The sequence below is a fragment of the Marinobacterium aestuariivivens genome (assembly GCF_042661465.1).
In the GTDB taxonomy this organism is placed as follows: Bacteria; Pseudomonadota; Gammaproteobacteria; order Pseudomonadales; family Balneatricaceae; genus Marinobacterium_A; species Marinobacterium_A aestuariivivens.
The window spans coordinates 283,711-341,381 of the sequence record NZ_JBHSWE010000001.1; the positions used below are offsets into that span (position 1 = coordinate 283,711).

General features: G+C 60.2%; 47 protein-coding genes, 1 tRNA gene and 7 pseudogenes (2 of these 55 only partly in view). 20 read left to right on the top strand and 35 right to left on the bottom strand.

Annotated elements, in window-relative coordinates; genetic code table 11:
- From ACFQDL_RS01495 to ACFQDL_RS01530, 8 genes and pseudogenes are all read right to left on the bottom strand, one after another.
- Window positions 1–191: the 5' portion of an iron-containing alcohol dehydrogenase gene (locus ACFQDL_RS01495; RefSeq protein ID WP_379907481.1), read on the bottom strand. 910 nt of this gene lie to the left of the window's left edge; 191 of the gene's 1,101 nt are visible here — the first part of the coding sequence; its start codon is at window positions 189–191; its stop codon lies off the left edge, out of view.
- A 133-nt stretch (window positions 192–324) separates the two neighbouring features.
- A complete protein-coding gene (locus ACFQDL_RS01500) occupies window positions 325–2,307 on the bottom strand; it encodes a methyl-accepting chemotaxis protein (protein WP_379907482.1) in 1,983 nt (660 codons plus the stop codon).
- 116 nt (window positions 2,308–2,423) lie between these two features.
- Window positions 2,424–4,184, bottom strand: a complete 1,761-nt coding sequence (locus ACFQDL_RS01505) for an ABC transporter substrate-binding protein (protein ID WP_379907483.1) — start codon at window positions 4,182–4,184, stop codon at window positions 2,424–2,426.
- 207 nt (window positions 4,185–4,391) lie between these two features.
- Window positions 4,392–4,664 (bottom strand): DUF2160 domain-containing protein, encoded by a 273-nt coding sequence (locus tag ACFQDL_RS01510; protein ID WP_379912805.1) that lies wholly within the window; start codon window positions 4,662–4,664, stop codon window positions 4,392–4,394.
- 23 nt (window positions 4,665–4,687) lie between these two features.
- Window positions 4,688–5,494, bottom strand: a complete 807-nt coding sequence (locus tag ACFQDL_RS01515; protein ID WP_465263942.1) for a carbohydrate ABC transporter permease — start codon at window positions 5,492–5,494, stop codon at window positions 4,688–4,690.
- An 88-nt stretch (window positions 5,495–5,582) separates the two neighbouring features.
- Window positions 5,583–6,449 (bottom strand): carbohydrate ABC transporter permease, encoded by an 867-nt coding sequence (locus tag ACFQDL_RS01520; protein WP_379907484.1) that lies wholly within the window; start codon window positions 6,447–6,449, stop codon window positions 5,583–5,585.
- Window positions 6,449–7,544 (bottom strand): annotated as a pseudogene (locus tag ACFQDL_RS01525) (ABC transporter ATP-binding protein). Before ACFQDL_RS01525 ends, ACFQDL_RS01520 begins: the two are co-directional and overlap by 1 nt.
- A gap of 6 nt (window positions 7,545–7,550) precedes the next feature.
- Window positions 7,551–8,638, bottom strand: a pseudogene (locus ACFQDL_RS01530) (ABC transporter ATP-binding protein).
- A 561-nt stretch (window positions 8,639–9,199) separates the two neighbouring features.
- Here ACFQDL_RS01530 and ACFQDL_RS01535 point away from each other — a divergent pair.
- Both ACFQDL_RS01535 and ACFQDL_RS01540 read left to right on the top strand, forming a co-directional pair.
- Window positions 9,200–10,612: pseudogene (locus ACFQDL_RS01535) on the top strand (sigma-54-dependent Fis family transcriptional regulator); the annotation flags it as partial.
- Between the two features lie 182 nt (window positions 10,613–10,794).
- A complete protein-coding gene (locus ACFQDL_RS01540) occupies window positions 10,795–10,872 on the top strand; it encodes a helix-turn-helix domain-containing protein (protein ID WP_379912809.1) in 78 nt (25 codons plus the stop codon).
- Window positions 10,873–11,064: 192 nt separating this feature from the next.
- Here the strand turns inward: ACFQDL_RS01540 and glpK are convergent.
- Window positions 11,065–12,545, bottom strand: a pseudogene (gene glpK, locus ACFQDL_RS01545) (glycerol kinase GlpK).
- Window positions 12,546–12,787: 242 nt separating this feature from the next.
- Between glpK and ACFQDL_RS01550 the strand changes: the two are divergent.
- The 8 genes and pseudogenes from ACFQDL_RS01550 to ACFQDL_RS01585 all read left to right on the top strand — a co-directional run bounded on the left by ACFQDL_RS01550 (window position 12,788) and on the right by ACFQDL_RS01585 (window position 22,128).
- Window positions 12,788–13,546, top strand: coding sequence for a DeoR/GlpR family transcriptional regulator (locus ACFQDL_RS01550; protein ID WP_379907485.1), 759 nt, complete (start codon window positions 12,788–12,790; stop codon window positions 13,544–13,546).
- 336 nt (window positions 13,547–13,882) lie between these two features.
- Window positions 13,883–15,163 carry a glycerol-3-phosphate dehydrogenase gene (gene glpD / locus ACFQDL_RS01555; RefSeq protein ID WP_379907486.1) on the top strand — a complete coding sequence of 427 codons (1,281 nt, stop codon included), beginning with the start codon at window positions 13,883–13,885 and terminating at the stop codon, window positions 15,161–15,163.
- The gene (locus ACFQDL_RS01560) at window positions 15,115–15,408 is read left to right on the top strand and encodes a glycerol-3-phosphate dehydrogenase C-terminal domain-containing protein (protein WP_379912811.1); all 294 of its coding nucleotides are present in this window, start codon (window positions 15,115–15,117) and stop codon (window positions 15,406–15,408) included. The genes glpD and ACFQDL_RS01560 overlap by 49 nt, the downstream gene beginning before the upstream one ends.
- 87 nt (window positions 15,409–15,495) lie before the next feature.
- Window positions 15,496–16,503, top strand: a complete 1,008-nt coding sequence (gene gap / locus ACFQDL_RS01565) for a type I glyceraldehyde-3-phosphate dehydrogenase (protein WP_379907487.1) — start codon at window positions 15,496–15,498, stop codon at window positions 16,501–16,503.
- A gap of 12 nt (window positions 16,504–16,515) precedes the next feature.
- Window positions 16,516–17,976 (top strand): pyruvate kinase, encoded by a 1,461-nt coding sequence (pyk, locus tag ACFQDL_RS01570; RefSeq protein WP_379907488.1) that lies wholly within the window; start codon window positions 16,516–16,518, stop codon window positions 17,974–17,976.
- A gap of 309 nt (window positions 17,977–18,285) precedes the next feature.
- Window positions 18,286–19,586 (top strand): annotated as a pseudogene (gene eno, locus ACFQDL_RS01575) (phosphopyruvate hydratase).
- A 14-nt stretch (window positions 19,587–19,600) separates the two neighbouring features.
- Window positions 19,601–20,359 carry a triose-phosphate isomerase gene (gene tpiA, locus ACFQDL_RS01580; RefSeq protein ID WP_379907489.1) on the top strand — a complete coding sequence of 253 codons (759 nt, stop codon included), beginning with the start codon at window positions 19,601–19,603 and terminating at the stop codon, window positions 20,357–20,359.
- 146 nt (window positions 20,360–20,505) lie between these two features.
- Window positions 20,506–22,128, top strand: coding sequence for an NADP-dependent glyceraldehyde-3-phosphate dehydrogenase (locus tag ACFQDL_RS01585; protein WP_379907490.1), 1,623 nt, complete (start codon window positions 20,506–20,508; stop codon window positions 22,126–22,128).
- 729 nt (window positions 22,129–22,857) lie between these two features.
- Here ACFQDL_RS01585 and ACFQDL_RS01590 read toward each other — a convergent pair.
- A tRNA-Val gene (locus ACFQDL_RS01590) sits at window positions 22,858–22,934 on the bottom strand.
- A gap of 285 nt (window positions 22,935–23,219) precedes the next feature.
- On the opposite strand from ACFQDL_RS01590, the pseudogene ACFQDL_RS01595 reads away from it, so the two are divergent.
- Together ACFQDL_RS01595 and ACFQDL_RS01600 are read left to right on the top strand one after the other, a co-directional pair.
- A pseudogene (locus ACFQDL_RS01595) lies at window positions 23,220–23,696 on the top strand (DUF4922 domain-containing protein); the annotation flags it as partial.
- Between the two features lie 74 nt (window positions 23,697–23,770).
- Window positions 23,771–24,082: an ATP adenylyltransferase family protein gene (locus tag ACFQDL_RS01600; protein WP_379907491.1), complete on the top strand. Its 312-nt coding sequence runs from the start codon at window positions 23,771–23,773 to the stop codon at window positions 24,080–24,082.
- A 24-nt stretch (window positions 24,083–24,106) separates the two neighbouring features.
- On the opposite strand, the gene ACFQDL_RS01605 is transcribed toward ACFQDL_RS01600, so the two are convergent.
- The gene (locus ACFQDL_RS01605; protein ID WP_379907492.1) at window positions 24,107–25,945 is read right to left on the bottom strand and encodes a methyl-accepting chemotaxis protein; all 1,839 of its coding nucleotides are present in this window, start codon (window positions 25,943–25,945) and stop codon (window positions 24,107–24,109) included.
- Between the two features lie 172 nt (window positions 25,946–26,117).
- Here ACFQDL_RS01605 and ACFQDL_RS01610 point away from each other — a divergent pair, with 172 nt between their 5' ends.
- Entirely contained in the window at window positions 26,118–26,564 is a 447-nt protein-coding gene (locus ACFQDL_RS01610) for a PilZ domain-containing protein (RefSeq protein WP_379907493.1), read from the top strand.
- Between the two features lie 223 nt (window positions 26,565–26,787).
- Here ACFQDL_RS01610 and uvrB read toward each other — a convergent pair whose 3' ends face one another.
- Complete coding sequence (gene uvrB / locus ACFQDL_RS01615; RefSeq protein WP_379907494.1) at window positions 26,788–28,809, bottom strand: excinuclease ABC subunit UvrB; 2,022 nt, start codon at window positions 28,807–28,809, stop codon at window positions 26,788–26,790.
- A 215-nt stretch (window positions 28,810–29,024) separates the two neighbouring features.
- Here uvrB and ACFQDL_RS01620 point away from each other — a divergent pair, with 215 nt between their 5' ends.
- From ACFQDL_RS01620 to ACFQDL_RS01645, 6 genes are all read left to right on the top strand, one after another.
- Window positions 29,025–30,212: a pyridoxal phosphate-dependent aminotransferase gene (locus ACFQDL_RS01620; protein WP_379907495.1), complete on the top strand. Its 1,188-nt coding sequence runs from the start codon at window positions 29,025–29,027 to the stop codon at window positions 30,210–30,212.
- A gap of 351 nt (window positions 30,213–30,563) precedes the next feature.
- Window positions 30,564–31,208, top strand: a complete 645-nt coding sequence (locus tag ACFQDL_RS01625; RefSeq protein WP_379907496.1) for an XrtA/PEP-CTERM system exopolysaccharide export protein — start codon at window positions 30,564–30,566, stop codon at window positions 31,206–31,208.
- Window positions 31,209–31,233: 25 nt separating this feature from the next.
- Window positions 31,234–32,886: an XrtA system polysaccharide chain length determinant gene (locus tag ACFQDL_RS01630; protein WP_379907497.1), complete on the top strand. Its 1,653-nt coding sequence runs from the start codon at window positions 31,234–31,236 to the stop codon at window positions 32,884–32,886.
- Window positions 32,887–32,895: 9 nt separating this feature from the next.
- The gene (locus ACFQDL_RS01635) at window positions 32,896–33,846 is read left to right on the top strand and encodes an XrtA-associated tyrosine autokinase (RefSeq protein ID WP_379907498.1); all 951 of its coding nucleotides are present in this window, start codon (window positions 32,896–32,898) and stop codon (window positions 33,844–33,846) included.
- 278 nt (window positions 33,847–34,124) lie between these two features.
- Window positions 34,125–35,318 carry a TIGR03016 family PEP-CTERM system-associated outer membrane protein gene (locus tag ACFQDL_RS01640; protein WP_379907499.1) on the top strand — a complete coding sequence of 398 codons (1,194 nt, stop codon included), beginning with the start codon at window positions 34,125–34,127 and terminating at the stop codon, window positions 35,316–35,318.
- A 13-nt stretch (window positions 35,319–35,331) separates the two neighbouring features.
- A complete protein-coding gene (locus tag ACFQDL_RS01645) occupies window positions 35,332–36,240 on the top strand; it encodes an XrtA/PEP-CTERM system-associated ATPase (RefSeq protein ID WP_379907500.1) in 909 nt (302 codons plus the stop codon).
- A 385-nt stretch (window positions 36,241–36,625) separates the two neighbouring features.
- Here ACFQDL_RS01645 and ACFQDL_RS01650 read toward each other — a convergent pair whose 3' ends face one another.
- From ACFQDL_RS01650 to ACFQDL_RS01685, 8 genes are all read right to left on the bottom strand, one after another.
- Window positions 36,626–37,630 carry a nucleotidyltransferase family protein gene (locus tag ACFQDL_RS01650; RefSeq protein WP_379907501.1) on the bottom strand — a complete coding sequence of 335 codons (1,005 nt, stop codon included), beginning with the start codon at window positions 37,628–37,630 and terminating at the stop codon, window positions 36,626–36,628.
- A 48-nt stretch (window positions 37,631–37,678) separates the two neighbouring features.
- The gene (locus ACFQDL_RS01655; protein WP_379907502.1) at window positions 37,679–38,572 is read right to left on the bottom strand and encodes an HprK-related kinase A; all 894 of its coding nucleotides are present in this window, start codon (window positions 38,570–38,572) and stop codon (window positions 37,679–37,681) included.
- 11 nt (window positions 38,573–38,583) lie between these two features.
- The gene (locus tag ACFQDL_RS01660) at window positions 38,584–38,862 is read right to left on the bottom strand and encodes an HPr-rel-A system PqqD family peptide chaperone (protein WP_379907503.1); all 279 of its coding nucleotides are present in this window, start codon (window positions 38,860–38,862) and stop codon (window positions 38,584–38,586) included.
- Window positions 38,863–38,873: 11 nt separating this feature from the next.
- Window positions 38,874–39,554, bottom strand: coding sequence for a hypothetical protein (locus ACFQDL_RS01665; RefSeq protein ID WP_379907504.1), 681 nt, complete (start codon window positions 39,552–39,554; stop codon window positions 38,874–38,876).
- 198 nt (window positions 39,555–39,752) lie between these two features.
- Window positions 39,753–41,138, bottom strand: a complete 1,386-nt coding sequence (prsR, locus tag ACFQDL_RS01670) for a PEP-CTERM-box response regulator transcription factor (protein ID WP_379907505.1) — start codon at window positions 41,136–41,138, stop codon at window positions 39,753–39,755.
- On the bottom strand, window positions 41,135–43,030 hold the full coding sequence (gene prsK / locus ACFQDL_RS01675; protein WP_379907506.1) for an XrtA/PEP-CTERM system histidine kinase PrsK: 1,896 nt from the start codon (window positions 43,028–43,030) through the stop codon (window positions 41,135–41,137). The genes prsR and prsK overlap by 4 nt, the downstream gene beginning before the upstream one ends.
- Window positions 42,916–43,257, bottom strand: a complete 342-nt coding sequence (locus ACFQDL_RS01680; protein WP_379907507.1) for a hypothetical protein — start codon at window positions 43,255–43,257, stop codon at window positions 42,916–42,918. The genes prsK and ACFQDL_RS01680 overlap by 115 nt, the downstream gene beginning before the upstream one ends.
- 71 nt (window positions 43,258–43,328) lie before the next feature.
- Window positions 43,329–44,114, bottom strand: coding sequence for a S1 family peptidase (locus ACFQDL_RS01685; protein ID WP_379907508.1), 786 nt, complete (start codon window positions 44,112–44,114; stop codon window positions 43,329–43,331).
- A gap of 224 nt (window positions 44,115–44,338) precedes the next feature.
- Between ACFQDL_RS01685 and ACFQDL_RS01690 the strand changes: the two genes are divergently transcribed.
- A complete protein-coding gene (locus ACFQDL_RS01690; protein ID WP_379907509.1) occupies window positions 44,339–45,211 on the top strand; it encodes an XrtA system polysaccharide deacetylase in 873 nt (290 codons plus the stop codon).
- A gap of 145 nt (window positions 45,212–45,356) precedes the next feature.
- On the opposite strand, the gene ACFQDL_RS01695 is transcribed toward ACFQDL_RS01690, so the two are convergent.
- The 15 genes and pseudogenes from ACFQDL_RS01695 to ACFQDL_RS01765 form a co-directional block, all read right to left on the bottom strand.
- Window positions 45,357–46,442, bottom strand: coding sequence for a PEP-CTERM sorting domain-containing protein (locus ACFQDL_RS01695; protein ID WP_379907510.1), 1,086 nt, complete (start codon window positions 46,440–46,442; stop codon window positions 45,357–45,359).
- Between the two features lie 400 nt (window positions 46,443–46,842).
- A complete protein-coding gene (locus ACFQDL_RS01700) occupies window positions 46,843–47,220 on the bottom strand; it encodes a hypothetical protein (protein WP_379907511.1) in 378 nt (125 codons plus the stop codon).
- A 20-nt stretch (window positions 47,221–47,240) separates the two neighbouring features.
- Window positions 47,241–47,672 carry a hypothetical protein gene (locus ACFQDL_RS01705; protein WP_379907512.1) on the bottom strand — a complete coding sequence of 144 codons (432 nt, stop codon included), beginning with the start codon at window positions 47,670–47,672 and terminating at the stop codon, window positions 47,241–47,243.
- Complete coding sequence (locus tag ACFQDL_RS01710) at window positions 47,669–48,262, bottom strand: hypothetical protein (protein ID WP_379907513.1); 594 nt, start codon at window positions 48,260–48,262, stop codon at window positions 47,669–47,671. Before ACFQDL_RS01710 ends, ACFQDL_RS01705 begins: the two co-directional genes overlap by 4 nt.
- 98 nt (window positions 48,263–48,360) lie before the next feature.
- A complete protein-coding gene (locus ACFQDL_RS01715) occupies window positions 48,361–48,531 on the bottom strand; it encodes a hypothetical protein (RefSeq protein ID WP_379907514.1) in 171 nt (56 codons plus the stop codon).
- Between the two features lie 116 nt (window positions 48,532–48,647).
- On the bottom strand, window positions 48,648–49,700 hold the full coding sequence (locus ACFQDL_RS01720; protein WP_379907515.1) for a PEP-CTERM sorting domain-containing protein: 1,053 nt from the start codon (window positions 49,698–49,700) through the stop codon (window positions 48,648–48,650).
- Window positions 49,701–49,914: 214 nt separating this feature from the next.
- Window positions 49,915–50,592 (bottom strand): acyltransferase, encoded by a 678-nt coding sequence (locus ACFQDL_RS01725; protein WP_379907516.1) that lies wholly within the window; start codon window positions 50,590–50,592, stop codon window positions 49,915–49,917.
- 51 nt (window positions 50,593–50,643) lie between these two features.
- Window positions 50,644–53,453 (bottom strand): annotated as a pseudogene (gene prsT / locus ACFQDL_RS01730) (XrtA/PEP-CTERM system TPR-repeat protein PrsT).
- Between the two features lie 290 nt (window positions 53,454–53,743).
- The gene (locus ACFQDL_RS01735; protein WP_379907517.1) at window positions 53,744–54,520 is read right to left on the bottom strand and encodes a glycosyltransferase; all 777 of its coding nucleotides are present in this window, start codon (window positions 54,518–54,520) and stop codon (window positions 53,744–53,746) included.
- Window positions 54,511–55,074 (bottom strand): hypothetical protein, encoded by a 564-nt coding sequence (locus tag ACFQDL_RS01740; RefSeq protein ID WP_379907518.1) that lies wholly within the window; start codon window positions 55,072–55,074, stop codon window positions 54,511–54,513. Before ACFQDL_RS01740 ends, ACFQDL_RS01735 begins: the two co-directional genes overlap by 10 nt.
- Window positions 55,071–55,382, bottom strand: coding sequence for a hypothetical protein (locus ACFQDL_RS01745; protein ID WP_379907519.1), 312 nt, complete (start codon window positions 55,380–55,382; stop codon window positions 55,071–55,073). The genes ACFQDL_RS01740 and ACFQDL_RS01745 overlap by 4 nt, the downstream gene beginning before the upstream one ends.
- Window positions 55,364–55,552: a hypothetical protein gene (locus ACFQDL_RS01750; protein WP_379907520.1), complete on the bottom strand. Its 189-nt coding sequence runs from the start codon at window positions 55,550–55,552 to the stop codon at window positions 55,364–55,366. The genes ACFQDL_RS01745 and ACFQDL_RS01750 overlap by 19 nt, the downstream gene beginning before the upstream one ends.
- Window positions 55,553–55,572: 20 nt before the next feature.
- Window positions 55,573–55,701, bottom strand: a complete 129-nt coding sequence (locus ACFQDL_RS01755) for a hypothetical protein (protein WP_379907521.1) — start codon at window positions 55,699–55,701, stop codon at window positions 55,573–55,575.
- Between the two features lie 139 nt (window positions 55,702–55,840).
- Window positions 55,841–56,929 (bottom strand): ThiF family adenylyltransferase, encoded by a 1,089-nt coding sequence (locus ACFQDL_RS01760; RefSeq protein ID WP_379907522.1) that lies wholly within the window; start codon window positions 56,927–56,929, stop codon window positions 55,841–55,843.
- Window positions 56,930–57,163: 234 nt separating this feature from the next.
- Window positions 57,164–57,671: the 3' portion of a hypothetical protein gene (locus ACFQDL_RS01765; RefSeq protein ID WP_379907523.1), read on the bottom strand. 209 nt of this gene lie beyond the right edge of the window; the window shows 508 of its 717 coding nt (coding positions 210–717); its start codon lies off the right edge, out of view; it ends in the stop codon at window positions 57,164–57,166.

Consider the following 57,671-nt stretch of genomic DNA (forward strand, 5'->3'; position numbering starts at 1 on the left):
TCGGCAAAACGTGCAACCGCCCTATCGACCTGTTCAGGACCGGGTTCGCCTGCAATGCCGAGTTGCTCCCACTCGATACCCTGCCGGTCAAGCCCCTGCTGCAGCCTTTGCCAATGCGGGCTGACCAGGAAAGATCGCCCGCCGGTCACCAGCAATGCACGGCGACCAAAGGCCGCCAACGCCAGGGGCAAACTGTCGATCCCCCTTCACCAAACAGAATGCGCGGCAAGGCCGACACGGAGAAAGGTGGGATCGTCATGGGTCCCGATGAGAACGGCGACAACCGGCCACTCTGCTGTTCCATCTGTCTTTTTGCGTTCATTTCTATACCCTGAATGTCCTGATCAACTGCTCGATACCTTGCAACTGCCGCTGCAGCCGCTCGCCCTGTTGCGCCAGCATATCCATCTGCTGAAAGTTCTCCCGCGCTACGGTACTGATGACATTGACGTTGCCGGCAGCCGAGGTTGCGACCGCCCGCTGCTCATTCATGGCGCTACCGACCTCTTCCGTCACCCCCCGGATGCAGGTGGTGCTGTCCCGGATCTCGTCCACGGCGGACGATGCCTGCTCGATGAGCTGTCGCGACGCCAGCAGCTGCGCCCGGCTGTCAGCCATTGCGTCGACCGCCTCGGATGCATTGAGCTGCAGGCTTTCGACCAGGTCGCGGATGGTACCCGTACTTTCGCTGGTACGTCGGGCCAGGTTACGTACCTCATCGGCAACCACGGCGAAGCCTCTGCCCCGCTCGCCGGCACGCGCCGCTTCGATGGCAGCGTTCAGGGCCAGCAGATTGGTTTGTCCGGCAATGGCATCGATGGTCTGCACAATGCCGCCAATCGCCTCGGATGAAGCGGCCAGTTGAGCGACACGTCCGGTTGCCTCGGTCATCTGCACTTCCAGCACCGAGACCTGGCGCAGGTTATCCAGCATCAGCTGCTGACTGCGGTCGACGTCGCGGTCGATGGTCGTGGCCAGCGCCTGACTGCGCTCGGTCTTGCCGTTAACCTCCTCTACCGCCGACTCCACCTGTGCCATCGCCGACGCCACGCTTTCCAGCTCCATGGCCTGGCGCTCGAGCCGCTCACGTACAGCGACGGATACGGAGCGATTGCTGCCCGACAGCTGGGACAGCGTATCGGCCGTCGATCGCAGGTCACCCAGTATCGCCTGCATGCTCACCAGCAGCTGTCCGACGGAGCCCGTCAGCCTGACAAACTCGCCGGTCGCGTTAATGGAGACACCACCTCGATAATCGCCCGCGGCCATCTCCCCCAGCTTGCTTACGATGGCATGCAGTGGCCGCCTGATAAGACGTCCCAGCAGTAACGAGACGGCAAGCGCCAGAAGTAAAACGACCGGCAGCAGCAACCAGACGAGTCGGCGAGAGTTTCGGGCTTCGTCGTCCAGTTGCCGACCGGCGCCCAGGATGGCGGCTTCGCCTGAGTCGGTCATCCTGTTCAGCTCGAGGTCGACCTCGTCGATCAGCATACGGACTTCCTCGAGTGCCTCCTCGATCCGGGCTTCGTTATGGCGGTAGGCCAGATAGCGGCTGACAATGCCATCTTCGCTGTTGATATTGTCGACCAGCGCCTGTTTTCCGGTGTTGATTGCCACCAACGCCGGCACTTCGGTCACCAGGTCAGCAATATCTTCGCTGAAATTGGCGCTATTGAACCGAATACGCTCGACTTTTTCCGCCAGCTGGTCGGGACGGCGGGTGTTAACGAGGTTCATCACCAGCAGTTCGACACTGGAAAAACGCTGCATCAGCGTTCTGACCAGGTCGGCCGTATAGATGTCCCTGGCCGCCCGCTGCAGCGATCGCTCGCTGATCTGGCGCTTCATCTCCGACGCCTGCAACAGGAAGTCCGACAGGTCGTTCTGGATTTGCGCCGACGTATCGAGCCGAAAGCGCTGCGACCGATGGAGTTCGCCGGCCAGCGCCTCCAGGCGCTGCAATTGCCGCCGAAGCTCGCCGACTTCGTCGCTCAGGCTGCCCCCGTCGAGCTGGCCCACGATCAGCCTGAGCTGCCGGTTCTGCTGTTCGATATGGTGATAGCGCCGTTCGAGTTCGTCGGGTTCACGGGCCTGTACCAGCTCCATTACCTCGACGGTGGTTCCGAGAACGCCCGAGGAGATTGCCGTTGCCCGTTGATGCAGTGGATAGGCCTGTTCCGTGATGGTCGCGATACGCTCGCCGATGCGCTGCATCATCCAGCCATTGACCAGTCCCCAGCCAAGAATGACCAGACAAAGGAATCCAAACCCCATATAGAGACGGTGAACGATGGACAATCTGTTCATGTGCGATTTCCGGACGATAACCGTACAGCCTATAAAAAACCGGCCTTGCGGCCGGTTCGATGATGGCAGTCTATCCGCAGGCGGGGTCGTGCGATCCCGCCTGCGGAACTCGGGACTCAGTCGCTGCCGGCGACTTTGCTGTCAGCCTGCCAGCTCTTGAGCAGCTCTTCGTAGGCGATGGTCTCGCCCTGCGGCTTCTCGTTGGCCAGCTTGGCTTTCGGCGCACCCGGCTGGTTCAGCCAGTATTCCGGATCACGCGGCTCGTTCAGCTTCGGACCGCACTCCCCCTGCACACCGGCACGCTCCAGGCGCTGCATCATCTTGTCCTGCGCCGCGGCCAGGCCGTCCAGCGCCTCCTGCGGGGTCTTCTCGCCACTGGCCGCCTCGGCGATATACTGCCACCACAGCTGTGCCAGCTTCGGATAATCCGGCACGTTGGTTCCGGTCGGCGACCACTGGACACGCGCCGGGCTGCGGTAGAACTCGACCAGGCCGCCGAGTTTCGGCGCGGCCTCGGTCATCGCGTCGGAGTTGATATCGGATTCGCGAATCGGCGTCAGGCCCACCAGGGTTTTCTTCAGCGACACGGTCTTGGCGACGGTGAACTGGGCATACAGCCAGGCCGCCAGACGCTGTTTTTCGGGCGTCGAGTTCAGGAAGGTCCAGGAACCCACGTCCTGATAACCCAGCTTCATGCCATCCTGCCAGTAGGGCCCGCGAGGCGACGGCGCCATGCGCCACTTCGGCGTGCCGTCTTCGTTGACCACCGGCAGTCCCTCTGCAGTCATGCTGGAAGTGAAGGCGGTGTACCAGAAGATCTGTTGGGCGACACCGCCCTGGGCCGGCACCGGGCCCGCTTCGGAGAAGGTCATGCCCTGGGCTTCGGGCGGCGCGTACTGACGCAGCCAGTCGACGTATTTGGTGGTGGCATAGACGGCGGCCGGACCGTTGGTGGCACCGCCACGCTCGACGCTGGAGCCGACCGGGCTGCAACCGTCGACACGGATACCCCATTCGTCCACCGGGAAGCCGTTCGGCAGCCCCTTGTCACCGGCACCGGCCATCGAGAACCAGGCATCGGTGAAGCGCCAGCCCAGTGACGGGTCCTTCTTGCCATAATCCATATGGCCGTAGACCGGCTGGCCATCAAGCTCCTTCACATGCACGCTGAAGAACTCGGCGATGTCCTCGTAGGCGGACCAGTTCTTCGGTACACCCAGCTCATAGCCGTAGATGTCCCGGAACTGCTTCTTCAGGTCCTCGCGGGCGAACCAGTCGGCACGGAACCAGTACAGGTTGGCGAACTGCTGATCCGGCAACTGGTACAGCTTGCCGTCGGGACCGGTGGTGAAATCCAGACCGATAAAGTCCTCGAGATCCAGCGTCGGCAGGGTGAAGTCCTTCGCTTCGCCGTCGATCATGTCGGAAACCGGCACCACCTTGCCATAGCGGAAATGGGTGCCGATCAGGTCGGAGTCGTTGATGTAGGCATCGTAGATGTTGCGATCGGACTGCATCTGGGTCTGCAGTTTCTCGACCACGTCGCCTTCCTGGATCAGGTCGTGGTTGACCTTGATGCCGGTGATCTCCTCGAAGGCCCTGGCCAGTACCCTGGACTCGTATTCGTGGGTGGCAATGGTTTCGGACGCCACATTGATGGTCATGCCACGGAACGGTTCGGCCGCCCGGGTGAACCACTGCAGCTCCTTGAGCTGCTCGTCCTGGCTCAGGGTGGACTTGTCGAACTCTTCGGCGATCCACTTGTTCGCCGCATCGAGGTACTGGTCCGCGTATGCCTGAATGCTCATGCCCATGCTCGCAGCCGAGACAGCAACGCTCAGCAGTAACGCCTTGGGCACTTTATTGTTCTTTTTCATCGTCAACCTCATTTCTTGGTGAGCGGATTGTTATTGTGAGACCGATGCCCCGGCGGGACACCGGCCTTTTCGTTTCAGTCCAGCCGCAGCGAAGACCTTTTCGTTAAGATTCCTTTTCGAACATAATGACTAAAAAATAGTTCTTTAACGAAAATTATTCAATGTTTATTTTCGAAAACAGACAAAAGTAACAATCAACGAAAACACTCAGCCCCAGCGCAGCACGATAGCCAGCCAGACCACCGAGATGCCCAGTGCGATCCAGAGGCTCAGGTTGGTGAGCCCCAGAAACGCGAGGTGAATGTAGGCACTGACCAGCAGCCCGATGAACAGACGGTCGCCCCGGGTTGTGGTAATGGGCAGAAAGCCCTTGCGCTCGACACAGGGAGAACGCAGCTCGTACACCGTCATGCACAGCAGAATGAAAGCGATCGTGCAGAAGAACACGGCCACCGGCAGTGTCCAGGCCATCCAGCTAATCATGGCGAGTCTCCTTCCTGTTGTTATACACGGCCCAGGGCAAAGCCCTTGGCTACATGGTTACGGACAAACCAGATCACCAGCAGGCCCGGGATGATCGTCAACACACCGGCGGCCGATAGCACGCCCCAGTCGATGCCCGTCGCGCCCACGGTGCGCGTCATGATCGCCGCGATCGGCTTGGCCTCGACCGATGTCAGGGTGCGCGCCAGCAGCAGCTCGACCCAGGAGAACATAAAGGCGAAGAAGGCCGTCACGCCGATCCCCGAGCGAATCATGGGCAGGAAGATGCGCACGAAGAAACGCGGGAAGCTGTAGCCGTCGATGTAGGCCGTCTCGTCGATCTCGCGCGGCACACCGGACATGAAGCCTTCGAGAATCCAGACCGCCAGCGGTACGTTGAACAGGCAGTGCGCCAGGGCCACGGCGATATGGGTATCGAACAGACCGACCGAGGAGTAGAGCTGAAAGAACGGCAACAGAAACACTGCAGGCGGCGCCATGCGGTTGGTCAGCAGCCAGAAGAACAGATGCTTGTCGCCGAGAAAGCGGTAGCGGCTGAACGCATAGGCCGCCGGCAAGGCGACTGCCAGGGTAATCAGCACGTTCATGACCACGTAGGCGATCGAGTTCAGGTAACCCGAATACCAGGTTGGATCGGTGAAAATCACCTCGTAGTTGGCCAGCGTGAAGGTCTGCGGCCATAACGTCAGCGAGCCCAGGATCTCCTCGTTGGTCTTGAACGACATGTTCAGCAGCCAGTAAATAGGCACCAGCACGAACAGGATGTAAAGGGTGATACCCAGTGTCTTGCGATTGCTCATACTCATGATTTGAACCCTGCCTCGCTTTGCCAAGGCGGTTGACGGCTGAGTGACACCGCGCGCTTTGATAATACTTACGGTCATGACTCGAACCTCACTTAGCCTTGTCCATATGAGTGATGGTGGTGAAGAACAGCCAGGACACCAGCAGCACGATCAGGAAATAGATTAAAGAGAATGCCGCTGCCGGTCCCAGGTCGAACTGACCGATCGCCATCTTGGTGAGGGTCTGACTGAGGAAGGTGGTCGAGTTGCCCGGACCGCCACCGGTCAGGACAAAGGGCTCGGTATAGATCATGAAGCTGTCCATGAAGCGCAGCAGAATGCCGATCACCAGCACGCTCTTGAGGCGCGGCAGCTGGATATAGCGGAACACGGCCCACTTCGACGCCCGGTCGATCTCCGCCGCCTGATAGAAGGCTTCCGGAATCGCGCGCAGGCCCGAATAGCACAGCAGCGCGACCAGCGGCGTCCAGTGCCAGACATCCATCAGCAGCACGGTGGCCCAGGCATCGCCGCTGTTGGAGGCATAGTTGTAATCGATCCCGAGGCCATTGAGTGCGGCGCCGAACAGGCCGATGTCGCCACGGCCGAACACCTGCCAGATGGTCCCGACCACGTTCCAGGGGATCAGCAGCGGAATGGCCAGCAGGATCAGGCACAGCGACGCCCTGCGCCCCTTGGTCGGCATCATCAGGGCGACGCCGATACCGAGCGGAATCTCGATCGCCAGCACCGCGAAGGAGAACAGGAACTGACGCAAAAGGGAGTCGTGCAGACGCGGATCGCGCAGTACTTCACGAAACCAGTCGGCGCCGACGAAATAGGCGTTGTTCTGGTCGAAAATATCCTGCACCGAGTAGTTCACGACAGTCATCAGCGGAATGATCGCTGAAAAGGCGACCAGCAGGAAAACCGGCAGCACCAGAAACCAGGCTTTGTTATTTTCCGTCTTGTTCATCAGGCTTGCTCCTCAACCAGGAATTCATCCACGTACAGCTTCAGCCACTGCTGCGGGAAGCTGACCCATGCCCTGCCCTGCGGCACTTCGCGATCCTCGTCCAGGCGCGCCTTGATCACCTGATTGCCGAGCTTCAGCGTCAGGATCTTGTAGGTACCCAGATCCTCGGAGGACAGCATTTCGGTCTCATAGGCGTCGTCGACCGGCTTGTCCCAGACATGCACGAACTCGGGACGAATGCCGACCTTGAGGTTGAAGCTGGGGATTTCTGCCAGGTAGCTGTTCAGGTCCCCGGACAGCGGTACCCGGATATTGTCGAAGGAGACACCGCCTTCGCAGCGGCGCACCTCGATGATATTCATGCCGGGACTGCCGATGAAGTAGCCTACGAAGGTATGGTTGGGCACCTCGAACAGCTCCCGGGGGTGCCGAACTGGACGATCTGGCCGCCGTACATCACGGCTATCTTGTCGGCGAAGGTCGAGGCTTCGAGCTGATCGTGGGTGACGTAGACCATGGTGATGTTGAACTGCTCGTGGATCTGCTTGAGCTTGCGCCGCAGTTTCCATTTAAGGTGCGGATCGATGACGGTCAGCGGTTCGTCGAACAGGATCGCCGAAACATCGTCGCGCACCAGGCCGCGTCCCATCGAGACCTTCTGTTTTTCGTCGGCGGTCAGGTTCTTGGCCTTGTTGTGCAGCATCGGGTGCAGCTCGAGGATCTCCGCGACCTCGTTCACCTTGGCACGGACCTTGGCCTCCGGCACCTTGGCGTTGCGCAGCGGAAACGCCAGGTTGTCGTAGACGGTCATCGAGTCGTAGATCACCGGGAACTGGAACACCTGGGCGATATTGCGGTCCTTCGGCGACATTTCGTTGACCCGGACATTGTCGAACAGCACCTCGCCTTCGGACGGCTGCAGCAGTCCGGAAATGATGTTGAGCAGCGTACTCTTGCCGCAGCCGGAAGGCCCCAGCAGCGCGTAAGCGCCCCCTGATGCCAGATATGGTCCATTTCCCGGATTGCGTAATCCGCGGCACCGGCCGGATTCGGGCTGTAACTGTGCGCAAGAGACTTCAGATGTATTTCAGCCATGATTGATCACCCCTGTATCCGCTTGACCGGTGCCTGAATCAGCTTGCTGTCCATGTCGAACACGAACAGCTTGTGTGTCGGCAGGTAGACCTTGATCGGCGTATCGGTGTGGTACTCGTGAACACCGGACAGCTGCATCACCAGGCTGAAATGTTCGTTCTTGACGTGCATGAAGGTCTCGGAGCCACTGATCTCGGCCAGCTCGACCAGCATCGACAACTCCAGATCGTCGTCATTGTGCGGCACCAGTCCGACATGACTCGGGCGCACGCCAAACCAGTACTCGCCAGGCTTGAGGTCCCGCAGATCCTGATTGAGCGGGAAGTGTGCGTACTCGTCGAAGGTCACTTCGGTCTCGGATACCCGCCCCCGGACCAGATTAATCGGCGGCTCGCTGAACAGCTCGGCGGCTTCGATATCGACGGGCTCACGGTAGACGCTGTTGACCGGGCCGGACTGTATGATGCGGCCCTCGTGCAGCAGGGTGGTGGTACCGCCAAGCGCCAGCGCTTCGTTGGCTTCGGTCGAGGCATAGACCGCGATCGAACGACGCTCCTTGAACAGCTCGCGCAGCTCGGTCCGCAGCTCCTCGCGCAGCTTGTAGTCGAGGTTGACCAGGGGTTCGTCGAACAGAATCAGGCTGGCGTCCTTGACCAGCGCCCGGGCCATGGCGGTGCGCTGCTGCTGCCCCCCGAGAGCTCCAGCGGGTGCCGCTTCAGGAAGGGTTCGATGCGCAGCATCGCCGCCGTTTCCTTGACCCGCTTCTCGACCTGGGATTCGGGCATCTTCGCCAGACGCAGCGGCGAGGCGATGTTTTCCCATACTGTCAGGTTCGGATAATTGATGAACTGCTGGTAGACCATGGAGATGTTGCGCTGCTGTACCGGCATACCGGTGACATCGCCCCCATCCATCAGCACGCGACCACTGGTCGGCTTGTCGAGCCCGGCCATCAGTCGCATCAGCGACGTTTTGCCGGCGAGGGTACGTCCGAGAAGGACATTGAAGGACCCCGGCTCGAAGGTGATGCTCGCGTCGGAAATGAAGGGCACTCCATCCACGACACGCGTGACGTTATCTAGTGTTAGCGACATATCGTCGTCCCTTGTTGTTATTGTGCACACTGTTCAGCCGCTGGCTGGCCAATGCACGGCTTTAGATGACGATATTGATAAAGCCAAGTTCGTGCCAAGTTTTAAAATTTTCGCAGAAAAATCATAGTTATTTGATTTAAAAAGGATTTTTATTCAACACTGCATCGATTATTTTCCTTTTAGTTCGTTTGCATATCATATATGTTCATTTTTATGTTGACTTGACACCGATATGAACAGAAGATTGAACACTGAACAGCTTGAACACAGACTGTTCACGGCCGTCTCCGGCCGAGCCGCATCCAACTAAAATAAAGTCAGAACACAACCGGGAGCGCGCCCATGAATCAGCCACCCATAGAAGGCAACCACGGCGAACTGATACAGAGCTCCTGGGAACGCTGCCGCTCCTTCGGCCTGGACCACCACAGCACGCCGACCCTGATACAGCTGGGAAGTGGCGAGCGGCGCGACCTGAAAGATGAATACCAGTACCTGGTACACACCACCGACAGTGAAGTATTGCCTTTCTACGAGAACATTCTGTCGAACAGCAAATGCATGATCCTGCTCACGGACAGCCGCGGCCAGGTCTTGAACGGCTGGGGCGACCGGCGTTTCATCGCCCCCCGCCAGAACTCCTTCTTTCAGGATGGCGTCAGCTGGCAGGAACGTTTCAACGGCACCAACGCCATCGGGACGGCCATCGCCTCCGGCCATGCCGTGCAGGTGCAGCGTGACGAGCACTTCCTGCGGGATCACCGTTTCATGATCGGCTCGGCCGCGCCCATATTCGATACCAACCGGGACCTGCTCGGGGTGCTCGATGTCTCCAGCGACGCCTACCTGCCCCAGGCCCATACCCTGGGCATGGTCAAGCTGATGTCGCAGTCGATCGAGAACCGCCTGATCATCAAAGCGTTCAGCGATGAACACTTCATGCTCACCTTCAATACCAACCTCGACAATATCGACAGCCAGTGGTCGGGGCTGATCGTGTTCACCGGGGAAGGCACCATCATTTCCGCCAACCGCCGGGCCGAACTGCTGCTCGGATACGATCTGGCACTGGCCAATATCGCCCAGATTTTCGACTGCCCGTTGCGCGAGTTGAAGAATCAGCCGGAGATGCTGCCGATACAGCTGCGCACACCGGGCCGTCACCAGATGCATGCGGTGATCAAGCGCCCGAGCGAGCAGAGCATTCAGGCGGTCGATTACAGGCAGCAGAAGGCCCCGCTCCCCGCCGGCAGTCCGGCACCTGAAGGCCTGATCACACTGGACCGGATCGCCTATGGGGACGAACGCGTCGCTCGCTGCATCAAGCAGGCCGAACGTCTGATCGAAAAGGAGATCCCGATTCTGATCCATGGCGAGACGGGTGTCGGCAAGGAAGTGTTCGTCAAGGCGCTGCATCACCACAGCTCCCGGCGCCAGCACTCCCTGGTTGCGGTCAACTGCGCGGCGATTCCGAGCGAACTGGTGGAGTCGGAGCTGTTCGGTTACGAAAAAGGCGCCTTTACCGGCGCCAGCAACAAGGGCGCGATCGGCCTGATCCGCAAGGCCCACAAGGGAACGCTGTTTCTCGACGAAATCGGGGAAATGCCGCTCAAGGCCCAGGCGCGACTGCTGCGCGTCCTGCAGGAGCGCAAGGTCACCCCGCTGGGCTCGACCGAGTCCTATCCTGTCGATATCAAGCTGATATCCGCGACGAACCGCAGCCTGCGTACCCAGGTACAGGAGGGCAGGTTCCGCCAGGACCTCTACTACCGCATCACGGGTCTGAATATCGAACTGCCACCGCTGCGCGAGCGCAGCGACCGACGCGAGCTGTTCCGGCAGGCCCATCAACTCCATCGCGAACCACAGCAGCCCGACGAACTCTCGGACGAGATTCTCAACCTCTTCGAGCAGCACCCCTGGCCCGGCAACATCCGCCAGCTGATCAGCGTACTGCAGATTGCCCTGGCTATGGCCGACGACGACCCCATCGAAAGCTGGCACCTGCCGGACGATTTCTTTCACGATATTCGGGAGCAGGCGAGCGGCGATATACCGGAACCCGGCGCAGCCGGGGCCGGCGAGCCCGGCGCCCCCCGGGCAGTGACGCCCTGCTGGCCGATACCCTCGCCGCTTACAACCGTTGCGAGGGCAATATTTCACGCACGGCAAAGGCACTCGGCATCAGCCGCAACACCCTGTACAAGCGGCTGCGGGAACTGGGCATAAGGTAAAGGCGTGAGGCGTGAGGCTGGCAATGGGGAGATCGTAGGGTGCGTTAGCGGCGCAAAGCTCGCGACATCAACACCCATGGCATTGTTCGGGCGCCGCGTAACGCACCATGTCGGGCACCGCACCATTCGTATCCGCACATATCGGAACGCTTCGGTGCGCTTCGCTGCGCTCAGCAGCACCCTACGGCTTTTTTACTGGCTCTGTACCCTGGAAACGGCGGTCTTCCAGCCTTCGTAAAGGCTGTCACGCTGCGCCTTGGTCATCTGCGGCAGGAAACGGCGATCGCACTGCCACAGCTGTTCGAGCGATTCGAGTGATTCGAAGATACCCGCCCGCAGACCCGCGAGATAGGCGACGCCGAGCGCCGTCGTCTCGATGATTTTCGGTCGGTCCACGGTGGCCCCGAGGATGTCGGACAGGTACTGCAATACCCAGCTGTTGGCGACCATGCCGCCATCGACCCGCAGCGCAACCGGACGTACACCATCGCTTTCCATCGCTTTTTGCAGGTCCTTGGTCTGGTAACAGACCGACTGCAAACCGGCGGTTACGATCTCCTTGATGCCGGTATCGCGGGTCAGGCCGAAGATGGCGCCGCGGGCATTGGGATCCCAGTGCGGTGCGCCGAGCCCCGTGAAAGCCGGCACCAGGTAGACGCCATGGTCCACCGGCGTCTGCCGGGCGAGCGGCTCGGTTTCGCCGGCCCCCGAATCAACTGCAGGCCGTCTCGCAACCACTGGATGGTCGCGCCGGCGATAAAGATGCTGCCCTCGAGCGCATAGGTCGGTTCGCCATTGAGCCGGTAGGCGACGGTCGTCAACAGCCGGTGCTCCGATTTCAGCGCGCGGTTGCCGGTATTCAGCATCAGGAAACAGCCGGTGCCATAAGTGCTCTTGGCCATCCCCTCGCGGAAGCATGTCTGACCGAACAGCGCCGCCTGCTGGTCGCCGGCGATGCCATAGACCGGGATCTCCTCGCCCAGCAGGCTGGCGTCGATATGGCCGAAGTCGTCCGACGAATCCATCACCTCCGGCAGCAGGCTTGCCGGGATGGCGAACAGCTCGAGCAGCTCCGGATCCCACTGCTGGGTATGGATGTTGAACAGCAGGGTACGCGACGCATTGGTGGCATCGGTGCGATGTTCCCGGCCTTTGGTCAAGTGCCAGAGCAGGAAACTGTCCACGGTGCCGAAGGCCAGCTCGCCCCGCTCGGCACGCGTCCGCGCGCCCGGCACTTCGTCAAGGATCCAGCGCAGCTTGGTCGCCGAAAAGTAGGGATCGACCAGCAGTCCGGTCTTGTCGCTGATCATCGACTCCAGCCCCTCGGCTTTCAGGGACTCGCAATAGCGGGATGTGCGGCGATCCTGCCAGACGATGGCGTTGTACAGGGGTTCGCCGGTGCGGCGATCCCAGACGATGGTCGTTTCGCGCTGGTTGGTGATACCCGCTGCCCGTATCTGCCGGGGCTCGATACCGGTACGTTCGATGACGTCGCGGCAGCTGTCGATCACCGACTGCCAGATCTTCTTCGGCTCATGCTCGACCCAGCCATCCTGCGGGAAGTGCTGGGGGAACTCCTGCTGACTGGTCTCGAGAATCTGTCCTGCAGTGGTGAAGAGAATCGCCCGGGAACTGGTGGTGCCCTGGTCGATTGCCAGTAAGTATTCGGTCATATTAGGCCCGCCCTTTCATGTATGTTCTTTTTTGTTCGTATTTTTACCATTCCATCGGTAAAAACCAAGTGAAATTTTCCAATCAGGACCAAATCCGTCGCCATTTCGCTGTATGCAGCGAGCTCTTTTGGCTTCAACTGACTGATTTTGTGCGATAATCGATCGGACGTCCGGTGAATGCACGAGCCCGGCACCGCGAGCACTGTCCTTCAAGATAGCAGTCAAGGAGTAATCTTCAGGCCATGACACAGAGACGCAGGCAGGACCTGATACTCGAAAAGGTCCAGCAAGCCGGTTTCGTCACCATCGACGAGCTGGTGGAACACTTCAAGGTGACGCCCCAGACGATCAGGCGCGACCTCAACCAGCTCGCGAACGAAAAGAAGCTGCAACGCCATCATGGCGGTGCCGGCGTCGAGTCCAGCACCCAGAACCTGGCCTACCAGACCCGCAAGATCATGGAACTCGAGGCCAAGGAGAAAATTGCCCGGGAACTGGTGAAGATGATCCCGGACGGCGCTTCGCTGTTCATCAACATCGGCACGACCACCGAGACCATAGCCAGGGCCCTGCTGAATCACCGCGACCTGCGCGTCGTCACCAACAACCTCCATGTCGCGTCGATACTGAGCGTCAAGGAGGACTTCACCGTGATCGTGGCCGGCGGCGAAGTACGCAGCCGGGACGGGGGCATCGTCGGGGAAGCAACCCGGGACTTCATCAATCAGTTCCAGATGGACTTCGGCATCATCGGCATCAGCGGTATCCACTCGGACGGCACCCTGCTCGATTACGACTACCGGGAAGTGCGGGTGGCCCAAACCATCATCGCCAATTCCCGCCAGGTGCTGCTGGCCGCCGACCATACCAAGTTCGGCCGCAACGCCATGGTTCGCCTCGGCAGCATCACCCAGGCCGACCACTTCTTCACCGACAGGCGCCCGACTGCCGAAATCTGCCAACTGCTCACCGACAATCAGGTGGCGTTGCATATCGTCTGAAAAAGGTCTTCCCTTCCCGGGGAAGACAGACTGCAAGCCATAAGAAGCGCCAAGCCTCAGGCATCCGATGCGGTTCGATTCGCATCATCATTGCCCCCGACTTCTTGTGTTGGGTCCGCCGCTTCGCGCCTTGACCCAACCTACGCCTTTTTCAACCTTCCGGAACGCCTCACGCCTCACGCGAAAATTTTTTCACCACATTATGTTCGTTTATGATTGATTATTTTCGATTTCGAATACTATAGTAATAGCAACTGGCCTTCAGCAGGCAACGGAATTCGATAACACCCCAAGGTTCAGGCCCCAGCGGGCGGCCCGGGCAGGAGACATTCAGGCATGACTTCAGACAAAGACATACAGGATCTCATTGTTGTCGGTGGCGGCGTTAACGGCGCCGGTATCGCGATGGACGCCGCCGGACGTGGACTCAAAGTACTGCTGTGCGAAATGGACGACCTGGCCTCGGCCACCTCGTCGAACAGCAGCAAGCTGATCCATGGCGGCCTGCGTTATCTCGAGCACTATGAATTCCGCCTGGTACGTGAAGCCCTGGCCGAACGCGAAGCCCTGCTGCGAAACGCCCCTCATATCATGTGGCCGCTGCGCTTCCGACTCCCCCATCGGCCGCATCTGCGACCTGCCTGGATGATCCGCGCCGGCCTGTTTCTGTACGACCATCTCGCCAAGCGCGAACTGCTGCCGGGCTCCAACGGCATCCGCTTCCGCCCGGAAGGCCCGATGGCAAGCCCCATCAGTCGCGGCTTCGAGTACTCGGACGGCTGGGTCGATGACGCCCGCCTCGTCGTGCTGGTGGCCATGGCGGCACACGAAAAGGGCGCCGAGATCCGTACCCGCACCCGCTGCGTTCGCGCCGCGCGCGAAAACGAACTCTGGGCGGTCACCCTGCGCAACGAACTGACGGGCCAGGAAGAGGTGCGCTATGGCCGTGCACTGGTCAATGCGGCGGGCCCCTGGGTCAGCCGGCTTTTCGAGGAGACGATGTCGACCCGGCCGCCGAAGCAGATTCGCCTGGTCAAGGGCAGCCATATCGTCGTACCGCGCATTCACGACGAGCCCGAAGCCTACATTCTGCAAAACGAGGACAACCGCATCGTCTTCGTTATCCCCTACGAGGACAACTTCTCGTTGATCGGGACCACCGATGTGGATTATCAGGGCAACCCGCGGGACGCCAGGATCTCCAGCGAAGAGATCGACTACCTGATATCGGTCGTCAACAACCACTTCAAGCACCAGATTTCCCGCGACGAGGTCGTCTGGACCTATTCGGGCGTGCGCCCGTTGATGGACGACGAGGGCGGTTCCGCGCAGAAGGCATCGCGCGACTATACCTTCGAAGTCGATGCCGCGCCCGGCAAGGCACCGCTGCTGTCGGTGTTCGGTGGCAAGATCACCACCTACCGCAAGCTCGCCCAGGCGGCCACCGACAGCATCTGCAAGTTCTTCCCGGAGGCGGGACCGGCCTGGACCCGGACCGCAACGCTGCCGGGGGCGACTTCGCGACCCAGCAGGGCCTGCAGGCCGCACTGGCCCGCCAGTTCCCCTGGCTGCCGGTCGCGATTGTGCGTCGTTATGTCAGGACCTACGGCACCCTGAGTCACCTGATTCTCGACGGTTGCGGTTCACTGGACGATCTCGGCCGCTCTTTTGGCGCGACCCTGCACGAACGTGAAGTGAAGTACCTGGTCGAGCACGAATGGGCGCAGTCAGTGGACGATATTCTCTGGCGCCGCACCAAGCTGGGTCTCTATCTGCAGGAGAAAGAGCGGGCAGAGCTGGAAAGCTACCTGAACGGGTTGCTGGGAAGACGGAATCTCGCACTGGTCTCATCCAGGGCCTGATGTCCCACTTGCCCCGGCGGCCGCCGCCGGGGCCCTTTTCCCACCCCTGCAATAACTGCAATGCAAAACCATTACCAAGGTGACGATATGACCCTTAGAGTCGCAATCAACGGCTATGGCCGCATCGGCCGCAATACCCTGCGTGCCCTGTACGAATCCGGTTACCGCGACCGCATCCAGGTGGTGGCGATCAACGATCTCGGCGATGCCGCCATCAACGCCCACCTGACCCGCTTCGACAGCGTCCATGGTCCCTTCAATGGCAGCGTCGAGGTCGACGGCGACCGCATGATCGTCAACGGCGACGACATTCGCGCCTTCAGCGAGCGCAACCCGGCCGACCTGCCCTGGGGTACACTCGAGGTCGACATCGTCTACGAGTGCACCGGCCTCTTCACCAGCCGCGCCAAGGCCGCCGCTCACCTGGAAGCCGGCGCGAAGAAAGTGATTATCTCGGCCCCGGCCAAAGACGCCGACGCCACCGTGGTCTACGGTATCAACCACCACCTGCTCGACGGCAGCCAGCAGATCATCTCCAACGCCTCCTGCACCACCAACTGCCTGGCCCCGATCGCCCAGCCGCTGCACGACGCCCTCGGCATCGAGAACGGCCTGATGACCACCATCCACTCCTATACCAACGACCAGAACCTGAGCGACGTCTACCATAGCGACCTCTATCGCGCCCGCTCGGCCACCCAGTCGATGATCCCGACCAAGACCGGCGCCGCCGCCGCTGTCGGCCTGGTGTTGCCGGAACTCGACGGCAGGCTCGACGGCATGGCGGTGCGGGTCCCGACCATCAACGTCTCGCTGGTCGATCTGAGTTTCGTCGCCGGCCGCGACACTTCCGTCGACGAAGTCAACGCCATCGTCGCCCGGACCGCCGAGGGGCCACTGAAGGGCATCCTCGACTGCAACAGCCTGCCGCTGGTCTCGGTGGACTTCAACCACAACCCGGCCTCGTCGATCTTCGACTGCAGCCAGACCCGGGTGAACGGCCGACTGGTCAAGGTGATGGCCTGGTACGACAACGAGTGGGGCTTCTCAAACCGCATGCTGGACAACAGCCTGGCGCTGATGGCCGCGCAATAAGGGGAGACCAGCATGAGCGAACCGAGACAGCGCAGAACCAAGATCGTCGCGACCCTGGGACCTTCGAGCGAAAGCGAGGAGACATTGCGCCAGTTGATCGCCGCAGGCGTCGACGTCGTACGCCTGAACTTCTCCCATGGCTCGCCCGGGGACCATCGCCAGCGTGCGGACCTCGTGCGTCGGCTGGCACGTGAGCAGGGTCGCTTCGTCGCCGTGCTCGGCGATCTGCAGGGCCCCAAGATCCGTATTGCCCGCTTCGCCGACAGCCGCGTCGAGCTGGAGGAAGGCCAGACCTTCGTGCTCGATGCCGCGATGGACAAGGAAGATGGCACCGCAGACCGCGTCGGTATCGATTACGAGGCGCTGGTCGACGACAGCCGCCCCGGCGACATCCTGCTGCTCGATGATGGTCGTCTCGAACTCGAGGTCATCGAGGTGGTCGGCCGCGAGGTCCGCTGCCGGGTGCTGGTCGGCGGGCCGTTGTCGAACAACAAAGGCATCAACCGCAAGGGCGGCGGCCTTTCGGCCGCGGCGCTCACGCCGAAAGACGAGGCCGACATCCTCACCGCAGCCGAAATCGGCGTCGATTATCTCGCGGTCTCGTTTCCCCGTGACGCGGCGGACATGCACCATGCCCGCGAACTGATGCAGGCCGCCGGCGGCAACGCCCGGCTGATCGCCAAGATCGAACGCGCCGAAGCCGTCGGTGATAACCGCGTGCTCGATGGCATCATCGAGGCGTCCGACGGTGTCATGGTGGCCCGCGGCGACCTCGGCGTCGAGATCGGCGATGCCGAGTTGATCGGGGTACAGAAACATATCATCGACCGGGCCCGCGCCTTCAACCGGGTCGTCATCACGGCGACCCAGATGATGGAGACGATGATCCAGAGCCCGCTGCCGACCCGCGCCGAGGTGTTCGACGTCGCCAATGCCGTGCTCGATGGGACCGATGCGGTGATGCTGTCGGCCGAGACCGCTGCCGGGCGCTACCCGGTGCAGACCGTCGAGGCGATGGCCCGGGTGATTCTCGGGGCCGAAAAGCACCCCAAGGCCCATACGTCCGACCACCGCATCAACGAGGTGATCACCAAGGTCGACGAGTCGATCGCCCTGGCCGCGATGTATTCGGCCAATCACCTGGTCGGCGTGCGTGCCATCATCTGCATGACCGAATCGGGCGATACCCCGCTGATGATGTCCCGCATCCGTTCGCCACTGCCGATCTTCGCTTTCTCCGGCAATCCGCGTACCCAGAACCGCGTGGCGCTGTTCCGCGGCGTCAGCACCGTGCCGTTCGACAGCGAGGCCCTCCCGAACGACGAGGTCAATGCCCGGGCCGTGGACGCCCTCAGGCGCCTCGACGTCGTTGTCGACGGTGACCTGGTCATGATTACCAAGGGCAACTACGTCAACGCCCACGGCGGCACCAACACCCTGAAGATCGTCCGCGTGGGCGACGAGATTCAGTAACCGGCCTGTAGGTTGGAATGAGCCCCTAAGGGGTGAATTCCGACGGCTGGTATCGGGCACTCGATACCCGAAACGGATGCCCCGGAATTCGCTTCGCTCATTCCAGGCTACGGCTTGAAAACAATAAAGAGGACGCCAACATGCAACAAGCCAACACCCTCCAACCTGGGCCGCCGATGACTGGCCCAACGATTTCGATATCCGCGCGGAAGTAGCCGAACAGCAGGAGCTGCTCGAACTGAGCGGCACGCGCGAGGAGCCAGGCTTCCCGACCCACAGCTTCGAATACGACTTCTGAGGGATCCTGCCATGCAAGGACAAATCAAGAATATACGCGCCCGCGAGGTACTGGACTCGCGCGGCAACCCAACCGTCGAAGCCGACGTCATCCTGGCGTCCGGTGTGATCGGCAGCGCCTGCGCGCCGTCCGGCGCCTCGACCGGATCCCGCGAAGCCCTCGAGCTGCGTGACGGCGACAAGTCCCGCTACCTGGGCAAGGGCGTGCTGAAGGCCGTTGCCGCCGTCAACGGTCCGATCCGCGAAGCCCTGATCGGCTTGGATGCAGCTGACCAGCGCGCGCTGGACAACAGGATGCTGGCACTCGACGGTACCGAGAACAAGTCCCGGTTCGGCGCCAACGCCATCCTGGCCGTGTCGCTGGCCGCCGCCAAGGCCGCCGCGGCCCAAAAGGGCATTCCGCTGTACGCCCATATCGCCGAGCTGAACGGTACCGCCGGTCAGTACTCGATGCCGGTGCCGATGATGAACATCCTCAACGGCGGCGAACATGCCGACAACAACGTCGACATCCAGGAGTTCATGGTGCAGCCGGTCGGCAGCCCGAGCTTCAAGGAAGCCCTGCGCTGCGGTGCGCAAGTTTTCCATGCGCTGAAAGCCGTGCTCAAGGCCCGCGGCCTCAACACCGCGGTCGGTGACGAAGGCGGTTTCGCGCCTAACCTGGGCTCCAACGAGGAAGCGCTGGTGGTGATCCGCGAAGCGGTCGAGAAAGCCGGTTACGCGCTCGGCAAGGACGTCACCCTGGCGCTGGACTGCGCCGCGTCCGAGTTCTACAAGGATGGCCAATACATTCTTTCCGGCGAAGGCAAGGTGTTCGATTCCGAAGGCTTCAGCGACTTCCTCAGCTCACTGACCGAAAACTACCCGATCGTTTCGATCGAAGATGGTCTGGACGAGTCCGACTGGGATGGCTGGGCCTACCTGACCCACAAGATCGGCCGCAAGGTGCAGCTGGTCGGGGATGACCTCTTCGTCACCAACACCAAGATCCTCAGGGAAGGTATCGAGAAGGGGGTCGGCAACTCCATCCTGATCAAGTTCAACCAGATCGGCTCGCTGTCCGAGACCCTGGATGCGATCAGGATGGCCAGGACGCCGGTTACACCGCCGTGATCTCCCACCGTTCCGGCGAGACCGAAGATACCACCATCGCGGATCTCGCGGTCGGTACCGCCGCCGGTCAGATCAAGACCGGTTCGCTGTGCCGCTCCGACCGTGTCGCCAAGTACAACCGCCTGCTGCGCATCGAGGAAGAACTGGGCACTCAGGCTCCCTACCCCGGCCTTGCGGCAATAAATGCCGGTCGTCACTGAAGGAGAAAGAGCCCATGAGAAAAACCCTGGTTATCGGCAACTGGAAAATGAACGGCAGCCTCGCGGCCAACGAGACGCTGCTCGACGCCCTGCTGCCGGCGGTGAAAGGGCTGGGCGGTGTAGAGATTGCGCTCTGCCCGCCCTTCCCCTACCTGTCTCAGGCCGGCTGGCACCTGAAGGACAGCGGCATCGCCCTCGGTGCCCAGACCGTCAACGAACACGACTCCGGGGCCTATACCGGCGAAGTCAGCGCCGCCATGCTGAAGGAGCTGGGCTGCCGATATGTGCTGGTCGGCCATTCCGAACGGCGCAGCCTCTATCGCGAGACCGATGCCGATAGCGCAGCGAAATTTGCCGCCGCCAAAGACGCCGGGCTGGTGCCGGTACTCTGCGTCGGCGAAACCCTCGCCGAGCGCCAGGCCGGTGAGACCGAAGGCGTCGTGGCGCGCCAGGTACAGGCAGTCATCGACGCGCTGGGCATAGCGGCACTGACCGACAGCATTATCGCCTACGAACCGGTCTGGGCCATCGGTACCGGCGAAACCGCCAGCCCCGAGCAGGCACAGGCGGTTCATGCCTTTATCCGCCGGCTGTTGGCCGAGCAGTCGGAGGCTGTCGCCGCCAGCACGCCGCTGCTTTATGGCGGCAGCGTCAAGGCCGACAATGCAGCCACCCTCTTCGCCCAGCCTGACGTCGACGGCGGCCTCGTGGGCGGCGCCGCGCTGGACGCCGATGCCTTCGCCCTCATCTACCAGGCAGCCGCTGGCCGCTAACGCCATTTCCACCGGGGCCGGATTCCGGCCCCAAGCCCTTCTGTTGATATTTACGACAAATAATATTGGTAAATTTACCTATATTTCATTAAATTCAATGACGCACCCGCACAATAACAGCAACACAGCTCCAGGAGGCAGACAGCATGACCGCAGACCTCGAACGACTTTTTCCGGCCGCCGATGATATACCGGCGCCCTACCGTCTCGACGGCACCCTCGAGCAACGCGAATTCCTGATCAACGGCGAACTGGTCGAGTGGGAAGGCGATCTGGCACCGGTCCGCAGCGCGGTCTGTCTGCGTCGAGAAGACGGCGAACTGGAACAGTGCGTGATCGGCAGCACCCCGCTGCTGGACGCGGACGCAGCTCTGGGCGCCCTTGATGCGGCGGTGCACGCCTACGATCTCGGCCAGGGTGTCTGGCCGACGATGAGCGTATCCGAGCGCATTCGTAACGTTGAAAATTTTCTACATAGAATGAAGGAGCAGCGTGACGCCGTGGTGCGCCTGCTGATGTGGGAAATCGGCAAGAACCTGCCGGATTCGGAGAAGGAGTTCGACCGCACCTGCGACTATATCGTCGATACCGTCAACGCCCTCAAGGAGCTGGACCGGCGCTCCAGCCGCTTCGAAATCGAGCAGGGCACCCTGGGACAGATCCGCCGCGTGCCGCTGGGCGTCGCGCTCTGCATGGGCCCCTACAACTACCCGCTGAACGAAACCTTCACGACGCTGATCCCGGCGCTGATCATGGGCAACACCGTGGTGTTCAAGCCCGCCAAGTTCGGCGTACTGCTGATCCGCCCGCTGCTGGAGGCCTTCCGCGACAGCTTCCCGCCCGGGGTGATCAATATCATCTATGGCCGCGGCCGCGAGACCGTCGGCGCCCTGATGGAATCGGGCAAGGTAGATGTGTTCGCCTTCATCGGCACCAACAAGGGCGCCAGCGACCTGAAGAAGCTGCACCCCAGGCCGCACCGCCTGCGCGCAGCTCTGGGACTCGATGCCAAGAATCCGGGCATCGTGCTGCCCGACGTCGACCTCGACACCGCCGTGGGCGAGTGCGTCACCGGAGCCCTGTCGTTCAACGGCCAGCGCTGTACCGCGCTGAAGATTCTGTTCGTGCATCGCAGCCAGGTCGACGACTTCCTCGACCGTTTCAAATCGAGACTCGCGACGCTGAAGTCCGGCATGCCCTGGGAACCCGGCGTCGCCCTGACCCCACTGCCGGAGCCTGGCAAGACCGCGTTCCTGACGCAGATGCTCGAAGACGCCCGCAGCAAGGGCGCCAGCGTCGTCAACGAGGGCGGCGGCAACAGCGTCGGCACCTTCTTCTATCCGGCACTGCTGTACCCGGTCACGCCGCAGATGCGGGTCTACAACGAGGAGCAGTTCGGCCCGATCATCCCGGTGGTCCCCTATGACGACCTGTCCGAGGTGATCGACTACGTTCGCAACTCCGACTTCGGCCAGCAACTGAGCCTGTTCGGCCGCGATCCGCAGCAGATGGCCCGGATGATCGACGCCTGCGCCAACCAGGTTGGCCGCATCAACCTCAACGCCCAATGCCAGCGCGGCCCGGACAGCTTCCCGTTCACCGGCCGCAAGAATTCCGCCGAGGGCACTCTGTCGGTCGCCGATGCGCTGCGTGTCTTCTCGATCCGCACCCTGGTGGCCGCCAAGGACAACGCCGCCAGCAAGGCGCTGGTCGGCAGCATTATCCGCGACCGTGAATCGACCTTCCTTTCCACCGACTATATATTCTGAGCGCCGGGGCCGCGAGCCAGCTTATCCAGGCTCGCGGCCCCGGCAACCCCATCACCGCTAAACGCTGTCTCAAAGCCAGCAGCAGTCGCCAGCCCCCACAGCTCACCGCCCCGTCGCCATAACCGCAACGATCCGGACAATTCGTTGAGTCAGATGACGGCTCGGCTTTCCAGACCAGGAGAGAGCCACTTTAGGGGCTGAGCGCAACAGAATCGGGCAGACAACCATGCGGATCGGCCACACAGACAGAACCCGGGTATTCCAATGAAGCGAACGATGCTTTTACCGGGTGAAATCGGTGACGACTCCCGCAAGGCCCGGCCCCTGCAGGTCAGCGGATAAGGATCAGCCCGAACGTAATCAGAATCACGCCGTGAAACAGTTTCTCCAGAAACTCGGGATCCCGGATGAGGGGGCGCTGCGAAGGTGCCATAAGGCCGTTGTATCCTGTCGGTTGCAAAGACGTTTTGGGAAAGCCGGAGGCGTATCTCTGGGTAAGGGAGCTTACCGTTGGCGGGGCGCCTCTCGAATCGAGGCGCGAAATTATAGTGATTTTGTGCAGTGCGTCAATAGCAACGAAGCATCTATTTCATGTGCACGGGAACAGCTGTCGAGCAACCGCCCCAACGGCGACTCCCCGGCCGCAGCGCCCAGTGCAACGGGGCGACACGCAGAAACAAAAACAGCCACCCGACATGACTCGTAAGTGGCTGCTTCTGCTATCAAATGTGGTAGGACTAACTGGATTCGAACCAGCGACCCCCACCATGTCAAGGTGGTGCTCTAACCAACTGAGCTATAGTCCTGTTTTGCAAGGCCTTTCACCTGGCTGCCTCTTCGTTGAACTCCTCAGCCTTCGCTGCGTTTCGGTGTGTCCCGAAGAGATGGTGCGTATTATAGGGATCCCGATTCCAAGCGCAAGCCTTTTTTACAGTTTTTTTTCGATTTCTTTCAGGGACTTAAGTATTGTTCACAAAGCGATCAGGGCGCTCCGGGCGCATACCGATCTCAAGCGGGTTCTGGTACTCGCGCGAAACGTCTAAGCTCCAGGTACAAGCGCCGAAAGGCAACGTGACGGACAGCGAGGGAAGATGACGAACCTCTGGCAACAGGCCGACCGGGCGACCCGGCAGGCCCTTGACTGCGGCGCCCTGCAGCCGATCGAAACCGAAAGCCTCCAGGTGTGCGAGAATGGCATCGGCTTCAGGATAAGGATGCTGTCGAGCCTGCGCGACAAGAGCGAAGCACTGCACCGGCTGGCACGGGCCGGCGGGCAGCAGCGCAATCCGTTCTTGCCCCCGGAAACCGCACTTTTCGTCGCTGATGTCGGCCCGAGCCATCGCTGCGTACTGAACAAGTTCTGCGTGATCGAACGCCACCTGCTGCTGATCACCCGCGAGTTCGAGCCCCAGCTTCAGGTACTGAACCGCGACGACTTCGCGGCCCTCGCCCGCTGCATGTCCGAGGGACCCGCCCTCGCCTTCTACAATGGCGGCCCCGATGGCGGCGCCAGCCAGCCCCACAAGCACCTGCAGCTGCTACCGCTGGGCGACGGGCTGATACTGCCCTTCGACCCGCTGCTGTCATTGGCCGCCGGCCCCACACCCGGGACGGCCCCCGGCTTCCCTTTGCCCACCGACTGGTGGCGCCACCTCCGACACTGCGGAACAGGCCGGATGATGCGGCACTGTGGCTGCACGAAACCTACAGGGCGATGCTCGACGCGCTGCGCATCGAGGTGGCCGCCGACGGGCAGGTTCAGCAGGGCTACAACCTGCTGCTGACCGAAGACTGGATGCTGCTGGTACCGCGTTCACGGGAAAGAGTCGGAGATGTCTCGGTCAATGCGCTGGGCTTTGCCGGCATGCTGCTGGTGAAGCGGCGGGAGCAGGCTCAGTGGTTGAAGCGACAGGGGCTGATGAATGCGCTGGTGGCGGTAACGGCGGAAGGGTGACGCGTAACGCGTCACCCTCCTCTGTCAGACGCGGAACTGGCCGGTCATGCCGAGCAGTTCATCGGAGTGTTCGACCACCTGACCGGAGAAGCCACGGATTTCCCGCGAGCGCTCGGCATTGCCGCGTACGGTGTCCAGCACCCCGGACATGCTTGACGCGATCGACTGCGCGGTCGCCGAGATCTCCTCGATGCTGGCCGCCTGCTGATGATTGCGATCGCGTACCTGGGCGAAAAGATCGCGGATACGGTCCATCTCCAGCGCGGCGTTGTCGCCGAGCGAACGGCTGCTGTCGACCCGTCCCTGGCCGTCACGCATGGCCACCAGGATCTGCTTCATCTGAGCCTGCATCTCGTTGATGATCTGGTTGATGCTGGCGGTCGCATTGACGGTCTTCTCGGCCAGCGCCCTGACCTCGTCCGCCACCACCGAGAAACCCCGGCCGGCTTCGCCGGCACGGGCCGCCTCGATGGCCGCATTGAGCGCCAGCAGGTTGGTCTGTTCGGCCAGGCCGTTGATCATCTCGGTAACGCCGTCGACACGGGATGAGGCCACGCCGAGTTCGTCCAGCTCACGATGGACCTGACCGAAGATCTCGGCCAGCTGCTCCAGCGAGCCCAGGGCATCGGTGATGACCGCACCGCCCTTTTCCGAGGCTTCGTGGGCACCGAGGGCCAGATTGTTGGCCTCTTCGCTGGCCTGAGCCATATCACGCACCGTCATGCTGATCTGCTCGACGGCCGCGGCGACCGAACCGGTTTCATCTTCGGTGTGGCCGCTTTCCGCCACCAGCTGGTCGAGGGTGCCGCTCAGCTCGCTGGACATGGTCTGCAGACGGTTGCTGCTGCTGATGACCCTGTTCAGCACCGCACCGAGCTGTTCCGTCAGACCGTTGACGGCGCTGCCGAGGCGATCGAAATCGTCGTTACGCTGCTGATCGACCTCGAGCCGCTGCTGCAAATCACCCTTGGCGATTTTCTCGAGGCTCTCGACAGTGCGCGTCAGGGTCCGCGTAGAACTGCGCCATACCGACAGCAGCTGAAGTGCACAGACCAGCGCGACCGCAAGCGCGGCGATCAGGATGGTCAGGCTGGCTCGGGTGCTGGTTGCCGCCGCCTCGTCGCGTGCCTCCTGCAGCTGCGCATCGATCATCTGGATCATCATGTCGGTGCTGCTGAGCAGGGTTTCGAGCTGGGTACGGGACTGGTGCTCGACGGCCGCCTGGTCGCGCAGCAGCCCCACCAGCTTCTCGCCGGCGGCGGCAACGATGTTGATGCGCTCTTCGAAGGCATCGAGAAAGCCCAGCTCGTCAACCTTGCTGCGCAGATTCTCGATGGAGGCGTCGTAGACCTTGATGCTGGCCGGGTCTCGACGCTCCACCATCTGCACGATGGCCTGCTTCACCTCTTCGAGCCAGGGACGCATGTTGGAGAACATCGCGCCTTCGAACGCCTGAATCTGCTCGCCAAGCGCGCCGCGCGCGCCCAGTTTGCTGCTGGTGCCGATCCGGCTGGCAAGATCCTCGATCTCCTTCTCGAGGCCGATCCAGGAGTCCAGCACCGAGGCAATGACTTCGACGTCGACGCCGTCGGCCGCCAGACGGTCGAGCTGCTCGCGCTTGTCCCGCTGCAGCGTCTCGAGCTCGGCCTGCGTCCGGTTGTCACCGGCGGCTGCGATCAGAATGTCGATCTTCAGCAGGTTGAGGCCGTTCTGCCAGCCACTGAGCCGGTCAGCCTGCCCGGCCGCATCGGTCTGACTGTTCAGTGCCGATACCGACAGACCGCCGAGGGTCGCAAAGCCGGCCAGCGTCATGATTACCACCAGCAGCAGTCGCTGCCGAAATCCCGGATTGAACAGTTTCATGCAATAGGTCCCTGAGCGTAGTACGTATAGTCGTTCTTGTTATGCATTCCGGCGTGCAGCCTGTGCCGGGCTGACGATCTGTATCGGCAGCCCAAGATACTACTTTAGGTTTAAAGGCGTCTGCAATTAACGACACCAAACTGGCAGCTATAATCCGAATAACCTGAACAGAATGGAAAGCACCGCGAACGCGGAAGACAGGGACGCCATGACACCCAGACGCTATATTCGCCACCCTTCGGAGATTCCCATCGTGATCCAGGCGGCCGACCAGGCGGCCACCCTCAGGCTGAAGGACTTCAGCCTTGGCGGCCTCTGCCTGCATACCGACCACTGCCTGGCGGAGCAGAGCGAAATACTGATCCGCATACCGTTGCTGCCGTCGGAGTTCGAAGCCCGGGGCCGCGTGATCTGGTGCCATTACCTCTCCCATGACCAGGCACTTCTCGGCATCTGCTTCCACGACCCGGAAACCGCATATGCAGTGCGGATGGTCGAACAGATCTGTCATATAGAGAGCTACCGCCGGCGCATCGGCCGAGAACAGAACCGGGCGCTGAGCAGCGAAGAGGCCGCGGTCGAATGGATTGCACGCTACGCCCGGCATTTTCCGCAATGAAGTGAGGCGTGCGACGTGACGGGTGACGGGTGACGGGTGACGGGTGACGGGTGACGGGTGACGGGTGAAGCGTAGGGTGCCGGTAAGCGAAGCGCACCGCACCGCATGGATCGGTGCGCTTCGCTCCGCTCCACTGTAAACCGCTCCTGCGTTTCCAGTATTTCCACCATCCATGGCGGTCAGCAGCACCCTACGTTTTTTCAGGCATATTCAGGAACCGTACCTAATTTACCGGCTCCATATGCTTGAGCTTTTCCAGCTCGTCGCGGTAGTGGGCCGCCAGTTCGAACTCCAGGTTCTTCGCCGCTTCGTACATCTTGTCTTCGAGCTGGTTGAGCGTTTTCGCCAGCTCCTTCGATGACATCCGGGCAGGGTCGAGCTTGTAGTCCGCGGCCTGATCGGCAACTTTCTTTGCACTGCGCGCCGCCTTGCGGCCGGGAATGGTCGAGGCCCCTTCCATGATGTCCGCAACCGACTTGGTGATCCCCTTCGGCACGATGCCATGGGCCTCGTTGTAGGCGACCTGTTTTTCCCGTCGGCGCTCGGTTTCCGCCATCGCGCGCTCCATCGAACCGGTGATGCGGTCGGCATAGAGAATCGCACGGCCATTGACGTTGCGCGCGGCACGGCCAATGGTCTGGATCATCGAGGTTTCGGAACGCAGGAAGCCCTCCTTGTCGGCATCGAGGATCGCCACCAGCGCCACCTCCGGCATGTCGATGCCCTCGCGCAGCAGGTTGATGCCGACCAGCACATCGAACTGACCGATACGCAGATCGCGGATGATCTCGACCCGCTCGACGGTGTCGATATCGGAATGCAGGTAGCGTACCCGCACGCCGTGCTCGTCGAGAAACTCGGTCAGATCCTCGGCCATGCGCTTGGTCAGCACCGTCACCACCACCCGTTCCTGGTTGACCACCACCCTGTTGATTTCCGACAGCAGGTCGTCCACCTGGGTCCGTGCCGGGCGCACCTCGACCAGCGGGTCGACCAGCCCCGTGGGCCTGACGACCTGCTCGGCGATCTGCCCGGCCTGCGCGGCCTCGTACTTGCCGGGCGTCGCCGAGACGAAGATCATCTGCGGCGCCAGCTGCTCCCACTCCTCGAAGCGCAGCGGCCGGTTATCGAGCGCCGACGGCAAGCGGAAGCCGTATTCGACCAGGGTTTCCTTGCGCGAACGGTCGCCCTTGTACATGGCGCCGAGCTGCGGAATGGTGACGTGGGACTCGTCGATCACCACCAGGGCGTTGTCCGGCAGGTAGTCGAACAGCGTCGGCGGCGGCGCGCCGGCGTCGCGCCCGGACAGGTAGCGCGAGTAGTTCTCGATGCCGGAACAGTAACCGAGCTCCATGATCATCTCGATATCGTAGAGGGTGCGCTGCTCCAGGCGCTGCGCCTCGACCAGCTTGCCATGATCGCGCATCTGCTTGAGCCGCACCTGCAGCTCGTCCTTTATCTTCTCGACCGCGCCGAGCAGCACGTCGCGGGGCGTCACGTAGTGCGTCTTGGGATAGATGGTGACCCGCGGCACCCGGCGCAGCACGGCGCCGGTCAAGGGGTCGAACCAGCTGATCTGGTCGACCTCGCTGTCGAACAACTCGATGCGCACCGCATCCTTCTCGGACTCCGCCGGAAAGATATCGATCACATCGCCGCGGACACGGTAGTTGCCACGGTGCAGCTCGACATCGTTGCGGGTGTACTGCAGTTCGGCGAGCCGGCGCAGGACCTGACGCTGGTCGATCTCCTCGCCGCGATCCAGATGCAGCATCATCGACAGATAGGACTGGGGATCCCCGAGGCCGTAGATCGCCGAGACGGTCGCGACGATGATCGCATCATCGCGCTCGAGCAGCGCCTTGGTCGCCGACAGGCGCATCTGCTCTATATGCTCGTTGATCGAGGCATCCTTCTCGATAAAGGTATCGGAGGACGGGACATAGGCTTCGGGCTGATAGTAGTCGTAGTATGAAACGAAATACTCGACGGCGTTGTCGGGGAAGAATTCGCGGAACTCGCCGTACAGCTGCGCCGCCAGGGTTTTGTTGTGGGCCAGGATAATGGTGGGCCGCTGAATCCTCGCGATCACGTTGGCCACGGTAAAGGTCTTGCCGGAGCCGGTGACGCCCAGCAGCGTCTGGGCCAGCAGCCCCGACTCGATGCCCTCGACCAGAGTTTCGATGGCGGTGGGCTGGTCCCCGGAAGGCGCGAAGCCCGACTGTATCTTGAATCGCTGTTTCATACTTCAACCCATAGTGCGCAACCGGCCATTATACCCGATTTCACTCCGGCCGGGTTATCGCAAAAAGTCGCACTCCAACGACAAAACCGACGCTCTTTTTGGGCGCGGGCATTTAGACTGGCCGGCGATTCCGCTATCATTATGCAGCTCTAGAGGAGCAACGGACCCCGCATCAGCATGCGGACCCCGTACCGACCATATGAGAGGATTTTGGCTTGGACGTTCAACTTTCAGACCGCGTCAATAGTATCAAACCGTCCCCCACGCTTGCGGTGACCAACCGCGCTGCCGAACTGCGTGCGGCCGGTCAGAATATTATTGGTCTGGGCGCCGGCGAACCGGACTTCGACACCCCGGACCACATCAAGCAGGCCGCGATTCGCGCCCTCAACGAAGGCTTCACCAAGTACACCGCCGTCGACGGCACCCCGGGTCTGAAAAAAGCCATTATCAGCAAGTTCAAACGGGACAACGGTCTCGACTATGAGCCGAACCAGATTCTGGTGTCCTGCGGTGGCAAGCAGAGCTTCTTCAACCTGTCGCTGGCACTGCTCAACGAAGGCGACGAAGTCGTGATCCCGGCACCCTACTGGGTCTCCTATCCGGACATGGTACTGGTGGCCGACGGCAAACCGGTGATCGTCACCACCACCCAGGAACAGCGCTTCAAGATGACCGCCGAGCAGCTCGAAGCGGCCATCACCGATCGCACCCGCCTGGTCGTGCTGAACAGCCCGTCGAACCCGACCGGCGTCGCCTACAGCCTGGACGAGCTGAAGGCCCTCGGCGAAGTGCTGAAGAAGCATCCGAACGTGCTGATCGCCACCGACGACATGTACGAGCACATACAGTTCTCCGACCAGCCGTTCTGCAACATCGTCAACGCCTGCCCGGAGCTCTATGACCGCACCGTCGTGCTGAACGGCGTCTCCAAGGCCTACTCGATGACCGGCTGGCGCATCGGCTATGCCGCAGGCCCCGCCAAGCTGATCGGCGCAATGAAGAAGATCCAGTCCCAGAGCACCTCGAACCCGACCTCCATCGCCCAGGTGGCCGCGCAGGCGGCACTGGAAGGCGATCAGGGTTGTGTTGCCGAGATGGTCAAGGCATTCAAGGAACGCCACGACTATGTCATCGCCGCACTGAACGACATCAAGGGCGTCGAGTGCATCCCGGCGGACGGCACCTTCTACGCCTTCCCGAGCTTCCAGGGCGTGATCGATGCCGATCCGCGCTTCGAGAACGACCTCGACCTGGCCGAATTCCTGCTCGGCGATGCCGGCGTCGCACTGGTTCCGGGCTCGGCCTTCGGCGCGCCGGGCAATATGCGCCTGTCGTTCGCCACCAGCCTCGACGTCCTCAAGGACGCCATCGGGCGGATCAAGCGGGCACTTGAAGGCTAAGGAATCAAGCAACAGACCAGGGGCTCCGCAAGGAGCCCTTTTTTGGTTCCGGCGACGCGTTAAAAGCCAATGCGCCCAGGCATTCCGAGCTCCGGCCATCGTTGAGTTTCGGCCTGTCGGTTATGGATCAACGGGAAATCGCTGAGCCGATCTGGACGATTGAGTGGCGATGAGTCGTTCGCGACCTGGCGCCAGGACCTGACTTGCAGCCACCTGGTGAGCGGTCTATCTTGATCAGGCAGATCCTGCATGGACTATAGTAACTAAACATGCTCGATCAGGCAGAGGCCCGTCACAAAGCGCCTCGAATAACCCCAGTCGTAAAGATGTGAGCACGGAGAGCAAAAATTCATGAAAGGAATGAGCCCCCTATGGCAGGCTTGTACCGCGGCAACCATTGCGCTCGCCCTTATTACCGGCTGTACCAGCACCCCATACCCGCCTCTGCCCGTTGCTGTCGCGAAGCAGCCGCTGACCACCGACCCTGCCCAATACAACTATCTGGTGGGACCGGGGGACAGCCTGGGTATTTTCGTCTGGGGTAGCCCGGAAGTCTCCGAAACGGTAACGGTACGCCCGGACGGCATGATCACCACGCCGCTGGTCGAAGATGTCCGGGTCAGCGGGCTGACACCGACGCAGGTCGCGCGACAACTCGAGGAGAGTCTTCGCCTCTTCATCAAGGAGCCGATTGTCACTGTCATAGTCGAGGGTTTCGTGGGTCCCTACTCCGAACAGGTGCGGATTATCGGTGAAGCCGACGAACCCCAGGCCCTGTCCTACCGGGAGGACATGACACTTCTGGATGTCATGATCGCAGTTGGCGGTCTCACAGAATTTGCCGACGGCAACGCTGCCAGTGTGGTACGCATCGTGGATGGAGAGCAAAAACAGTACGGCATTCGTATAGGCGACCTCGTAGAGGATGGCGATATCTCCGCCAACGTCCATATCCTGCCCGGCGATATCATCATTATCCCGGAAGCCTGGTTTTAAGGGCGGCTAGCTAGGAGGTTTATCTATGCAAGATATTATTGAGCAGATAGTCTCCTACCTACGAGGGATCTGGGTCCACAAATGGACCGCACTGGTATTGGTTTGGGGCCTGTGCCTGATTGGCTGGCCATATGTGCTGAAAATGCCGAACCAGTACGTCGCCGAAGCCAAGGTGTACGTCGATACCCAGTCTCTGCTGGCACCGCTGCTGCGCGGCCTGACCGTTCAGACCAACCCCGAACAGCAGGTTCAGCTGATTATCAAAACGTTGCTGACCCGACCCAACCTGGAAAAAATCATTCGCCTGGCAGATCTGGATATCCAGGCAACAAACGACGCCGAATTCGAACTCCTCCTCGCTCGGATGGAAGCCAACCTCACTCTGAGCCGGGCTGGCCGGGAAAACATCTATGCCATTTCCTATACCAGCAGCTCGGCAGAAGAAGCCAAAAACGTGGTCGAGGCGACCCTGACCACCCTGGTAGAGAACACCCTGGGGAACAAACGGGAAGACAATACCACCGCCGCCAACTTCCTGGACCGCCAGATCGCCGAGTACGAATCACGCCTGAATGCAGCGGACAATCGGCTCAAGGAGTTCAAGCAGAAAAACTACGGGTTAATGAGTTCCGACAGCGGGTTTTATAGTCGCATCAGTAGTCTCAAGGGCCAGATCCGGTCCCTGGAGCTGGAGCTGCTCGAAGCCAAAACCCGTCGGGATTCGATCGAGAAACAGCTGGCGGGAGAGGTTCCCAACTTTGGCATCATGGAAGACGGTTTGGCGCCCTCCTCCTTCGAGTTCGTCACCAGCTACGATGGACGCATCCACACTCTGGAAAATCAGCTCGATCAATTGCGCTTGAAATACACGGATCAGCATCCGAACATTCGGGAGACGGAGCTCATACTGAAAGACCTTCAAGCGAAGAGAGTGCAGGAGGTAAGGGACCGACAGCGGGCGCTGCAAGCCGCCCAGGTTGAACGAAATGGTGGATTGAACGAAAACCCGGTTTATCAGCAGCTCAAGCTCACACTCGCCAGTGAAGAAACCACCGTGCGATCTCTGGAGGTGCGCCTGGCGGAATACCAACACCAGTTGGAAGTGTTACAAAACAACGCCAACACTATCCCGGAGCTCGAGGCGGAGCTTCAAGCGCTGCAAAGGGGGTATTCGATTACCCAGCAGCAATACAACGAACTGCTGTCACGCCGCGAGTCGGCACACCTGTCGGAACGGGCGGACGCCAGTACGGACGGATTCAAGTTTCGCATTATCGATCCGCCACGCCTGCCGACAGCGCCCACTGGCCCCAACCGTCCCCTGATCCTGTCCGGGGTGCTGGCCGGGGCGGCTAGCCTTGGCATCGGCGTCGCCTTTCTCATCTCCCAGCTCAGGCCGGTCTTTTTTGACCCCAAACAAATCTTCCAGACCACCGGTTACCCCGTTCTGGGTGTGGTCACCATGATCAAGGATCCGGAGCTGCTGAATCAAAAGCGCCGGGAAGCCCTTATCTTCGCAGCCCTGGCCGGATCACTGGTGGCTTTTTACGGGATCCTGATCGTCCTGCAGCTGCTTCCCAACATCAACCAAAGGTTGCTTGCTTACGTTCCTGACTTTCCAAGCGCGTGGCTTCTTCAACTGCAGCAGTTTGCCTACGGGATTCTCAACTCTTTCTAGGGGGCTCTGATGAGCACAATCGAGCGTGCACTTGAAAAACGCCAGCAGTTGGGAGCGCAACAGCGTGAAGCCGCTACAGTCGATAGCGACGATTCCCCGGCGCCCCCGGCTCCGGCCTTCGCGACGCCGTCGACATCCGCGGATGGGCAGCCAGAGCTTCCCGGTCAAGACTCCCACTTCGGTCGTCAGAACGATGAGCCAACAGATGCCGAACGCGAAACGAAAAACGACCGGGAGCAAATCTATATCGATACAGATCGTCTCGAGCAGCTGGGCATGGTCACACCCACCGAAAACTTCACCCCGATCAAAGAGGAGTATCGCTATATCAAGCGCCCCTTGCTTGACAACGCTTTTGGCGCCAACGCAGAAAAGCTGACCAACCCCAATCTCATTCTGGTTTCGAGCTGTCATGCTCGGGAAGGAAAAACCTTTACTGCGCTGAACCTGGCACTGAGCATGGTGACCGAACATGACCGATCCGTATTGCTGGTCGATGCCGACGTGATCAACCCGAACCTTAGCCAGAGGCTGAATATTTCAGATCGCGCACTCGGTTTATTGGATTACCTGAACAATAAAGCTGAAGTCCAGGACATCATTCAGAGCACCAATATTCCCAACTTCAAGGTCGTCTGCGCCGGCACCCGTCACCATCATGCCACCGAGATGATCGCCAGCGCGAAGATGAAACAATTCATGAAGGAGCTTTCCAGCCGTTACAGCGACCGAATAGTCATCTTCGACACCGCGCCGCTACTTGGGGCCAGCGAAACCAGTGTACTGGCGCAGATGACCGGACAGGCCGTGATCGTCGTCGAAGAGGCTTGCACCTCGCAGCGCCAAGTGGAACGGGCACTGAGCCTGCTCAAGCCAAAGATGGCGATTGGCCTGGTCTTGAACAAATCCAGGACCGGACAAAAGGATTATTATGGCTATTACGGCGCATCCAAGCGATAACAGGTTACATTGGCGTTTAATTCAGGTCGCTGTTTTGCTCCTTCCGATGGCGACCGTCCAGGCACGCGACTGGAAACTTACTCCCGGAGTTCAGGTCACCGAGCATTACACCACCAACCTCAACCTTGACCCGGGCAATGAGGAGAACAGTCTGATTACCGAGGTGCGTCCAGGCTTTTCCCTTTCCAAAGAGGGGCTCGCCTGCAGGCCAATCTGGATTACCGGCTTCAATACCTGGACTATTCCTCCGACGAGGCCAGCGATGAGATCCGTCACCAGTGGGGGCTTTCGGCCAACTCCGAACTGATCGAGGACCGGTTTTTCCTGGATGCCAGAAGCAGCTACAGCCAGCGCCTGATCGACAACCGCAGCGCCAGCACCGGAGACGCCCTGAGCGCCCCCGACAACTTTACCGACACCTTTACCTTCCAGGTCACCCCCGCTGGCGACAACGGCTGGGACGCTACACTACGCTCGGGGCGGATTTTTCCTACAATACGGTGCAATTTGACGGCGTCAATGATGACAGCGACGGTTATAGCACCAGTTTTTTCCTCGACAACCAGGCCAACCCCGGCAAGATCTACTGGGCCGCCAATATCAACACCAACCAGGCGACACCCGATACCTCAGCAACGAGCGAATCAGAGGCCATGAATTTCGAGCTCGGGTACCGATTCAGCCGTCAACTGGATGGCAGGCTTCGCTACGGTTATGTCGACAACCACCTCGATGATCCGACCCAGTCCGAGGCGGAAGCAGGCAATTTCTGGGGCGCCGGTCTTGACTGGACCCCGGGTCCCAGGACGTCGCTCAGTGCGTCCTACAATAGCCGGCTGTTATCCGATCAAGGACATGGATTGAGCATCAACCACCGGCAAAAACATACCAACTGGTCACTCAGGTACAACAAGAATATCACCAGCGTTCGTCAGGAGTTGCTGCAACTGACGCCCATCGGCACCCTGATCTGCCCATCAACCCCGTCCTTCAATATTGCCGACTGCAGGCTTGTCGACAGCAGCAGCCCGGTGCTTCCTGGTCCCGACGAGCAGGCAATCACTCTGGTCGCTCCGCTGCCCACGCTCTCCGAAGAACAGTTTATCCAGCAAAGTCTGAGCGCCAACCTGGTGATCAGCAAGGGCAAAAGCCTCTGGACCCTGGGTCTGTTCAGAACGGAACGAGATTTCCAGGTGCAAGCCAGTACCGAAGAAGATACGGGCGCCAACGCCGGCTGGAGGATACAGGTGTCGGGGCGAACCAGCCTGAGCACCCAGCTCACATGGTCACGCCTGGAATCGGACTTCGAGGCTACGGATTACCAACGGTCGCTCTCGTTGAGCATGGTGCGGCAGCTATCTGAAGACAGTTCACTCAACATCGCATTAAGGAGCACCGAGCGGGACTCTGAGGATGATGACCGCGCTTTCCGGGAGCATCGGCTCACAATCGGATTCAGCCACCTCTTTTAGTGAGTCTTGACCTATGTATACGTCATATTTCGGCTTTACGGCAAAACCCTTCCAGTTGAGCCCTGCGACGGAGTTTTTCTTTACCAGCAAGGGCCACAAGCGCGCCCTGTCCTATCTGCACTACGGTGTGAGCCAGGGAGAAGGGTTTATCGTGATCACGGGCGAGGTCGGCACCGGTAAGACCACCTTGATGCGAAACCTCTGGACGACGGCTGATTACGACAACCTCATCACAGCCCAACTGGTGACAACCAGGCTGGAAGCCGATGACTTGTTGCGCATGATCTGCAGCGCCTTCGGACTGCCTGCGGAAAATAAACCAAAGGCGGTGTTGCTGCAGCAGTTTCAGGAATTTCTGCACTCGGTGCATCGAGCCAATAAACGGGTCCTGTTACTGGTCGATGAAGCCCAGAACCTGTCCGCCGGCGCGATTGAAGAATTGAGAATGCTGTCCAATTTTCAAATCAACGATACCCCGCTGATGCAGAGCTTCCTGCTGGGTCAGCCGGAGTTGCGGGCGATTATCCAGAATCCGAACATGGAGCAGTTCCGGCAACGCATCATTGCTGCCTGCCACCTGCAACCCTTGCACGAAGAGGAGGTCAAGGCATACATCCTTTGGCGACTCAAGGTAGCCGGCTGGAAGCAAAACCCCGAGTTCAACGATGATGCTTTCAAGGAAATTTACCGGCAAACCAAGGGAGTTCCCAGAAAAATCAACGTATTCTGCGATCGCCTGTTATTGCTCTGCTTTCTCGAAGAGCAGAAGTTGGTGGATGTCGATACTGTCACGACCGTGGCAGAGGAGCTCGCAGACGAGTTCTCCCCCAGTCAGGCCAGGGTTCATCAGCTCCCGCCGTTCAGCCGCCCCCCAACTGGGAAAGTGCGGACCCGCTGCTCGCGTCTCTTACGAGCGATATAACTGAACTGCAGCGAAGAATTGTAATCCTCAACAAATATCTAAACACGACGCTGCACGAGAAAATCGAACTGCTGAAGGCCTTGGACAGGAAGCTCAAGCAACAGGTCGAGAAAGTACTTGATGAATACGACAGATGACCGAACGGGCCGAGTAGACATTATCAATTGACCCGCCCTTCCTCGAACGATGTGGGTAATGCGGAGGTGCTATTGACCGCCATGGCGGCAGAAGGCCGCCCCGCGGAAGGCCGCCCCGCGGAAGGCCGCCCCGCGGAAATCCTGAAAATGCAGGAGCTATTTTCAGGGGAGCAACGATGCGCACCGATCTCGGCGGTGCGGTGCGGTGTGGTGTGGTGTGGTGTGGTTCGCTCCGCGTCACCGGCACCCTACGCAGACCGCTCCCTACCGGCAGATATTGCACGCAATGACTTTCGCAGCAAATGAGGCACCAATACCGCAAGGGGCATTTTCAGCAGGTGGCCTCGCCAGTAAAGCAGAAATTTTGCCAACCTGTGTCCCGGCTGTTTAGCCAAAGTATGATGGGGTATGAGCACGCGGGTGAAAAGTATATCTGCCACCGGCAGCAGCAAAGCATTCGGAGTACCGGCATCTTTCGCCATCAAGATGTCATCCGGTATCGGGCTGGACAAAAAACGCCGGCAATACCTTAACGCGTAGAACAGGGGCCTGGCCAACTGCAGCTCCAGCGCCCGGCGCTTGAGCTTCGACCAGTCATCCGGCTTGAACTCTCGAAACAGAAGGTCCAAATCCGAAAGATCTCTCAGGCCATTCTCGAACTCTCCTTCAAAGAACAGGTGGGTGGCACTGTGGATAATCATATCGTGGAGATGCAAGGTCCCCACGCCTTCAGCATCAAAGCAAACCTTATCCATTATCTTTTCAATATCGATCTGAAATCGGAGCACGGGAAAGATGTTATGGTGAACATCCAGAACCGTCTGTCGTTTATAGTGGATCAATGGTGGTATTTCATGGGTCCACTCCCGATAATAGCGCTGATCATAATCATCGATTTTTTCGGAGTACCAACCGACAGTTTTAAGCTGTCGCTCAACCTTGGGCAATTCTTTCTGGGTCACCAGCATATCGATATCGGTTAAAGTACGGCCCTTCCCGGCTTCCTTGTTTGCATAAATATAGGCAGCCCCCTTCAACAAAACGGGTCGCACCCCGATTCTCTGCAGTTCCGTCGCCAGCAGTTTGACCTCCCAGAGCACCTGGGTGCGCTGCTTCTGCGACTGCAACGAGGCCGAAAGCAGATGATGATATGCCTTTTCCGGAGCCCCTGGAGCAGGTCTCGATCCGCCAGCAAAAAGTACAATCGAGCAAGCAGGTTGGCGGCTCGCCCCAAACGGATCACGCGGTCCCACTGCTCTTCCGAGTATTCTGCCGCCAAGAGGGGATTAGCCAACAAGGCCTCAACCAGGCCGCGATCCGTCGCACAAGCCATCAAAGAACTCGAAGACCTCGTCAAACCGACTGTACTCCAGCGTGAAGCAGTCACACCGGTCCACCAATCTGCAAGCCGCATCGAACCCCACCTTGCCGAGAATATGATAGTTGAAGCTGTTGCCTATCAGCGCCATGAACGCATCCGGCTTTCGGCAGGCGCGAACCCTCAGAGGGCTGTTGGGCAGGTAGCGTGGAGTCACAATATGGGTCGGCATCGCATCCGCCGATGCCCTGGCAGCCGTTTCATCGGTCGGCTTCATCAACGCCACCACGCCTTTGGAGGTGTCGTAGAATTTTTCGGTCAGTTCCGCCCGGGGAAATAACCCCTGCAGCAGGTCGATCGATTCATTCTTCAGATTGACCGGGCGCCCGATCGGTGCCGCGCGTGTCGTTGACGGCTCCACCATCACGATCTCGTCCGAAAATAAACGCCAACCGTGCTGCATCAAGGCTGCTGCCAGCGTGCTTTTGCCGGATCCCGGCGGAGCCGGAAGAATCACCATGACGCCGTTTTTCTCGACGCCGGCCGCATGGAAATGCAGATAACGGTGATACTGATTGGCGATACACCAGTTCAAACCCCACTCGAACAGCGGAACCGCCTGCTGAACCGGCAGGGGTTTGAACGGGGCGTAACCATCCAGATAGAAATTCGCCTGCGGACGAAACCAACGACGCAGAGACGCCGGCTGTTCAACCCGGATACGGAAGTCGACGAATACCGGGCGACTCGACGTCACACGAAATGACCGATAGAGAAAAGGAATCCACTTTTTGATGTTACCCACAGGGGAACTCAGCGCGACCGTGAGTGCGCCTATATCGAAATACCAGGTATCGTCGCTGCCGGCGTCCGTCATATAAGAATGACTCAAAGCACGCGTACCAATTGATTGTCTTGCAGGGATTGCAGGATGTCGCCAACGATCAACGGTAAATCCTCGGCATCACCATACAATGCAGCGATTTGCCCAATCAGCGACTCGGTTGTCTGCGGAGGCTGCCCATCCAGGCAACAGAGGAGATCATCGGCAAGATCGCTAAGCTCGAACGTATCACCGGATAGTGGATGAAAAACCACTGCACCGTCCTCCCAGCGCTTGGACGCTTCGGCATAATTGAACTCCAGGCTCCACCTCACATCATCCATGCATTATCAACCTATGACAATGAACAAGACTGTACCAAAGCAGTACTTTCTACACTACTGGCGTTGAAGTGGGCGAGAATGTCCTCCAGTCGCATTTCCCGCGACATATCACCCGCGACCGTTGCCATCGCCTCGGCGACCTCCAGTGCCGAATAGGGATAACTGATATTGGGATGCAGAGCATTCAGAAAAGCGGCACCGGCTTGCTGGGGGTAACCGGGGCCATCATGCAGGTAATCCATAATCTGCATTCCAAAACCGCCCGCCCAGACGAGCGTGGAACCGAAGTTGACCAGTATTTGCGAAATCAAGCTGTCGAGCGTGGTCCCGCCTGCGAAGCTATATTTATTCGGATTATCCAGTTTGCCATTGAGATCGGAAACCTCGCAGGGCTCGATCTCCTTTGCGCCGCCGTTGCCGTTATACATAGTTCCGAAATCGAGCGTCAAGGAGTTGCCTACGGGCCAGCATACAGGATGGGTGGCCATATACTGCGACGTCCTGCCATCCCCCAGTGCAGGACAGTCATGAACGTGGTTGGAGAGGTTGCCACTCAGCATGCCCGAGATGGAGCACTCCTGCCCCCACGCCGACCGACTGGGCAGAGATGCCAGAATGGGCGTACCGGCCAGCCCGATCAGCAATCGGCGCCGGGTCGTGTCTGACATGGGTTGTTTCTCATCGGTATCCATAGTAGAAAATCCAAGACGTCTGGGAGCACCTCCTGACGCTAAACCTCGAGTATCAGGCCGTCACTAAATAGTCAGCAATTTTCAAGCCACAGAATTAACTGCTTGAAAAACAAAACCTTGACGAAATTTTTCCCGTTAACTGTAAAAAAGCTGACGCCGTGGCGATCCTCGATGGCGTTGGCCCGCTCGCCAAAGACGTCAACCTCCCGGGTCGCTCTGGATTGCATGCTTTTCGAGCAACGAATACAGCGTCGGCCGAGTAATGCCGAGTAGTTCGGAGGCCCGGGAAATATTGTTGTTGGCAACTCCCAGGGCCTTCATGATCGCTCTCTTCTCCTCGGACTCACGCACCTGCCTGAGATTCAGGGGCAGGATGTCCAGCTCGTCCCCCACCGACAACCCCAGATCGCCGGCCGAAACCTGGCTGCCATCCGCCATGATCACCGCGCGTTTGATCCTGTTCTCCAGCTGTCGCACGTTACCCGGCCACGAGTAGGCTTCCACCGCCCGGCAAGCCTCTTCGCTAAGGCCTTTCAATCGCCGGCCCAGCTCGTCGCAGTAGCGGTTGAAAAAAGCGCGGGCTATCAGGACAGCATCGCCGGGGCGCGCCCGCAGCGGCGGTATGGTGATCACGAATTCAGCGAGCCGGTAGTAGAGATCCTCCCGGAAACTGCCATTTAGCGTCATCTCCTCCAGATCCTGATGCGTCGCGCTGATAATCCGCACGTCGACCTCGATCTCCTGGCGCCCACCGAGCCGCTCGATACACCTTTCCTGCAGAAACCGCAACAGCTTGGACTGAAGCGGCATCGGCATGTCACCGATCTCGTCCAGGAAAAGGGTGCCGCGATGGGCGGCTTCAACCTTCCCCGGCGTCTGTTTGACCGCGCCGGTAAAGGCGCCCTTTTCGTAACCGAAGAGTTCACTTTCCAACAAATTATCCGGTATGGAGGCGCAGTTGATCGCTACGAAGCGCCGGTCACTGCGATCGCTCAAAGCGTGGATCGCCCTGGCCAGAACCTCCTTGCCGGTACCGCTTTCTCCCAGCAGGAGCGCACTGATATTCGCCGGCGCGATTCGTTCGACAAGCTTGCAAACTTCGAGCATTTCCGCCGAGGCGGCAATCACACCCTGCAGTGGCGAATTTTGCGACCGAATGGCCGCCAGCCTGCGATTCTCCTTCTCCAGATCGCGAAGCAGGAAAGCCCGCTCCAGAATCAGTCCCAGCTTATCCAGATCCATGGGCTTCTGGCAGTAGTCATAAGCCCCCAGGCCGATCGCGTTGACCGCATTGAGCTTGTCGTCATTGCCGGTCAGGACGATAACCTTGGACTCGGGGTGAAGCTGCAGAATTTCCTGCAGCACCTGCATCCCCACCGAAGCATTGGCGGGGTCGGGTGGCAATCCCAGGTCCAGGGTGATCACATCCGGTTCGTATCGCCTTACCTGAGTAATGGCGCTTTCCCGATCGGTCGCGAACACCAGTTCGTATTGATCCAGTCCCCATTTGAGCTGTTTCTGAAGCCCCAGGTCGTCCTCGACTACCAGTAGAAGCTTCTTGTCCCTTTCCCGGCCGTTGCTCATACCGCTTTACCTATCTCTGCTTCCAGCCCCTCGGTCACCGTATATGCCGGCAGCGTCACTTGAAATTCACTGCCCATCCCCGGTGCACTCCTGACCTCGAGGGATCCCTGGTTCTGGACAATGAATTGCCTGGCCTCGTAAACGCCGATCCCCATCCCGGCGCGTCCCTTGGTGGTATCAAAGGGCTTGAAAAGTCGCTCGCGCTGGAACTGCTCGCTCATGCCGCAACCATTGTCCATTACATTAAAGATAGCCATGCCGCCTCGATTTTCTAGCCGCAAACGGACAAAACCCTCCGCCGGGGTGGCCTCCTGAGCATTCTGAACCAGATGTCCCAGTACCGAGACGAGCTTGTCGCGCTCGATCTTCAGCTTTAAGGCCGTATCCGTGCCATCCGGAACCACCAGCTCCACCCTGGGTAGCTGATCCTTCTGGTTTTGCTGCACGGCTCGGGCAATCTCGAGCGCATCGACGATTTCCGCGCACGCGGTAATGGCACCCTGCTGTTTGAGCTGACTCAACATCCTTTTCATGCGCTGTACGGCACTGGCCAGGGTTTCCAGCGTGTCATCCACGAATTCGGGATTGCCCTTGTGCCGCTCGGCATTCTGGACAACCAGAGAGAGCTGAGCCACTACGTTCTTGATATCGTGTACCACGAACGCCGAGAAACGGTAAAAGGCTTCGAACTGACGGTTGGCCGCCAATTGGTCCGTGGTGTCCTTAAGCGCGATCAGTGCGGCCAGTTGGGAGCCCAGCGCCTTCAGCAGGTCGTGATCCTCCCAGTTTAGGGTGCGTTCCGCCCGCGGATGGGCCAAGCCGACCAGCCCGTGCAGAACGCCCTGATGCAGCAACGGCACCAACAACCAGATCTGTTCTCCCGCCAACAGGCGATCCGCTATCCGTAGGCCACCATAGCGAGAGGGTGCAAGCCGATATTCCGGCACATCGATAACCCAACCACTCTCCTGGCAGAAGTCGAGCAAGGCTCCATCCTCGGAGTTCGACAGCTTGGGCAGCGACCCGATACTGCGACAGCCCTTGACGACGAAATGCCCGCCTTCGCGCACCCAGAGAATCCCGCCCGGGCTATCCAGGGGATTGGCCATCCCCAGAATCAACTGCTCGTAATAGCGATCATCCAGCGGCAGCGTGGAAAAGCGCTCGTTGGCCTTCATCCATTCCGCACGGTAATCGTACTTGTAGGATAAAAAGTGCTTGCTGACCCAGACAGCGACGATCGAGCGGAAACGCCCCGAACCCACCAGCAGGCACAGGATGGAGAGCGCGAGCACGACAAATACCACCTGGACCGCGCTGCCCAGGTCGGAACCGAACCAGCGCAGGTAGTAACCGACCATCGACATGACCAGCAGATAGATGCCCGCCAGGAACAGACCGGTTGAGAAAAACACCGCCTGATGAGACAGGTATACCTGCCGTTCCCCGGTTTTGCTGCGGGCGATGGACACGGCCATCAGCGGCGCCATCATCGCGCAGACGCCGCCCCGCACCTGCCAAAGCGTCGCGTCCACCCGTTGAAACAGCAGAGCATCGGAGTAGAGCAGGAAATCGTAACCGAACACGACGGCCGTTCCGATGCAGAAAAACTTGACCGACCAACGCTGCTCCCGGGGGATATTGCGGTACCACTGTTCCAGCAGCACGAGCACGATAACCACCAGCACGAAGGGACCCAGGAGGACAGGAGGGACCGGCAGGGCCCTGCCCTGCTCTTGTGCCCCTGGTTGTAACAGATTGCCCAGCAACAGCACGATCAGCAGCAGGAAGAATCCCCACAGCCACCCACTGGCCCAAAACTGTCGTGCACGAATGCCCTGATTGCACGCGTGCAGCTGCCACAACAGCAGGACCCAACTGGCATCTCGCATGATTTCGAGAAAAAGCGATTCGGGTCTGGCGTGGCCTGCTCGCCCGGGATACCGAGAAGCTCCCCGTCGCCATACAGACCGAGATAGCCGGACCAAAGGACCATCATCCCCAGGGCCAGCAACAGCCAGCCGCCCTGCAGCCGTCCGCGCCAGAGAAACAGGGCCAGCACCAGGACGATGGCATAGACCAGGGTCGCGGCCAGATAACTGTATCCGGCAATCATCATTGGCAGCTCAACCCCATCATGGCTTTGCCTCCAGCGCCCTCGGAACCGACCCGCGGGGGCACCTCCTGCGCTCAACCACCCGTCAACCTTGCCAAGAGTTCATGCAGGTAACGCACAGGGATCGCATAGCTGATACCACTGGGTTCACTCAATGCATCCTCTTTGGTCGATTTAACGGCGATACCGTTGAGAATTCCGACCACGGTACCGTTTTCCGGGTCATAGAGCGGACTGCCGCTGTTGCCGGGATAAGCGGTGGCGTCCAGTTGGTATACCATCAGCGGATTCCGAAGCCGTTGGATCTTCCGAGCCGTCAGCTCGCGCGACGATTGCGCCGGTGTCGCCATCGGTGTGATGCTGGAGATCATGCCACGGTGGGTCACGGGGTAAAGTCCCAGGACGGCGCCCAACGGAAACCCGGTAAAGGCATAGTTCTCCCCCTCTCGAACGGTCTTCCGGGTGGACAGTGTCAATGCAGGCAGCCGGGCGGAGACTTTCAGCAGCGCCAGGTCATGCTCCCGTTCAGAAGCGACCACCTGCGCCGGAACCACCCTTGGATTGTTCCCGGTACCGACAAAAACCACCAGTTGCTCCTTCTTGAGATCGTCGAGTTCGATCTCGACGACATGGGCATTGGTCGCAACATGGTGTCCATCGCCCACGACGAAGCCGGTGCCCAACAAGCGCGAAGAGGGACGCCGGGTTGGCACATGGGTCCCGATGCCGACGATCGACGGCTTGACGGTCGAGAGTGTGTCCGCCAGTTCCGACGCCTGGCCGTAGCCGCTGCCGAGCCCCGTGCTCAAGATCAACCAAAGCCAGGCCCAGACGCCACGATGTATTCCCCGCCCGTCCATTACGCCTCCCTCGTACTGATCACCCCCTACCGACAACAAGGAGCAACTGCTGAGCAGTATAGTCACGAAACCCTTTCCCGGGTGATCGAGCGTCTCGGGTCGAAGAATCTCCGTCGTCATCAAGGCTTCGCCCTGTGGCAATCTCGACTAAGCTTATCGACGACGCAGTCACTGAATCTGTCGCCCGCAAGGTGCCCCTACCTGAGTGACAAGGAGATCGGACCATGTCGCCCGAGCACCCGCCACCTTCACCCTGTTATGTACTCACGATCGATGTAGAGGATTACTTCCAGGTGGCGGCGTTCGAAAAGGTTATCTCCCCCGATTGCTGGGACCAGTATCCCTGTCAGGTCGAAGCCAACGTCCAACGTCTCATCGCCTCGCTCGAGGCCAGGGTGCATACGAAAACCAAAGCGACTTTTTTTGTCCTCGGCTGGATTGCCGAGCGTTACCCCGCCCTGATCCGGGAGATCGCCACGCAGGGCCATGAAATCGCCAGTCACGGCTACCACCACCAACGCCTGAACCATCTTTCTCAACGGGAGTTCCGGGAAGATATCCGCGCTTCCAAGGCATTGCTGGAAGATCTTATCGGGGCGCCGGTGACGGGCTACCGGGCCCCCAGTTTTTCTTTCGACGAAAACAGGCCCTGGATTCAGGATGAACTTCAAGCGGCGGGGTACCGCTACAGCTCCAGCATCAACCCGGTTCCACATGATCTGTACGGCTATCGGAAGGCACCGCGCACGCCTTTCCTTTGGGACAATGGCCTGCTCGAAGTCCCGGTGGCCACGGCTGAAGTATTCAACCGACGCATTCCCTGTGCCGGTGGCGGCTATTTCAGGCTCTACCCCTACGCCCTGTCGAAACGGCTGCTGCAAAGGGCCGCCCGGCAGCTGGGAGGGCCGGTCGTTTTTTATGTTCATCCCTGGGAGATCGCACCCGATCAGCCAAGGATTCGCGCGGCTTCGGTTAAATCGAAGTTCCGGCATTATCTGAACCTGCACCGGACACAGCCGAGGCTGGAGCGGCTGCTAGGCGATTTTCAGTGGGGGAAAATGTGCGATCTGCCGGTCGTTGCGCATCACCCGGAGTAAGCGGCGGCTATTCGCCGCCGCATTATTGATTTCCATCAAGCCGGCAGCATTTTACCGAGATCGCCAGGCGTGGCCGGGGCCGGTACTTTGTTGCCGGTTAACAGCCATGCCGGGTCCCTGGAAAAAGGCCGTGGCGGTTGGTGCACTACCCTTGTCGAGTTAAGCGATCAACGCCTTCCCAGGAAACGGCTCCGGCCAACCACCCCAGGAACAACAGCCCCAGGGCGAAAAACAGTACAGTGTCGGGCTCGGGGACCGGCACTGCTTCAAAGGCTTGGTTGGCATCCGCCTGGAACAGGATATCGGGGCCGCTGAAGCCGTTGATATCGCCGATTTCAAGGCCGCCTCCCAAGCTAGTGTTGATGGTGCCTCCCAGGCCGTCATCGAAGGAATTGGACGGATTGGTTTCGTCGAACGGCAGGACGTTGGAGGTATTGAAGAACAGGCCCTGCGCCAGCGAAAGGATATCGGTTTCAAAGAAATCACTGTCCTGGAAAGTCACGCCTGCAGTCAGTTGAGTGGCACCTTCGCCACCAATCGATTGCTGGCCACCCCATTGATCGGTACCGAACTGATCGAGCAGACCGGTGATCAGAACATCGCCGGCACCGAAATCGCCGCTGCCGTCCACGTCCTCGAAGGTGAAGGTGGCGGTGAAGTTTCCACTCAGACTGACCAGTTCGGCACTCAGGATCAGCTGGCCGTCACCATATCCCAGCCCGGTCAAGGCATCGGATTTTTGCCCGGTGGCATCGGAAAGGTCGTCGAACCAGATCTCGAAGAAGTTGACCGTCGGGGTGCCTGCCTGCGTCAGTGTGAGAGTCTGGTCAAAAGTGAGGATATTGTGACCATTCTGGTCATTGCCGGTATCCGTCACAGCGCTGTTTACCACCGAGGTGATGGTTTCGGTAAAGCCGGTGATAAAGGTGATCTCAATTCCGGTACCGGCCACATTCAGCCCGGTGGGTGCTCCGGCGGGGTTGCCGTCAGTGTCCGCAAAGCCTTGCAGCGCTGCGTGAGCGTAGAGTTCGAATTCGGAGCCTTGCCCGGTGAGAACGGCATCATTCGCAAGCGCGCTGCCCACAGCCCAATCGAAGGAACCAACTTGAAAAGTGCCATTGGTGGCATCGGTGCCATCGGGGTCGAAGATTATGGTATCGGCGGCGAGTGCCGGCGGCGGCAGGGTATAGGCCAGTATGAATCCCGTGGCCATCAGTGTCTTCTTGAGCATAAGAGTCCCTTCTTTTCTTTATATTCTTGCCTGGAGGCGTGAACCCAAGGGTGCGTTTCAGTCTGCTATATCTATTTAATAGGCATACATCATGCTTGTTTTAAAATTTATATTAGAAACAAATAGATAAGAATAACGGTCCGGAGGTGAAAGGCTTTATTGACCGAACTGTGTAAAAAAAGTCGACGCCGTTACTGCTGACGACATCGAAGATGTCCTGTTCATCCGCGGATGCGCAACATCCGGATGCGCTGCATTCAATACAGCGGTTATACGAAATCCAAAGCCGAAGATGTGCGACCTGCCGGTCGTGACACATCACTCGGGATAAATGCATGGGAGCACGAAAAACCTCCTCGAGGTAGGCTCGAGGAGGCTTTTCGTTGGACGACTGGCCCGATTACTTCAGGTCAAAGCCGGTCAGCGGGTGGATCTGGAAGTTGCCGCCGTTGATATAGCCGTACACCTCGTAGATCAGGTTGTCCTTATTGATATTGGTGACTTCCCCGTCCGCATTGAAGGCTGGCACGACACCCTCGTAGATCCGGATATGGTAGAAGTCGCCGCAGCCGCAGTCGGCGACGTTGTCGGTGACCGGAGGCTCGGCGAAGGGATCGTTGCCGGAGCCCATGTCGGGACAGACAGCACCGTCCTCCGCCTTATTGCCGGGCTCGCCCAGATCCTCGATATGGACCTGGAACCAGTGGTAGGTCGCGTCGGGCTGGTTGGGCTTGTTGCCGGTGGGCTCGGTGACGATGTTTGCGAACGCCGCATCCACCACACCCACATCCGTTATGGTCAGGCTGCCCTTCCAGTCGAGATTCTTGAAGGTGCCAATACCGACGAAGTCGATCTGCTTGTTGGGCGCAGGCCTGGCGGGAAGCAGAAGCCGGCATCGGTGCAGATGATCTCGTCGATCTCGGTGCCGTCCGGCGCGCTGGCGGTACCGGCGTGGAAGGTGAACTTCAGATTATCCGGGCTGTCGTGGTTGGAGTGGGTCCATTCGCCCTTGGGCTGGGGCTGCAGCGCCGTGTTGGCGCCAGCCTGGCCACCCATGGTGTAGCGGTAGGGGTCCAGCGCAACACCGTTCAGCTGCTGGGTTTTCTTGCCCTTGCCATTGCCGTTGCCGTTAGTAGCAGTGGGGGTAATCAGGTCCTCCGCGAAGGTACCGTCCCATCCCGCTGCGCCGTTCTCGAAAATCCCCGCGGTGTCATTGCCGCCGCCGGTCACCCGGCAGGCCAGCTCCGGGGGATAAACTCGAAGGCGTTGTTGGCGTCGCTCTGGAGGAGAATGTCGGGCCCGGATATGCCATTGACCAGGCCGGGCATGGAATTGAGCGTGCCACCGACCAAGGTGTCAAAGCTCATCGACGGGTTAGTTTGACGGAACGGGAGTACCTGGCTGTTGTTGAAGGGGAGGATGGTCCCCAGGTCGACACCGCTGGTGAAGAAATCCATATCCACGGACTGCACCAGCACATCGAGATTCTGCGTGCCCTGACCGGAAATGGTGTCCACCCCCGGCCAGTTGTCGGTGCCGAACTGATCCAGAGCCCCGAAGGGCCCAATCAGGCTATTGGCGGTAAAATTACCCGACAAGGTCGTCAGTTGCCCGGCAAGAATCAACTGGCCGTCGCCGTAGCCGGTACCCGCCAGGGAATCCGCGTTGGGGTTGGGGTCGTAGTACATCTCGAAGAAGTTGTCCCCGTCGGGGTCGAGGGCGAGCAGCACGACGGTGCCGTCGCTGTTGGTGGTGATCTCGACAGCATTGGAGAGGACCACGGTAATCTCGTAACCGACGTTGAGGCCGTCCAGTCCCACCGGGTTACCGTCGGGGTCGGCTGCGCCGGCCAGTGCCGCATGGCCAAAGGCCTGGGCACTGACGGTGCTATTCGGTGCCAGCGGTATTTCGTCTGCGATCAGGGCGCTCCCAGGGCCCAATCCAGGGAACCGAGGGTAACGGCGTCGTTGCCCTGGCCGTCCGGGTTGAAGTCAATCGGCGTGGTCGCCTGGGCTTGCGACAGCGGCAGGCACAAGGCGATGGCCAGCGCCAAGGGGGATGATTTGAAAGCAAAATGTCTGATGTTCATGATGAGCTCCTTAGGATTAACAACCAGCTTTATCAAGAGCTATCCTGAATCCCTGGAATAAAAAGGGCCGTGACGGTCGACGCCCAGCCCTTGTCGATCAAACTGTCAGCAAGCGGTTAACTCCTTGCGAGGTAACGGCTCCGGCCGGCGAACCCCAGGAACAAGAGTCCAAGGGCAAAGAGCAGGACGGTATTGGGCTCCGGCACCGCCGTTTCGAAGGAGGTGTTGGCATCCGCCTGGAAGAGGATATCGGGGCCGCTGAAGCCGTTGGTTGCACCAATATCAGGGGTAATGCTGCCGAAAGTACCGTCATCGCCGTCGTTAAAGGCGTTGGACGGGTTGGTTTCCTCAAACGGCAGGACGTTGGAGGTATTGAAGAACAGGTTCTCCACCAGGGTCGTGATGTCGGATTTGAAGAAATCCGTGTCCTGGAAGGTCACATCCGCGACCAGTTGGGTGGCGCCTTCGCCGCTCACCGTTTGCTGATCACCCCAGTTGTCGGTGCCGAACTGATCGAGCAGACCGGTGATCAGAACGTCGCCGGCGTTGAAATCACCGCTGCCGTCAACGTCCTCGAAGGTAAAGGTGGCGGTGAAGTTGCCGCTGGCACTGACCAGCCCGGCACTCAGAATCAGATGGCCGTCGCCATATCCATCTCCGCTCAGCGCATCGGATTTTTGCCCGGTGGCATCGGACAGATCATCAAACCAGATCTCGAAGAAGTTGACCGTCTGAGTGCCTGCCGCCGCCAGCGTGATGGTCTGGTCAAAGGTGAGAATGTTGTTACCGTTCTGGTCATTGCCGGTATCCGTCACGGCGCCGTTTACCACCGAGGTGATGGTTTCGGTAAAACCGGTGATAAAGGTGATCTCGATCCCGCTACCGGCCACATTGAGCCCGGTGGGTGCTCCGGCGGGGTTGCCGTCGGTGTCGGAAAAACCCTGTAGCGCGGCATGGGCGTAGAGTTCGAAATCGGAGCCCTGCGCGGTGGGAATGGCACCAAGCGCAAGTGCGCTGGCCGGGGCCCAGTCAAGGGACCCCACCAAAAAATCGCCATTGGTGGCATCGGTGCCATCGGGGTCGAAGATAATGGTATCGGCGGCGAACACCGGCGCCGAGAGACTACAGGCCAGGGCTAACCCCGCGGCCAAGAGTGTTTTCTGGTTCATTTGCGTCACCTTCTTACGTTCGTTGCCAGCCTGTGCGGTATTGGACTCGACTCGGGGAGTCAACTGCGTCGTACACTCATAACGAAGCACAACCCGTGCCTTCTTTATTTTTTTTATAAAAAACAATGACATGAATTTATTCTGGCAGGTCGGAAGAGGCGTCTTGCGCGCTTTGTGTAAAAAATCTCGACGCCTGTGGCAGCGAGGGGGAAGGCTATTCGACAACGGTGCCGGGGGATTTGAGCAGGCGGGCCGGATTGCCGCCCCAGATCTCGCCGGGGGCGATGCGGGTGCCCTTGGCCACCACCGCGCCCGCCGCCACCATGGCCCCGTCACCTATGGTCACGCCACTCATCACGATGGCCTTGGCGCCCACGGTGACATTGTCGCCGATGCGGATCCGGGCGTGTGACAGCTGTCGACCTTCCAGGGCGTGGCTGAACAGCACGGCGTCGTGGCCGATCAGGGTATTGGCCCCGAGTTCCGTCAACGGCGGATCCATGATGACGCCGGCGCTGTAGCTGTTATCCCCCAGGCGGGCGCCCAGGGCCTGGTAGAGCAGCCGCATCAGGGGTGTGGGCAGCAGGTGATTGCGGGTCAGGGGGTAGAACAGCAGCAGATAAAAAAGCAGGTACACCTGATAGCCGAACTCCTCCCGGGAGCGCTCGGCGATTTCACCCTCCCGGAGGGGACAGTAGCGCAGGAAAACCCGATAAACGGCGATGGCGTAAAGATAGACCAGCAGCACCCAGCCCAGGGCCATGATCACACCGCGAAAATCCCCCAGCGGAAGCCAGCCCAGCAGAAGACAGTCGGTGCCGGTGGCCAGGGCCACGACAAGCGACAGTAAAACCACAAAGGTCAAAACCGGCGCAGCGGTAATTTTGCGCATGAGGTTCCCTCTACGATCGGCGCGCCGGGATCCTATTCCCGGTGTCCATGCTCAACCTTTCAGTTCATCCAGTAGTTGCTGAGCCTGCTGCCGGCCCGGGAACGCCGCCTTGCTGTTCAGCAACTCGGTCAGTACCTGGGTTGCCCGCTGTTTGTCCCCGCTTTGCGCCAGCGCCTGGGCCAGGTGGACGTGGAACTCGGCATTCCCCGGAGCCTGCCGCACGGCATTTTCCAGCAGCCGGACGGCGCGTGCCTCCTGCCCCGGCCGGGTGAGGAGGATCATCGCCAGGGTATCCTGAACCGGCGGCGTCGGGGATAACTTGTACGCCCGCTCCGCATAGCCGACCGCCTGTTCCGGTTCGCTGTCCTTGAGCAGCCAGGCGAGATTGTTCAGGGCGATGACATGGTCCGGATTGCTCTCGAGGATATCGCTGAAAGCCTTCCTGGCTTCGGGTTTCCGGTCCGCCAGCAGATAAAGGCTGGCCAGGTTGTAACGGACCACGCCGTCAGTCGGGTGTTGCTCGAGCCACGCCTCCATGGGTTTGAAGGCCTCTTCCCGCTGCCCCGCCTGCCAGAGGGCGAGCCCGTATTTCACCACCAGATCGTTCCGGTCGGGTGCCAGCTCCAGGGCCTGCCGGTACGCCCCGACCGCCTCGCCGGGTTCGTTGAGCGCGGTCGACAAGCGGGCGGCCTGGACATGGACCTCCGGATTGCCCGGGTGGTCCTGTTTCAGCTTATCGGTCAGTTCCCGGGCCCGATCCCACTGCTGGCGTTCCATCATCAGGCCAACCATCGCAATCCGGGTTTCGAAATGACCGGGGTCCAGCTGATGGGCCTTTTCCAGGGCGGCGGCGAAGTTCTGTTTGTCCCCGTTCCTGTAGTAGGCCTGGGCCAGCAGGTAGTGGTTGGCGGCCGATTCCGGCTGCTGGGCGGTCAGGCGTCGGTACGTATCGATGGCGCCACGGTAATCCCCGCTTTCCGCCTGGGCCGTGCCCAGAACCTTGAGCACCGTCGGATCCTCCGGAGCCACCCGGGCCGCTTCCCGGATCACCCGCAGTGCTCTTTCGGCGTCCCCGCGACGAAGCAATAACTGGGCCAGCAAAGCAGCGGGTTCAACTTCTCCCGGTTGCTGGTCCCACACCCGTTCCAGCAGTGGCATCGCTTTATCATCCAGCCCGATCAGCGTGTAAAGTTTGGCCAGTGCAAGGCTGATTCGTGAATGGTCCGGATGGTGCGTCAGGCTGTCCTCGTAGTAGGCCAGGGCCTGCTTGATATCGCCCCGCTGCAGGGCAAAAACCGCCAGATTGTGGGAAGCGCTGGGATTGCCCGGCGACAGCTCCAATACCTTTTCGAAGGTCCAGAGGGCCTGATCTCCCATCCTGTTGGCGAGAAAGGCCCACCCCAGGCTGAGATTGGCCGGCACGCTTTCCGGGCTCTTGGCCACCCAGCGCTCGGCGGATTCCAGTGCCTTGGCGTTCTCGCCGGCCTGAAGCTGGCCCAGAACAAGGCCCAGTTCATGTTCGTCCGCGTCCGGCTCCAGCGCGATTGCCTTCTCCAGTTCGGCCGTGGCCTGGTCGATCTCCCCTGGGCCATCAGCGCAAGCCCGAGCTTGGAACGCAGGCCGGCCGAGTCAGGGTCCAGGGCCACCAGTCGCTGCAGCTTTTCGATCGCCTGGGCCGGTTTGCCCTGTATCATTTCCAGGCCGGCCATCAGTTCCAGGGCCTGGCGGTTGTCCGGATTCCGCTCGAGGACCGACTCGAGCAATGGCTGCGCGTTCTCCAGATCCCCTTTGCGCAACTGCATGCCGGCCAGCACGCTCGCCACCTGGTTGGATTCCGGTACCTGTTTGAGGACATTCTTGAGGTAAGTGTCCGCCTGGTTCTCGTTGCCCTGGACCAGATGGGTAAGGCCCAGGTAATACTGGACCGGGGCATAGTCGCCGTAACGATTCAGGGCCTGCTCGAAGGCGGTCTGGGCATCACGATACTGCGCCTGCCGGAAAAGGATCAGGCCCCGGGCAAAATGTTTACCGGGGTAGCTGTCCGAAAGCCTTTCCATATCCTGTTCGGCGCCTTCGATATCCTCGCGTTGGATGCGCAGGAATACCCGCTGGGCAATGTATTTCGATTTGTTGATCGCGGTGTCGATGGCCCGGCTATAGGCCGCCTCCGCCGCTTCGAGGTTGCCACCGCCTTCTTCGATCCGACCCAGCTGGCTCAGGGCGTCCGGGCTGTCGGGTTGAATTTTCAGCGCCCTGTCGACCCAGTCCCGCGCGCCCGACAGGTCACCTTCAGCCTGATCGACCTGGGCCTGGCCCAGTATCACCGGCACGGAGCGACCGTCGAGTTCCAGGGCTCTGTCCAGCTCCGACCGCGCCTGCTCCGTCTTGCCGGTTTGCAGAAGGACCTTGCCGCGGACAGCCAGCAGCTCGGCCTGCTGCGCCGGGGAAAGCGCACCCGGGGAGCTATAGCTTTCCAGGATCTCGTCAAATTTTCGCTGAACAAACAATGCATTGGCCAACGGAACCAGTACCGTCTCCGGGGCTATCCCCCGGTCCCGCGCCTGGCGCAACTCCTTTTCCGCGGAAGCACCGTCCCCCAGTTCGAGATAGACCTGCCCCAATAACAGGCGGGCCTGGGCATTGTCCGGGTTGGCATTGAGGGCGTTCTTCAACTCGATGACGGCGGCTTTCACTTCGCCCCGGGCCTTGGCCTCCTGCGCCCGCTGAAGGTATTCCTGATCTGTCAGCCCCCCGTCGCAGCCTTGCAGTATGAGCAACAGGATTCCGCACAGCAGGGCCAGCCAGGTCTTGCCTTGCAGCGGGAGCCTGGCGAACCGATTCACCCATTCCGAACGACGCATGATTGTTGTTCTCCACCTTAAGGTTGATTCCCTGAGACCAACTTGGCCCGAAACCGGGCCCGGCCAATCGAACTGTACTAACTGTAGTTCAATAGAGTCGTCATTTCTCAGGTCGTGGAGCACCCGATTCCGGCGCGGGCCGGACAGGTTATTTCCGTGCCAGACCGCCCCTGGTGACGGCCCTGTTCACCGGGATCCGGCGACTTGGAGCCTGTCTGACTTGACCGATCGTAGCGAGGGAAAGTCCGTTTTGATTCAGTTTTTGAGCGGTTTTGCGGCAAATAGTGGTTCTATTTAACAAGAGAGCGCTCAGAAAATGGCCAAAATCGGCTTTTCCGCAGTAGATCAGTGTTAAGTCCGACAGGCTCTAGGAAGTGCCCTGTCACCACTTTTGCGAAGCGACTTTCCGCGCGGTAGGCCGCAAGCTGTCCCATGACCACCCTGGCAGCATTGCGGTAATCGTCAGTCCCCATCACCGTCTCGACCGCCTGCCGTAGCCGGGGCACGGTGGTTTGACCGGCCCGCATCAGGATGCCGACCCCCGCCTGCTCCAGATAGGACATGTTCAAATACTGGTCCAGATTGCTGGCGATGCCGATGACCGGCACGCCGGCGGCCAGCGCCTGCATAGTGGTGGGGCTGCCGCCGTTGCTGATCACCAGGCTGGCGCACGAGGCCGCCTGTTCACCGGGCAAAAAATCCGCCACCCGGGCATTGGGCGGTATTCGCTCCAACCGGCCCCTGCCTGCCGTCGCGACAACAGGGGTTACGGGCAGCTCCGCCAAGGCCTCCAGGACCCCGGGCAACAGTTCGCTCTGACCCGAGCTGCCCAAAGTGACATAGATGACCGGCCTTCCGCTGGGCAATTCATCCCACCATTGCGGTAGTGGCACACTGGGCGACCAGTTGATCGGGCCTATGTACCGGTGTGTCGCGGGGCGTTCGAAGGTCGGGATTAGCTCGGGGATATCGGCGTACAACGTCAGGTCGGCGTCGGTATAGATGCGTCTGAGATCCGGTCCCAGCGACGGCAGACCGTATCGTTTCCTGACCCGGTTCAGCGGCAATGCATGCCGCGCAAAAGCCAGGGGCGCGCCAGCCTGAATAGCGGCTCCGCCAGCCCGGCACCCAGAAGTCGAGTAATCGGCAACTCGGGAACCCGATAGTGCGGTCGGGCGTAAGGGCTCCAGTAGGCGTTGGTGATGGTCATGTAGGGAATGCCCGCCAGGCGCGCGCTCACCGACAGCGACAGGCGGAAGTCCCCGATGACCAGGTCTGGAGAGATCTCCCTGATCACCTGCAGATCCTCCTTGACGTACGCCTCGAGGGTCTCACTGTCGTAGAGCGGCCGTCCGCTGGCCAGCGCCTCCAGAAAGGCCTGGCTCGAGATGGAATGGATGCTGCGCCAGGGCCCGTTCAGCGCCCGAAACAGCTCCCGATAGCGGGGATGGCAGGCGAAGTGAACGTCGTAGCCTGCGTCTTCCAGCACATGGGCCAGCACCATCGGTCTCGCGACGTGGGCCAGGGTGGCGGCTTCAGCGAAAAACAGCACCCGCTTTCCGGGCATGGCGCTGTGTTCTGCGTGCTCCTTTACAGCCGAATCCTTGCGACTCTCGATCATGTCCCTTTCTCACTTTCGACATGGTCAGCCATCGACTTACCGGAGACAAGCATCGCTTTCAGATCAAGCCTCAGGGAACGGGCTCTGGGCAGCGAACTCTCGCCTATCCGCCCGACGAACACGGCCTGCTCCGTATCGGCGCCCATCAATTGCCTGTATTTCTCGGAACAGCTGCGGGCCAGGCGTTGCACCGACGCCGTTCGGGTGAAGGGGGTATCGGTACGGACATAGCGGGCAAAGATCAGCGGTGTCATCTCCGGCTGCACGCCCAACCCCAGCCGGGTAGCCGTCAGCCACAACCGCTGCATCGCGCGACCCGCCTGCAGATAATCATCCAGGGTTGCGGGGGCCTGGGCGCGACGATGGCGAAGTGGGCGGCGCAACGTAGCCCGGGAATCAGATCCAGCTGCAGGCGCGGCGCCAGCGTACCGGCCAGGTAGCGATTCATGAAGGCGACCCGCTCCCAGCTTTGCATCACCCAACGCATCAGCCTGGCGGTCAGGGGTCGATCCCGACCGCCTGCTCGGGAATTTTGTCGTCGCTGAACTGCTGCCCCCAATCGATGATCCGGCTGTGTACCGCGTATGCCTCCGGCATGGTGAGCCGCACCTTGGCGTTGGCAAACATCAGCCGGGCCGCCTGCCAGCGCTTCGCCCCCCGAACCAGCGGACCCGATACCCCTCGGGCAGGCTCTGCTCGAGCAGTTCCCGCTCGCCGGCGGTCAAGGGCCGGGGGCTCATCGGCCGGCGCTGTACCGAACGGACCCTCAAGTAGGGAGCCAGGGGTCCGCCGCCAGGCCGGCCTCCGGACTCAGGGTGACATCAAAGGTCGGGGTCTCCTCCGGTAGATCGGGACGTCGTTGAATCCCGGCCTTCAGGCCAAGGGTCGAAGCGGCTATCTCGATCGATTCCAAAAGTGCCCCGATCGCCATCTGGCTGGCTCGACCGTCGAGGTCGTAAACCACGCTGTCCCGGGTATCGGAACCGTGCACCACCAGCGCTTTTTCGCCCACCAGCTCGAACCGCCACGGCTGGGTGTTATCACCGCTCGGCGCCCAGCGTGCGAGATCCAGCACTTTCTCGGCAGCCGTGGTCGCCGTGTAGGCCCCCTGCTCTTTCGGTTTCGACTTTTTAAGCAACTGTTTCTTGGCGATACCGATTGCCAGCTTCTGCAACGGGTTGTCGTTGCCGCCGGGTCGCCAGGTAACAGCCAGGCGGTTGGCATAGGCGTCGAACTGGAGCCCCCTTGGGGCGGCCACCACGCTGCCCCGCTTCAACAACATCTTCAATACCTGGCTGGCCGCCGCCCCGGCGCAGAGCTCGCATCCAATCGCCGTGGAGGGCCCTTTTCTGGCGAAAGCATCGATACGCCCCGGGTCCACCAGGTAACCACCGTGGAGTCGGGCGGGCGCGAGCCCGACGAAAAAGCGCAAATACTGCTCCTCTTCCGAAAACCCTTCCAAACGGAAATACTCCTCGAAGGTCATTTTACCCGGCAGGAAGTTCAGCACGGCCGTCCCCATGCCCAGGGGAGCGGCGGTCGTGACCGGAATGCCGAGGCGGTCGCAGGCGGCAAATACGGTCTTGCGCGCGTCCAGGGCAAAGAAATCCAGTCCGTCGACGTAAACATCCACGTCCTGCAGAAAGGCTTCCACATTCTCGCGGGAAACGCCTTCGGGAAAGGTACGGATATCCAGTTCCGGATTGATGTCCAGGGCCCGTTCAACCAGGGTTTCGAGCTTGGGCCGCCCGACCGTCGAGAGGCTCGCACCGGCCTGGCGATTGAAGTTTTCGATGCCGAAATCATCGAAGTCCGACAGGTTGAAGGCCCCGATACCCAGACGGGCGAGGGTCAACAGGTGGCTCCCCCGACACCGCCCATACCGGCGATCGCCACGCGCCTGGTTTTCAGAAATCGCTGTTCCGCCTCCGTTACCCAGCCAATATTGCGTGAAAATGCAAGATCATAGTCAAATTTGGTATTCATAACTGTGCGAGAGGCTCCAAGCCGGTTCCTGTTACGTCGGATTCCATGAAAACCCAGCCAGACTTCAAAATATTGCAGAGGGTTCGGGTCAGGAACCCGGCAATCAGAAATACCGTGTCAGCTGGATTTCAAGGTAATCGTCGTCCCTGATCTGATGGAGCGGGTCCTCCTCGTCCACATTGCTGAAGAGTCGCATCTCCATGCCAAGGACCCAGTGCTCGCTCAAGCGTCGTGAGGCTTCGACATTGGCGAAGGTGGTGGCGGTGTCCGTGTCGACGGCGACTCCGGCGAGAATGCGGGTGCCGTGGACATCGTTGTCGGTATATCTCACCCCGAAAAAAACATCGTCCTGCAGTACCGTCGTCGCACTGTCGCCCCGGTCGTCGTAGTTGTACTCCAGCAGCCAGCCCAGATCTATCGCACTTCCCGCAATGCCAAACTGTGTGTACTCGAAACCGCCGACGTAGGCATAGTAGTCGTCGACGTCATTCCGGTTGTAGATCGCCTCGAGTTTCCACAGCCACGCGCCTTTCGTGACCTGGAGGTCCAGACTGGTCTGGTCGATCTGCAGGTAGAGGGGCCTGAAACGGGTATCGGTACCGGAGTCGACG

What these genes read in the sequence shown, in the direction of transcription:
- ACFQDL_RS01500 (WP_379907482.1), bottom strand. Translation starts at nt 2,307, where the DNA reads ATGAACAGATTGTCCATCGTTCACCGTCTCTATATGGGGTTTGGATTC.
- ACFQDL_RS01505 (WP_379907483.1), bottom strand. Translation starts at nt 4,184, where the DNA reads ATGAAAAAGAACAATAAAGTGCCCAAGGCGTTACTGCTGAGCGTTGCT.
- ACFQDL_RS01515 (WP_465263942.1), bottom strand. Translation starts at nt 5,494, where the DNA reads ATGAGTATGAGCAATCGCAAGACACTGGGTATCACCCTTTACATCCTG.
- ACFQDL_RS01520 (WP_379907484.1), bottom strand. Translation starts at nt 6,449, where the DNA reads ATGAACAAGACGGAAAATAACAAAGCCTGGTTTCTGGTGCTGCCGGTT.
- ACFQDL_RS01550 (WP_379907485.1), top strand. Translation starts at nt 12,788, where the DNA reads ATGACACAGAGACGCAGGCAGGACCTGATACTCGAAAAGGTCCAGCAA.
- glpD (WP_379907486.1), top strand. Translation starts at nt 13,883, where the DNA reads ATGACTTCAGACAAAGACATACAGGATCTCATTGTTGTCGGTGGCGGC.
- gap (WP_379907487.1), top strand. Translation starts at nt 15,496, where the DNA reads ATGACCCTTAGAGTCGCAATCAACGGCTATGGCCGCATCGGCCGCAAT.
- pyk (WP_379907488.1), top strand. Translation starts at nt 16,516, where the DNA reads ATGAGCGAACCGAGACAGCGCAGAACCAAGATCGTCGCGACCCTGGGA.
- tpiA (WP_379907489.1), top strand. Translation starts at nt 19,601, where the DNA reads ATGAGAAAAACCCTGGTTATCGGCAACTGGAAAATGAACGGCAGCCTC.
- ACFQDL_RS01585 (WP_379907490.1), top strand. Translation starts at nt 20,506, where the DNA reads ATGACCGCAGACCTCGAACGACTTTTTCCGGCCGCCGATGATATACCG.
- ACFQDL_RS01605 (WP_379907492.1), bottom strand. Translation starts at nt 25,945, where the DNA reads ATGAAACTGTTCAATCCGGGATTTCGGCAGCGACTGCTGCTGGTGGTA.
- ACFQDL_RS01610 (WP_379907493.1), top strand. Translation starts at nt 26,118, where the DNA reads ATGGAAAGCACCGCGAACGCGGAAGACAGGGACGCCATGACACCCAGA.
- uvrB (WP_379907494.1), bottom strand. Translation starts at nt 28,809, where the DNA reads ATGAAACAGCGATTCAAGATACAGTCGGGCTTCGCGCCTTCCGGGGAC.
- ACFQDL_RS01625 (WP_379907496.1), top strand. Translation starts at nt 30,564, where the DNA reads ATGAAAGGAATGAGCCCCCTATGGCAGGCTTGTACCGCGGCAACCATT.
- ACFQDL_RS01630 (WP_379907497.1), top strand. Translation starts at nt 31,234, where the DNA reads ATGCAAGATATTATTGAGCAGATAGTCTCCTACCTACGAGGGATCTGG.
- ACFQDL_RS01635 (WP_379907498.1), top strand. Translation starts at nt 32,896, where the DNA reads ATGAGCACAATCGAGCGTGCACTTGAAAAACGCCAGCAGTTGGGAGCG.
- ACFQDL_RS01645 (WP_379907500.1), top strand. Translation starts at nt 35,332, where the DNA reads ATGTATACGTCATATTTCGGCTTTACGGCAAAACCCTTCCAGTTGAGC.
- ACFQDL_RS01655 (WP_379907502.1), bottom strand. Translation starts at nt 38,572, where the DNA reads ATGACGGACGCCGGCAGCGACGATACCTGGTATTTCGATATAGGCGCA.
- ACFQDL_RS01660 (WP_379907503.1), bottom strand. Translation starts at nt 38,862, where the DNA reads ATGGATGATGTGAGGTGGAGCCTGGAGTTCAATTATGCCGAAGCGTCC.
- ACFQDL_RS01665 (WP_379907504.1), bottom strand. Translation starts at nt 39,554, where the DNA reads ATGGATACCGATGAGAAACAACCCATGTCAGACACGACCCGGCGCCGA.
- prsR (WP_379907505.1), bottom strand. Translation starts at nt 41,138, where the DNA reads ATGAGCAACGGCCGGGAAAGGGACAAGAAGCTTCTACTGGTAGTCGAG.
- prsK (WP_379907506.1), bottom strand. Translation starts at nt 43,030, where the DNA reads ATGCGAGATGCCAGTTGGGTCCTGCTGTTGTGGCAGCTGCACGCGTGC.
- ACFQDL_RS01680 (WP_379907507.1), bottom strand. Translation starts at nt 43,257, where the DNA reads ATGATGATTGCCGGATACAGTTATCTGGCCGCGACCCTGGTCTATGCC.
- ACFQDL_RS01685 (WP_379907508.1), bottom strand. Translation starts at nt 44,114, where the DNA reads ATGGACGGGCGGGGAATACATCGTGGCGTCTGGGCCTGGCTTTGGTTG.
- ACFQDL_RS01690 (WP_379907509.1), top strand. Translation starts at nt 44,339, where the DNA reads ATGTCGCCCGAGCACCCGCCACCTTCACCCTGTTATGTACTCACGATC.
- ACFQDL_RS01695 (WP_379907510.1), bottom strand. Translation starts at nt 46,442, where the DNA reads ATGCTCAAGAAGACACTGATGGCCACGGGATTCATACTGGCCTATACC.
- ACFQDL_RS01715 (WP_379907514.1), bottom strand. Translation starts at nt 48,531, where the DNA reads ATGAACATCAGACATTTTGCTTTCAAATCATCCCCCTTGGCGCTGGCC.
- ACFQDL_RS01720 (WP_379907515.1), bottom strand. Translation starts at nt 49,700, where the DNA reads ATGAACCAGAAAACACTCTTGGCCGCGGGGTTAGCCCTGGCCTGTAGT.
- ACFQDL_RS01725 (WP_379907516.1), bottom strand. Translation starts at nt 50,592, where the DNA reads ATGCGCAAAATTACCGCTGCGCCGGTTTTGACCTTTGTGGTTTTACTG.
- ACFQDL_RS01740 (WP_379907518.1), bottom strand. Translation starts at nt 55,074, where the DNA reads ATGATCGAGAGTCGCAAGGATTCGGCTGTAAAGGAGCACGCAGAACAC.
- ACFQDL_RS01745 (WP_379907519.1), bottom strand. Translation starts at nt 55,382, where the DNA reads ATGCAGCGGTTGTGGCTGACGGCTACCCGGCTGGGGTTGGGCGTGCAG.
- ACFQDL_RS01755 (WP_379907521.1), bottom strand. Translation starts at nt 55,701, where the DNA reads ATGTTTGCCAACGCCAAGGTGCGGCTCACCATGCCGGAGGCATACGCG.